General features: G+C 72.3%; 50 protein-coding genes, 4 pseudogenes and 1 riboswitch (2 of these 55 running past the window's edge). Of the genes and pseudogenes, 28 read left to right on the top strand and 26 right to left on the bottom strand.

From position 1 onward, the window contains the following. The 3 genes from KKZ08_RS06290 to KKZ08_RS06280 form a co-directional block, all read right to left on the bottom strand. A protein-coding gene (locus tag KKZ08_RS06290; protein ID WP_223773490.1) for a Cmx/CmrA family chloramphenicol efflux MFS transporter crosses the window boundary here: on the bottom strand, positions 1–732 show its 5' portion. Its footprint begins 471 nt before the window's first position; 732 of the gene's 1,203 nt are visible here — the first part of the coding sequence; the start codon lies at positions 730–732; its stop codon lies off the left edge, out of view. 221 nt (positions 733–953) lie between these two features. Beyond that, positions 954–2,354 (bottom strand): solute carrier family 23 protein, encoded by a 1,401-nt coding sequence (locus KKZ08_RS06285; protein WP_223773489.1) that lies wholly within the window; start codon positions 2,352–2,354, stop codon positions 954–956. Positions 2,355–2,439: 85 nt separating this feature from the next. Next, the gene (locus KKZ08_RS06280) at positions 2,440–3,657 is read right to left on the bottom strand and encodes an MFS transporter (protein WP_223773488.1); all 1,218 of its coding nucleotides are present in this window, start codon (positions 3,655–3,657) and stop codon (positions 2,440–2,442) included. A gap of 117 nt (positions 3,658–3,774) precedes the next feature. Between KKZ08_RS06280 and KKZ08_RS06275 the strand changes: the two genes are divergently transcribed. Then, positions 3,775–4,929, top strand: coding sequence for an ROK family transcriptional regulator (locus KKZ08_RS06275; protein ID WP_223773487.1), 1,155 nt, complete (start codon positions 3,775–3,777; stop codon positions 4,927–4,929). Positions 4,930–5,088: 159 nt separating this feature from the next. On the opposite strand, the pseudogene KKZ08_RS06270 reads toward KKZ08_RS06275, so the two are convergent. The 3 genes and pseudogenes from KKZ08_RS06270 to KKZ08_RS06260 form a co-directional block, all read right to left on the bottom strand. Continuing rightward, positions 5,089–5,742: pseudogene (locus KKZ08_RS06270) on the bottom strand (NAD(P)H-binding protein); the annotation flags it as partial. 101 nt (positions 5,743–5,843) lie between these two features. Next, positions 5,844–6,728, bottom strand: coding sequence for an RNA polymerase sigma-70 factor (locus KKZ08_RS06265; RefSeq protein WP_223778934.1), 885 nt, complete (start codon positions 6,726–6,728; stop codon positions 5,844–5,846). Between the two features lie 51 nt (positions 6,729–6,779). Next, positions 6,780–9,065 (bottom strand): chitinase C-terminal domain-containing protein, encoded by a 2,286-nt coding sequence (locus KKZ08_RS06260; RefSeq protein ID WP_223778933.1) that lies wholly within the window; start codon positions 9,063–9,065, stop codon positions 6,780–6,782. A gap of 278 nt (positions 9,066–9,343) precedes the next feature. Then, a riboswitch (FMN riboswitch) is annotated at positions 9,344–9,474 on the top strand. A gap of 181 nt (positions 9,475–9,655) precedes the next feature. Here KKZ08_RS06260 and ribD point away from each other — a divergent pair. The 10 genes from ribD (at position 9,656) to KKZ08_RS06210 (ending at position 18,160) form a co-directional block, all read left to right on the top strand. Beyond that, positions 9,656–10,759 (top strand): bifunctional diaminohydroxyphosphoribosylaminopyrimidine deaminase/5-amino-6-(5-phosphoribosylamino)uracil reductase RibD, encoded by a 1,104-nt coding sequence (gene ribD, locus KKZ08_RS06255; protein ID WP_223773486.1) that lies wholly within the window; start codon positions 9,656–9,658, stop codon positions 10,757–10,759. 1 nt (position 10,760) lies between these two features. Further along, a complete protein-coding gene (locus KKZ08_RS06250) occupies positions 10,761–11,375 on the top strand; it encodes a riboflavin synthase (protein ID WP_223773485.1) in 615 nt (204 codons plus the stop codon). Positions 11,376–11,419: 44 nt separating this feature from the next. Next, complete coding sequence (locus KKZ08_RS06245) at positions 11,420–12,019, top strand: nicotinamide mononucleotide transporter family protein (RefSeq protein WP_223778932.1); 600 nt, start codon at positions 11,420–11,422, stop codon at positions 12,017–12,019. Next, positions 12,016–13,314 carry a bifunctional 3,4-dihydroxy-2-butanone-4-phosphate synthase/GTP cyclohydrolase II gene (locus KKZ08_RS06240; protein WP_223773484.1) on the top strand — a complete coding sequence of 433 codons (1,299 nt, stop codon included), beginning with the start codon at positions 12,016–12,018 and terminating at the stop codon, positions 13,312–13,314. Before KKZ08_RS06245 ends, KKZ08_RS06240 begins: the two co-directional genes overlap by 4 nt. Before the next feature lie 47 nt (positions 13,315–13,361). Next, complete coding sequence (gene ribH, locus KKZ08_RS06235; RefSeq protein ID WP_223773483.1) at positions 13,362–13,847, top strand: 6,7-dimethyl-8-ribityllumazine synthase; 486 nt, start codon at positions 13,362–13,364, stop codon at positions 13,845–13,847. Positions 13,848–13,882: 35 nt separating this feature from the next. Next, positions 13,883–14,155, top strand: coding sequence for a phosphoribosyl-ATP diphosphatase (locus KKZ08_RS06230; protein ID WP_223773482.1), 273 nt, complete (start codon positions 13,883–13,885; stop codon positions 14,153–14,155). Positions 14,156–14,222: 67 nt separating this feature from the next. Beyond that, entirely contained in the window at positions 14,223–15,071 is an 849-nt protein-coding gene (gene hisG, locus KKZ08_RS06225) for an ATP phosphoribosyltransferase (RefSeq protein WP_223773481.1), read from the top strand. Positions 15,072–15,092: 21 nt separating this feature from the next. Further along, positions 15,093–15,533, top strand: a complete 441-nt coding sequence (locus KKZ08_RS06220) for a PH domain-containing protein (RefSeq protein WP_223773480.1) — start codon at positions 15,093–15,095, stop codon at positions 15,531–15,533. A gap of 198 nt (positions 15,534–15,731) precedes the next feature. Then, a complete protein-coding gene (locus KKZ08_RS06215; protein WP_223773479.1) occupies positions 15,732–17,075 on the top strand; it encodes a hemolysin family protein in 1,344 nt (447 codons plus the stop codon). Next, positions 17,072–18,160, top strand: coding sequence for a hemolysin family protein (locus tag KKZ08_RS06210; RefSeq protein ID WP_223773478.1), 1,089 nt, complete (start codon positions 17,072–17,074; stop codon positions 18,158–18,160). The genes KKZ08_RS06215 and KKZ08_RS06210 overlap by 4 nt, the downstream gene beginning before the upstream one ends. Positions 18,161–18,196: 36 nt before the next feature. On the opposite strand, the gene KKZ08_RS06205 is transcribed toward KKZ08_RS06210, so the two are convergent. Both KKZ08_RS06205 and KKZ08_RS06200 read right to left on the bottom strand, forming a co-directional pair. After that, the gene (locus KKZ08_RS06205) at positions 18,197–20,089 is read right to left on the bottom strand and encodes an AAA family ATPase (protein WP_223773477.1); all 1,893 of its coding nucleotides are present in this window, start codon (positions 20,087–20,089) and stop codon (positions 18,197–18,199) included. Positions 20,090–20,533: 444 nt separating this feature from the next. Continuing rightward, on the bottom strand, positions 20,534–21,208 hold the full coding sequence (locus KKZ08_RS06200) for an AAA family ATPase (protein ID WP_223773476.1): 675 nt from the start codon (positions 21,206–21,208) through the stop codon (positions 20,534–20,536). A gap of 225 nt (positions 21,209–21,433) precedes the next feature. Between KKZ08_RS06200 and KKZ08_RS06195 the strand changes: the two are divergent. Then, positions 21,434–22,821 (top strand): annotated as a pseudogene (locus KKZ08_RS06195) (peptidase C39 family protein). A 46-nt stretch (positions 22,822–22,867) separates the two neighbouring features. Here KKZ08_RS06195 and KKZ08_RS06190 read toward each other — a convergent pair. After that, positions 22,868–24,346 (bottom strand): M1 family metallopeptidase, encoded by a 1,479-nt coding sequence (locus KKZ08_RS06190; protein WP_223773475.1) that lies wholly within the window; start codon positions 24,344–24,346, stop codon positions 22,868–22,870. Positions 24,347–24,520: 174 nt separating this feature from the next. Here KKZ08_RS06190 and KKZ08_RS06185 point away from each other — a divergent pair, with 174 nt between their 5' ends. Beyond that, a complete protein-coding gene (locus KKZ08_RS06185) occupies positions 24,521–24,667 on the top strand; it encodes an SCO1431 family membrane protein (protein WP_223773474.1) in 147 nt (48 codons plus the stop codon). On the opposite strand, the gene KKZ08_RS06180 is transcribed toward KKZ08_RS06185, so the two are convergent. From KKZ08_RS06180 to KKZ08_RS06170, 3 genes are all read right to left on the bottom strand, one after another. Then, positions 24,645–25,556: a hypothetical protein gene (locus KKZ08_RS06180; RefSeq protein WP_223773473.1), complete on the bottom strand. Its 912-nt coding sequence runs from the start codon at positions 25,554–25,556 to the stop codon at positions 24,645–24,647. The two genes, KKZ08_RS06185 and KKZ08_RS06180, sit on opposite strands and share 23 nt — an antisense overlap. Positions 25,557–25,566: 10 nt before the next feature. Continuing rightward, on the bottom strand, positions 25,567–26,472 hold the full coding sequence (locus tag KKZ08_RS06175) for a DUF6114 domain-containing protein (protein ID WP_223778931.1): 906 nt from the start codon (positions 26,470–26,472) through the stop codon (positions 25,567–25,569). Between the two features lie 65 nt (positions 26,473–26,537). Further along, a complete protein-coding gene (locus tag KKZ08_RS06170; protein ID WP_223778930.1) occupies positions 26,538–27,086 on the bottom strand; it encodes a DUF6230 family protein in 549 nt (182 codons plus the stop codon). A gap of 252 nt (positions 27,087–27,338) precedes the next feature. Between KKZ08_RS06170 and KKZ08_RS06165 the strand changes: the two genes are divergently transcribed. Then, positions 27,339–27,962 (top strand): TetR/AcrR family transcriptional regulator, encoded by a 624-nt coding sequence (locus KKZ08_RS06165; protein WP_223773472.1) that lies wholly within the window; start codon positions 27,339–27,341, stop codon positions 27,960–27,962. Between the two features lie 63 nt (positions 27,963–28,025). Here KKZ08_RS06165 and KKZ08_RS06160 read toward each other — a convergent pair whose 3' ends face one another. Beyond that, positions 28,026–29,270, bottom strand: coding sequence for a glycoside hydrolase family 18 protein (locus KKZ08_RS06160; protein WP_223778929.1), 1,245 nt, complete (start codon positions 29,268–29,270; stop codon positions 28,026–28,028). A 371-nt stretch (positions 29,271–29,641) separates the two neighbouring features. Between KKZ08_RS06160 and KKZ08_RS06155 the strand changes: the two genes are divergently transcribed. Next, a complete protein-coding gene (locus tag KKZ08_RS06155) occupies positions 29,642–30,814 on the top strand; it encodes an acyl-CoA dehydrogenase (RefSeq protein WP_223773471.1) in 1,173 nt (390 codons plus the stop codon). On the opposite strand, the pseudogene KKZ08_RS06150 reads toward KKZ08_RS06155, so the two are convergent. Further along, positions 30,777–30,956, bottom strand: a pseudogene (locus KKZ08_RS06150) (hypothetical protein); the annotation flags it as partial. The gene KKZ08_RS06155 and the pseudogene KKZ08_RS06150 sit on opposite strands and share 38 nt — an antisense overlap. 795 nt (positions 30,957–31,751) lie before the next feature. Between KKZ08_RS06150 and KKZ08_RS06145 the strand changes: the two are divergent. Further along, entirely contained in the window at positions 31,752–32,879 is a 1,128-nt protein-coding gene (locus tag KKZ08_RS06145; RefSeq protein WP_223773470.1) for a hypothetical protein, read from the top strand. Between the two features lie 33 nt (positions 32,880–32,912). Further along, positions 32,913–34,013, top strand: coding sequence for a phosphotransferase family protein (locus KKZ08_RS06140; protein ID WP_223773469.1), 1,101 nt, complete (start codon positions 32,913–32,915; stop codon positions 34,011–34,013). Position 34,014: 1 nt separating this feature from the next. On the opposite strand, the gene KKZ08_RS06135 is transcribed toward KKZ08_RS06140, so the two are convergent. Further along, a complete protein-coding gene (locus KKZ08_RS06135; protein ID WP_223773468.1) occupies positions 34,015–34,443 on the bottom strand; it encodes a hypothetical protein in 429 nt (142 codons plus the stop codon). A 211-nt stretch (positions 34,444–34,654) separates the two neighbouring features. Between KKZ08_RS06135 and KKZ08_RS06130 the strand changes: the two genes are divergently transcribed. The 4 genes from KKZ08_RS06130 to fxsA all read left to right on the top strand — a co-directional run bounded on the left by KKZ08_RS06130 (position 34,655) and on the right by fxsA (position 38,844). Next, positions 34,655–35,095, top strand: a complete 441-nt coding sequence (locus tag KKZ08_RS06130; protein ID WP_030789227.1) for an Lrp/AsnC family transcriptional regulator — start codon at positions 34,655–34,657, stop codon at positions 35,093–35,095. Positions 35,096–35,250: 155 nt separating this feature from the next. Continuing rightward, entirely contained in the window at positions 35,251–36,912 is a 1,662-nt protein-coding gene (locus KKZ08_RS06125; RefSeq protein WP_223773467.1) for an amidohydrolase, read from the top strand. A 491-nt stretch (positions 36,913–37,403) separates the two neighbouring features. Next, complete coding sequence (locus KKZ08_RS06120; protein WP_223773466.1) at positions 37,404–38,195, top strand: polyprenol monophosphomannose synthase; 792 nt, start codon at positions 37,404–37,406, stop codon at positions 38,193–38,195. Between the two features lie 73 nt (positions 38,196–38,268). Then, positions 38,269–38,844 carry an FxsA family membrane protein gene (gene fxsA / locus KKZ08_RS06115; protein ID WP_223773465.1) on the top strand — a complete coding sequence of 192 codons (576 nt, stop codon included), beginning with the start codon at positions 38,269–38,271 and terminating at the stop codon, positions 38,842–38,844. 148 nt (positions 38,845–38,992) lie between these two features. Here the strand turns inward: fxsA and KKZ08_RS06110 are convergent, their stop codons facing one another. From KKZ08_RS06110 to KKZ08_RS06095, 4 genes are all read right to left on the bottom strand, one after another. After that, positions 38,993–39,367 (bottom strand): RNA polymerase-binding protein RbpA, encoded by a 375-nt coding sequence (locus tag KKZ08_RS06110; RefSeq protein WP_030360404.1) that lies wholly within the window; start codon positions 39,365–39,367, stop codon positions 38,993–38,995. A gap of 256 nt (positions 39,368–39,623) precedes the next feature. Continuing rightward, positions 39,624–40,976 (bottom strand): MFS transporter, encoded by a 1,353-nt coding sequence (locus KKZ08_RS06105; RefSeq protein WP_223773464.1) that lies wholly within the window; start codon positions 40,974–40,976, stop codon positions 39,624–39,626. Positions 40,977–41,030: 54 nt separating this feature from the next. Next, positions 41,031–41,798 (bottom strand): glycerophosphodiester phosphodiesterase, encoded by a 768-nt coding sequence (locus tag KKZ08_RS06100; RefSeq protein WP_223773463.1) that lies wholly within the window; start codon positions 41,796–41,798, stop codon positions 41,031–41,033. Continuing rightward, the gene (locus KKZ08_RS06095; protein WP_223773462.1) at positions 41,795–42,508 is read right to left on the bottom strand and encodes a hypothetical protein; all 714 of its coding nucleotides are present in this window, start codon (positions 42,506–42,508) and stop codon (positions 41,795–41,797) included. Before KKZ08_RS06095 ends, KKZ08_RS06100 begins: the two co-directional genes overlap by 4 nt. A 64-nt stretch (positions 42,509–42,572) precedes the next feature. Between KKZ08_RS06095 and KKZ08_RS06090 the strand changes: the two genes are divergently transcribed. Next, positions 42,573–44,072, top strand: coding sequence for a PLP-dependent aminotransferase family protein (locus tag KKZ08_RS06090; RefSeq protein WP_223773461.1), 1,500 nt, complete (start codon positions 42,573–42,575; stop codon positions 44,070–44,072). Between the two features lie 29 nt (positions 44,073–44,101). Here the strand turns inward: KKZ08_RS06090 and KKZ08_RS06085 are convergent, their stop codons facing one another. Further along, positions 44,102–45,697: a hypothetical protein gene (locus KKZ08_RS06085; RefSeq protein WP_223773460.1), complete on the bottom strand. Its 1,596-nt coding sequence runs from the start codon at positions 45,695–45,697 to the stop codon at positions 44,102–44,104. A gap of 49 nt (positions 45,698–45,746) precedes the next feature. Beyond that, entirely contained in the window at positions 45,747–45,941 is a 195-nt protein-coding gene (locus tag KKZ08_RS06080; RefSeq protein WP_018534760.1) for a hypothetical protein, read from the bottom strand. Between the two features lie 283 nt (positions 45,942–46,224). On the opposite strand from KKZ08_RS06080, the gene KKZ08_RS06075 reads away from it, so the two are divergent. Together KKZ08_RS06075 and KKZ08_RS06070 are read left to right on the top strand one after the other, a co-directional pair. Further along, positions 46,225–46,617 carry an ankyrin repeat domain-containing protein gene (locus KKZ08_RS06075; RefSeq protein WP_223773459.1) on the top strand — a complete coding sequence of 131 codons (393 nt, stop codon included), beginning with the start codon at positions 46,225–46,227 and terminating at the stop codon, positions 46,615–46,617. Positions 46,618–46,917: 300 nt separating this feature from the next. Next, positions 46,918–48,342 carry a HEAT repeat domain-containing protein gene (locus KKZ08_RS06070; protein ID WP_223773458.1) on the top strand — a complete coding sequence of 475 codons (1,425 nt, stop codon included), beginning with the start codon at positions 46,918–46,920 and terminating at the stop codon, positions 48,340–48,342. Positions 48,343–48,437: 95 nt separating this feature from the next. Here KKZ08_RS06070 and KKZ08_RS06065 read toward each other — a convergent pair whose 3' ends face one another. The 5 genes from KKZ08_RS06065 to KKZ08_RS06045 are packed head-to-tail and all read right to left on the bottom strand — an operon-like array spanning position 48,438 to position 52,891. Further along, complete coding sequence (locus KKZ08_RS06065; protein WP_223773457.1) at positions 48,438–49,307, bottom strand: biotin-dependent carboxyltransferase family protein; 870 nt, start codon at positions 49,305–49,307, stop codon at positions 48,438–48,440. Then, complete coding sequence (locus KKZ08_RS06060; RefSeq protein WP_223773456.1) at positions 49,304–49,933, bottom strand: allophanate hydrolase subunit 1; 630 nt, start codon at positions 49,931–49,933, stop codon at positions 49,304–49,306. The genes KKZ08_RS06065 and KKZ08_RS06060 overlap by 4 nt, the downstream gene beginning before the upstream one ends. Continuing rightward, entirely contained in the window at positions 49,930–50,694 is a 765-nt protein-coding gene (locus KKZ08_RS06055; RefSeq protein ID WP_223773455.1) for a 5-oxoprolinase subunit PxpA, read from the bottom strand. Before KKZ08_RS06055 ends, KKZ08_RS06060 begins: the two co-directional genes overlap by 4 nt. A 47-nt stretch (positions 50,695–50,741) precedes the next feature. After that, on the bottom strand, positions 50,742–51,545 hold the full coding sequence (locus tag KKZ08_RS06050; RefSeq protein WP_223773454.1) for a putative hydro-lyase: 804 nt from the start codon (positions 51,543–51,545) through the stop codon (positions 50,742–50,744). 20 nt (positions 51,546–51,565) lie between these two features. Further along, on the bottom strand, positions 51,566–52,891 hold the full coding sequence (locus KKZ08_RS06045; RefSeq protein ID WP_223773453.1) for an MFS transporter: 1,326 nt from the start codon (positions 52,889–52,891) through the stop codon (positions 51,566–51,568). A gap of 141 nt (positions 52,892–53,032) precedes the next feature. Between KKZ08_RS06045 and KKZ08_RS06040 the strand changes: the two genes are divergently transcribed. The 4 genes and pseudogenes from KKZ08_RS06040 to KKZ08_RS06025 form a co-directional block, all read left to right on the top strand. Beyond that, positions 53,033–53,749, top strand: a complete 717-nt coding sequence (locus tag KKZ08_RS06040) for a GntR family transcriptional regulator (protein ID WP_223773452.1) — start codon at positions 53,033–53,035, stop codon at positions 53,747–53,749. Positions 53,750–53,807: 58 nt separating this feature from the next. Continuing rightward, positions 53,808–55,334: a hypothetical protein gene (locus tag KKZ08_RS06035; protein WP_223773451.1), complete on the top strand. Its 1,527-nt coding sequence runs from the start codon at positions 53,808–53,810 to the stop codon at positions 55,332–55,334. Positions 55,335–55,431: 97 nt separating this feature from the next. Continuing rightward, entirely contained in the window at positions 55,432–56,325 is an 894-nt protein-coding gene (locus KKZ08_RS06030) for a hypothetical protein (protein ID WP_223773450.1), read from the top strand. A gap of 69 nt (positions 56,326–56,394) precedes the next feature. Continuing rightward, a pseudogene (locus tag KKZ08_RS06025) lies at positions 56,395–56,443 on the top strand (hypothetical protein) (it continues 4,603 nt past the right edge of the window).

The raw sequence follows: 56,443 nt of genomic DNA, 5'->3' as shown, positions 1-56,443 counted from the left end.
CACCACCGGCACCCAGCCCGGGCCGAGCCCGGTGACCTCGGTGACCAGCGGCGCCAGGTAGGTGAACGTACAGAACGTCGCACCGTTCACCAGCGCGCCGAGCAGCAGCGTCGACAGGAGCCGCGGGCTGCGCAGCGCGCGCAGCTCACTGAGCGCGCTCGGCCCGGCGGCATCCGGCGCCCCGGCGGCACCGGCCGGCACGGCCCGCGCGATGGCGAGGACGGCGGGTACGGAGAGCAGGGCCACCGCCCAGAACGCCGAACGCCACCCCCACACCTCGCCGAGCACCGCCCCCGCGGGCACGCCCGCGACACAGGCGACCGTCACGCCGCCGAGCAGCGCCGAGGTGGCGCGCCCCTTGGCGTCCGGCTCGACCATGCTCGTGGCGGTCACGAGGGCGACCGCGAGGAAACCGGCGTTGGCGAGGGCGCCGACCACCCGCGTCACGAGCAGCACCGCGAAGCTCGTGGTGAGCGCGCCGACGACATGGACAAGGAGGAAGGTGACGAGGAAGGCCAGCAGCGCGCGCCGCCGCGAGAAGCGACGGCTCAGCAGGGCCATCAGCGGCGCGCCGACGACCATTCCCACGGCGAAGGCCGAGGTGAGATGGCCCGCGGACGGGATGGAGACATCCAAATCCCGGGCGATGTCCGACACCAGGCCGGACAGCATGAACTCGGAGGTGCCTTGCGCGAAGACGGCAAGTCCGAGCAGGTAAAGGGCAAAGGGCACAGCGAAACTCCGCAACCACGGTGTGGATCGATCGAAACGATCAGGACACGGGAGCGGTGATCCGGTGGCTGTGCGAGCGCGCGGAAGGCGGCACGTAACGGTCGCAGGCGTCAGTGCGACGGCGCGGGAAGCCACCGGACGACCGGTGGCCGGAGTCTGTCGGACTCGGGGCTGGACATGGCGCGCACGGTAGCCCGCCGGTGCGCACCACGTCCACCGGATTACCGGGCGCCGTCGCTCCGGCTCTCGCTCTTCTCGTCGTACGTCGACGTACCCGCGTCCAGCAGCGGTTCCTGGGTCTTGAGGTGCGGCGGTGCGAACGCGCGCAGCACGTGATAGCCGGTGATGACGACGATCGTGCCGAGCGCGATGCCGCTCAGCTCGAAGTTGTCGGTGAACTTCAGCGAGACGCCGCCGACGCCGATGATGATGCCCGCGGCGGCCGGCACCAGGTTCAGCGGGTTGCGCAGATCCACCTTGGCGTTGATCCAGATCTGCGCGCCGAGCAGGCCGATCATGCCGTAGAGGATGACGGTGATGCCGCCGAGCACGCCGCCGGGGATCGCCGCGACGACCGCGCCGAACTTGGGGCAGAGCCCGAAGAGCAGCGCGAAGCAGGCCGCCGCCCAGTACGCGGCCGTGGAGTAGACGCGGGTCGCCGCCATGACGCCGATGTTCTCGGAGTACGTCGTGTTGGGCGGGCCGCCGACCGCGGTGGAGAGCATGGACGCGGCGCCGTCGGCGGAGATCGCCGTACCGAGCTTGTCGTCGAGGTCGTCACCGGTCATCTCGCCCACGGCCTTGACGTGGCCCGCGTTCTCCGCGATCAGCGCGATGACGACCGGCAGCGCCACGAGGATCGCCGACCACTCGAAGCTCGGCGCGTGGAAGGAGGGCAGCCCGATCCAGTCGGCCCGGCCGACGGCGGAGAGGTCGAGGCGCCAGTGGTCGACGACCTTGCCGGAACCGTCCGCCGAGTGGATCTTGCCGAAGACCTGGTCGAGGACCCAGGAGATGGCGTAGCCGAAGATCAGGCCGAGGAAGATGGCGATGCGCGACCAGAAGCCGCGCAGGCACACCACGGCCAGGCCGGTGAAGAGCATCACCAGCAGCGCCGTCCACTGGTCCTGCGGCCAGTACGTCGACGCGGTGACCGGCGCCAGGTTGAAGCCGATCAGCATGACGACCGCGCCGGTCACGATCGGCGGCATCGCGGCGTGGATGACCCGCGCCCCGAACTTCTGCACCGCGAGCCCCACCAGGAACAGCGCGGCGCCGACCACGAAGACCGCGCCGGTCACCGTCGCGCTGGAGCCGCCCTGCGCGCGGATGACCGCGGCGACGCCCACGAAGGAGAGCGAGCAGCCCAGGTAGCTGGGCACGCGGCCGCGGGTGGCGAGCAGGAAGATGACGGTCGCGACGCCCGACATCATGATGGCCAGATTCGGGTCGAGACCCATCAGGACGGGCGCCACGAAAGACGCGCCGAACATGGCCACCACGTGCTGCGCGCCGAGCCCGAAGGTCCGCGGCCACGACAGCCGCTCGTCGGGCCGCACGACCGCGCCGGGAGCGGGGGTACGGCCGTCACCGTGCAGTTTCCAGCGCACGCCGAGATCCATGGTGAGTGTCGCTTTCTGTGCGCTGGACCGGGCCGCGTCCGTGTCGCGCGTGGCCCGAAATGATCGACGCCATGTTAATGCGACGTCAGTGCGACTTCTCTCCGGTCGGTTGCGCGCTCTGCGGCTGAGCCGCCTTGCGGCCGTCCGTCCGCAGCACCCCCGCGAAGATCGCGAGGCCGAACGCGAGCACTGTCACCAGGGCGAAGGAGGTCACGAGGCTCGTCGCGTCCGCCAGCGTCCCGATCGCCGAGGGGGCGATCAGACCCGAGGTGTACGTGATGGTCGCGACACCCGCGATGGCCTGGCTGGGGTTCGGACCGCTGCGCCCCGCCGCGGCGAACGCCAGCGGCACCACCACCGCGATGCCGAGACCGAGGAGCGCGAAGCCGCCCATGGCCATGACCGGGTGGGAGGCGAGGACCACCAGGAGCCCGCCGAGCGCCGCGAGCACCCCGCCGGCACGCACCGTGCGCACCGCGCCGAACCGGTTCACCACCGCGTCGCCCGCCAGCCTCGCGACGGCCATGGTGAGCGTGAAGCCGGTGGTGGACGCGGCGGCGACACCGGCCGAGGAGTCCAGGACGTCCCGTAGATACACCGCCGACCAGTCGAGGCTCGCCCCCTCCGCGAAGACCGCGCAGAAGCCGACGGCACCGATGAGCAGCGCCGACTTGGGCGGCAGCGAGAACCGCGGCGGCACCTCCTCCTCGGGCGTCGCCTGGAGGTCGAGGACGCCCTGGCAGGCGGCGAGGCCGAGCGCGGTCAGCGCCGCGGCGGCCAGCGCGTGGTGCAGCCGGGCGTCCGAGCCCAGGTGGGCGGCGACGGTGCCGGCCGCGGAGCCGATCAGGGCGCCGACGCTCCACATGCCGTGCAGGCCCGACATGATCGACTTCCGCATACGGGTCTCGGTCTCGACGCCGAGCGCGTTCATCGCCACGTCCGACATGCCCGAGGTCGCGCCGTACACGAAGAGCGCCAGGCAGAGCGTGAGCAGGTTCGGCGCGAGCGAGGGCAGGATCAGGGAGAGCGTCCACATCGCGAGGAGTCCGCGCAGCGCGTTGCGGGCGCCGAAGCGGTGGCTGATCCGGCTCGCGAGCGGCATCGCGACGGAGGCGCCGATCGCGGGGAAGGCGAGCGCGAGGCCGAGCATGCCCGCGCTGACCGAGGCGTGCTCCTGGATCCACGGCACTCGGGTGGCGAAGGAGCCGGTGACCGCGCCGTGCACGCAGAAGACGGCGGCCACGGCGATCCGCGCGCGCCGCAACCGGCTGTCGTCGTAGACCGCTTCACTCGCTTCACTCATTCCGATTCCGCCCCTCCCGGCATGGGTCCCGCTACGGCGCAGGTGTGCCCCGATACGGCGCGTAAACTATCAGGAACCCTGCCTGATAAATAGAAGCCCTTGTGGAAGGATCCCGGCATGCCTGCCTCACCCAGTACTGCCCGGGCCATCAACGACCGGCTCGCGCTGGGCTTCCTACAGAGCGAAGGGCCCCTGACCGCGAACCAGTTGAAGCAGCTCACCGGTCTGTCCCGGCCCTCGGTCGCCGATCTCGTCGAACGCCTCCAGGGGTCCGGGCTCATCACCGTCGTCGGTGAGGCGGGTGCCCAGCGGCGCGGCCCGAACGCCCGGCTCTACGGGATCGTCGCCGACCGGGCCCACCTCGCCGCGCTCGACGTACGCACCGACAGTGTCTCCGTCGTCGTGACCGACCTGCTCGGCGCGGTGCTCGCCGAGGCGTCCGCGCCCATCGGCGGCGACACCGCGTCCGCGGTGGAGAGCGTCCTCACCCTCGTGGAGAGCGCCGCGCGCGAGGGCGGCGCCCAGCGGCTGCACACCGTCGGCATCGGCGCGCCCGGCCTCATCGACCCGGTCACCGGCGACCTGCACGACACGACCTCCCTGCCCGCCTGGCACCGCGGTCTCGCCGGCGCCCTCCAGGAGCGGCTCGGCGCGCGCGTCCTGGTGGAGAACGAGACCAACCTCGCGGCCCGCGCCGAACAGCGGGACGGCGCCGCCCGCGACCGGGACACCTTCGTGCTGCTCTGGCTCGGCGAAGGCGTGGGCGCGGCCGTCGTGCTCGACGGGGCGCTGCGCAGGGGTGCGTCCGGCGGCACCGGGGAGATCGGCTTCCTGCCGGTGCCGGGCACGGGCTCCCTGCCGTCCGCCACCGCCTGTGAGGGCGGTTTCCACTCGCTGGCCTGCGCCGCCGCGCTCCGTGCGCTCGGCGCGGAGCACGGGCTCGTGCGGCCCGGCATGTCCGCCGCCGACGTGGTGCGGCACGCGGTGGAGGCCCGCGAGGACGCCTTCCTGGACGCTGTCGCGGACCGCGTGGCCATCGGCACCGCCGCGATGGCCGCGATCCTCGACCCCGGGTGCGTCGTACTCGGCGGCGAGGTCGGCCGCGCGGGCGGCACCGCGCTGGCCGCCCGCGTAGAGACCCGCGTCACCGCCATGTCACCACTGCCCACAGAAATCCGCGCCGGCGAACTGGGCGGCTCGGCGGTGACCCGCGGCGCACTCCTCGCGGCCCGGGACACGGCCCAGGACGAACTCTTCGGACCGCGCCCCTGAGCGGGGGAGTGGCTGCGGCGGAACTGGGGTGGCTCGGCGGTCGCGCGCTCCTCGCCGCCCGGGACAGCCCGGGCCGGACTCCTCGTGGCCGTGCCCCTGCCCGGCCCCGCGCGATGCGCGCGGGCGGTCACCTCGCTCCTGGCCGGGCGGTGGGGAAGGGTATGTCCTGCCCGCCAGGGGCACCCGCAGCACCGGGCGGCGTTTGCCGGTCGCCCGCAGGTAGGCGTGGGCCAGGTCGGTGAAGGCGCGGACCTGGGGGCCGCCCATGTCGGCGACCCGGCCGGCCGGGGGAGCGGCCGCCAGCTCCGCGAGGCGTGCCGCGACCTCGTCGGCCGCGATCGGCTGATCGCTGACGCCCGCCGGCAACAACAGGACGGGAAGCCTGGCCGCCCCGGCCAGCACCCTCAGGACCAGGTCATGGAATTGCGTGGTCCGCAGCACCGTCCAGCCCAGCCCGGACTCCTCGACCAGCTTCTCCACGGCGAGCTTCGCCCGGTAGCAGCCGAGCGGCACCCGGTCGACGCCGACGATCGAGATGTAGACGAGGTGCCCGACGCCGGCCTTCCGCGCCGCCTCGATCAGATTCCGCGCGGCCCGTTCGTCACCGCCGCGCGGCGTGCTCGCGCAGTGGACGATCACGTCCACGCCGGCCACCGCGGCGTCCAGCCCCGGCCCCGCCCCGTCCCGCAGATCGACGGCGTACGGCTGCGAGCGGCGGCTCAGCACCCGCACGTCGTGGCCGTCCGAGCGCAGCCGCTCGGTCACGAGGCGGCCGAGGGTTCCGGTGCCGCCGGTCACCAGGATCGTGGTCATCACAAGGCTCCTTCACAGTGCGGGACGCCGCGTCCGCGTCCGTCACCAGCTCAGAACCGGGCAGCCCGCGAAAACGTGACACCCGGCCCGCACACCACGGCTCAGCACGCGGCCAACTGGCGCTCCGCGAAGGCCGGCTTGTCCGGATTGACCACCGCCCGCGCCCCGCGCACGGCCCCGCCGCCCATCTCGAACGACGCGATGCCCATCAGCCGCCCCGCCACGTGCGCGACCAGCGCGGGCGAGCCATTGACCTCGGCGTGCGAGAAGTCCATCGCGGGCCCGAAGTTCTCCATGCCGCCCACCAGGAACCGCACCACCTTCGCGCGCCCCAGGATCGGCCTGCGGGCCGCGGTGACCTTGCCCCCGCCGTCGCCCCACCACGTCACGTCCGCGGCCAGCATCTTCTCCAGACCCGCGACGTCCCCCTCACGGGCCGCGGCGAGGAACGACTCGACGAACTCCCGCCGCACCTCACGCCCCGGCTCGAAGCGGGGCCGCTCCTCGGCCACCGCCCGCGCCGCCCTGCGGTACAGCTGACGACAGCCGGCCTCGCTCAGCTCCAGCACGCCCGCGATCTCCCGGTGGCTGTACGCGAACGCCTCGCGCAGCACGTACACCGCGCGCTCTCTCGGAGTGAGCCGCTCCAGGAGGACGAGCAGCGCCATCGGCACGGAGTCCCGCTGCTCCGCCGACTCCAGCGGGCCGAGCACACCACCGGACGTGATCACCGGCTCCGGCAGCCAGGCCCCGACGTACTCCTCGCGCCGGGCGCGGGCCGACGTCAGCCGGTTCAGACAGAGGCGGGTGACGACCCCGGCCAGCCAGGCGGCGGGCCGTTCGATGTCCGCGCGCCGCGCGCCGCTCCAGCGCAGGTACGCGTCCTGGACGGCGTCCTCCGCCTCCTGCGCCGACCCGAGCATCCGGTACGCCAGGCCGAACATACGGGGGCGGTGGGACTCGAACTCCTCGGCCAGGGCCGTCATCGTGCTCACGCCCACAGGGTGTCGAACCCCGTGGGCGTGAGCGTCAAGGGGTCAGCAGGCTCCCAGGTCCTGCCAGACACCCCACTCGCCGCCGGCGCCCGGCTCGTCGCCCTTCGTCCACCACTTGGCCTTCCAGGTGCGGGACTTGTGGGAGACGGTCGTCCCGGAGCCGTACTCGGACGACGAACTCCACGCGGGAGCCGTGCACTTGCCCGGCGCCGGCGGGTCGGTCGGCCCCGGCGGGTCGGTCGGTCCGGTGCCCGTGCCCGGCTCGACGACCGTGGTGCCGCGCGCCAGGTCACCCGCGAGCGCGTACGTCGTGCCGCTGATGTTCACCGTCCAGTTCCACGGGGTGGACACCGGCAGGTAGTAGTTGAAGGAGAGGTCCACGGACGCGCCGGGCGCCAGCGACTGCCAGGCCGGGAGCTTCAGCGAGACCCGGTGGAAGTCGCCCTTCAGACCGCCGACGTTGCTGCCCGTGTGGTCGCTGCTGATCACCTTCGTACCGAAGCCGGACTGGTCGGAGGCGTTGCCCGGGGCCGAGGTGGAGTAGTCGAACTGGAACTCCGTGCCGCCCGGCAGCGCCGTCTTCGTGTTGTTGGTGATCTTCACCTTGGGCGTGATCGGGTAGTTGGAGTCGCCGAGCTTGAAGTCGCCGAACTCCACACCGACGTCCACGGCCTTGGTGGGCATCTCCTTGTTCGCGACCTTCGCGCCGTACGGCTTGGCGGTCTTGAACTTGTCGTGCATCAGGGAGGTGAGCGTGTCACCCATCTCGTACTGGCCCTTGGCGGCGTTCCAGTCGTAGTCGCCCGCCATCTCCCAGACCATCGTCCCGCCGATGCCCCGGTCGATCACGTAGTCGGCCTTCTTCGCCACCGACTCCTCGTCCTCCGTCGACAGGAAGACCTTCTTCTCCGCGTTCCACAGCCACGGCGCGACCAGCGCGGAGCTGTACTTGCGCGCGTAGCTGCCGGTCAGCTTGGTGTCCGCCGGGAAGCCGTACTTCGTGACGTAGTCGCCGACGATCCCCTTCTCCAGGTTCTTGGCGTGCCACATCGGGTTGGAGCCCGCGGGGGACTCCTTGCCGTTGTCGTCCTTGTCGTGCCAGAGGTTGTCGATGCCGACCGCGCCGTCACCGCACTTGGTCAGGCCGGAACCGGCAGGACAGCTGCTCGCCGCCGCCTTGCCCCACAGCCCGTCGGTGCCGCCCTGCACGTTCTTGTGGCCCCGCGTGTAGTACGGCAGGCCGATGTTGATGCGCCCGGCGGGCATCGAACCGCGGAAGTAGTGGTACGCCCAGTCGGTGTTCAGATAGCCGATGCCGCCGTACTGCTGGCTGCCGTAGACACCCGCGGCCGCCAGCTCGGCGTCCTTGCCGTCGTCGAAGAGGGAGGCGTTGGGCCCGACGTACTCGTTCCAGGCGCCGTGCAGGTCGTACGACATGATGTTGACGTAGTCCAGGTACTTCTGGACCTGGAAGGTCTCCATGCCGCGCAGCAGATAGCCGGACGAGGGGGCCGCCACGGTCAGCATGTAGTGCTTGCCGTCGGCCGCGCCCGCCTTGTCGAGCTTCTCGCGCAGGGCCTTCATCAGGGCCGCGTAGCCCTTGACCAGGCCGCCGCGCCGGGCGTTGGAGATCGGGAAGTCGGCCGGGTGGCCCGCGTCCTTCATCGACGTCGGGTACTCGTAGTCGATGTCGACGCCGTTGAAGCCGTACTTCTTGATGAAGGCGACCGCGGAGTCGGCGAAGGTGTTGATGCCCGCCTGGTTCACCGAGCCGTCGGCGTTGGTGGCCATCGAGTAGAAGCCGCCGGAGCCCACGCGCTTGCCGTCGTCACCGAAGTAGCCGCCCGTCTCGGCCCAACCGCCCACCGATATCAGCGTCTTGACGTTCGGGTGCTGCTTCTTGAACTTGTTGAGCAGGTTGAAGTGGCCCTTGTAGGGCAGCGCGGGGTCCATCTCGGCGCCCGCGACGCCCGGCCAGGTCATGCCGGTGGCGGCGTTCTTCTCGCCGTCCGGGCCGACGGAGACCTTGTTGTCCTTGTCGACGTGCGCGAAGGCGTAGTTGACGTGGGTGACCTTGTCCCAGGGGACGTCCGGGGCGAGGTAGGCGGGCTCACCGTTCTTGCCGGTGCGCCAGCCCGTGAAGTAGCCGATGACGCGCCGCTGGTGGTCGGCGCCCATCTTCTCGCGCCCGTCACCGTCGTAGACGGAGCAGTAGGGGACGTCGACACCGGGTGTCTTGTAGAGGCCGTCGGGACGGCAGGACGCGTGGTCGGTGGACGCGTCACCGGCGGCGTGCGAGACGCTGCCGGAGACCAAGCTGAGCAGCATTCCGGCGACGGCGGCGCCGGTCGCGAACAGCGCTGGTCTCGCGCGGTTGAGGGACGGCAAGAGGGCCTCCTGGGGGCGGTGCGGAACACGCACGGTGCGGAACGCGAACGGAGCGGCTCCGAGGTGACGCAGAGATTAAAAGGACTAGACCAGTCGGTCAATAGGTCTGGACCAAAATGGTTGAAGAGAAGATGGAGCGGGCATGCTGTGAGCCAGGCCACAGTCGATCACCCGCATGGCCCTCGATCGGACGTGGCAGACTGACCATGTACCAGAAGCAGCGCACTCCGGGGTCGGTGTAATTCCGAACCGGCGGTTACAGTCCGCGACCCGGCCGCCTCCAGCGGCCGGTTGACCAGGTGAAATTCCTGGACCGACGGTGAAAGTCCGGATGGGAGGCAGTGCGCGGCGGGCGGGCGTCTTTGCGCGCCGTCGTAGTGACGTGTTCCTGGCCCAGGCCAGGAGTGGTTTCCGGGATCTCCCGGGACAGGTGTCATCCGACGTCGGCGTCGCTCCAGGTGTCGTCGTCCGTTCCATGTCGTCGTCATCGACAGCCCCGGAGTCCGTGCCCGAAGAGGCAGGAGGACCCGGTGGCCACCGCCGTAGCCGAAGCAGCCGCCATGCGGCGCGCCATCGCGCTCGCCGCGCGCGGACTCGGTTCCACCAGCCCCAACCCCGTCGTCGGCTGCGTCATCCTCGACGCGTCCGGCGAAGTCGCGGGCGAGGGCTGGCACCAGCGGGCCGGCGGCCCGCACGCCGAGGTCAACGCCCTGCGCGCCGCGGGCGACGCGGCCCGCGGCGGCACCGCCCTCGTCACCCTGGAACCCTGCAACCACACCGGCCGCACCGGCCCGTGCGCGCAGGCCCTCATCGCCGCCGGCGTCACCCGCGTCGTCTACGCCGTGGCCGACCCCGACCCCACCGCGACGGGGGGCGCGCAGACCCTGCGGGCAGCCGGGATCTCCGTCGCGCAGGGCCTCCTGGAGGAGGCGGCCGCCGAGGGGAACGCCGCCTGGCTGACCTCAGTTCGGCTCGGGCGCCCCCACGTCACCTGGAAGTACGCCGCCACCCTCGACGGCCGCGTCGCCGCCGCCGACGGCACCAGCCGCTGGATCACCTCCGCCGAGTCCCGCGCCGACGTGCACCGGCTGCGCGCCGAGAGCGACGCCGTCGTCGTCGGCTCCGGCACCCAGCGCGCCGACGACCCGCACCTCGCGGTGCGGACCGTCGCGGACACGGGAACAGCCGCCGTCCAGCCGCTGCGGGTCGTCGTCGACACCAACGGCACCGCCGTCACCCCCGGCGCCCGCGTCCTGGACGACACGGCGCCGACACTGATCGCCGTCGCCGACGACGCCACGCCCGCGTACGAAGGCGCGGAAACCGTCCGGCTGCCGCGCTCGGCGGAAGGCGGGTTGGACATCCCAACCCTGCTCGACGTGCTCCACGCGCGTGGCGTGCGCTCCGTCCTCCTCGAAGGCGGCCCGACGCTCGCCGGGGCCTTCGTCGCCGCCCGCGCCGTCGACCGCGTCATCGGCTACCTCGCCCCCGTCCTGCTGGGCGCGGGCCCCGCCGCCCTGAGCGGCGGCGGAATCACGACCATCACCGAAGCGTTGCGGCTCGACGTGAGCGAGACCGTCCGCCTCGGGCCCGATCTGCGCGTCACCGCGACCCTCGTAGCGAAGGAGCACTGAAGTGTTCACCGGAATCGTCGAAGAGCTGGGCGAGATCACCGCCGTCGAGAACCTCCCCGACGCGTCCCGGTTCCGCCTGCGCGGCCCCGTCGTCACCGAGGGCGCCAAGCACGGCGACTCCATCGCCGTCAACGGCGTCTGTCTGACGGTCGTCGAGCACGAGGGCGACGAGTTCACCGCCGACGTGATGGCGGAGACCCTGAAGCGCTCCAGCCTCGGCGCGCTCACGGCCGGCTCCCGCGTCAACCTGGAGCGCCCCACCTCGGTCGGCGCGCGCCTCGGCGGCCACATCGTGCAGGGTCACGTCGACGGCACCGGCACGATCGTCGCGCGGGAGCCCTCCGAGAACTGGGAGATCGTCAAGGTCTCCCTCCCCGCCGACCTCTCCCGCTACGTCGTGGAGAAGGGCTCCATCACGGTCGACGGCGTCAGCCTCACCGTGGTCGAGGCCGGCCCCGACTACTTCACCATCAGCCTCATCCCCACCACCCTCGCGCTGACCACGCTCGGCATCAAGCAGCCCGGCGACCCGGTCAACCTCGAGGTCGACATCATCGCCAAGTACGTGGAGCGCCTCCTCGGCGACCGCGCCCAGCAGCAGGAGGCCACCAAGTGAGCTGGCTCAACTCCGAGGCCTTCACGGCCTTCGACCAGCACATCATGTGGTCCGACATGATCGGCAACACCGTCGGCCTCATCGCCCTCGCCCTCGGCTGGCGGCGCTCGATATGGACCTGGCCCGCCCAGCTCCTGTCCGGCGTCATCCTCGTCGCCGCCTACGCCTCCGCGCAGCTCTCCGGCGGCGTCGGCAAGCAGCTCCTCGTCATCGGCGTCGCGCTGTGGGGCTGGCGGCTGTGGACGCGCGGCACGCAGCAGGCGCAGGACGGCTCCATCGCCATCCGCTTCGCGACCTGGAAGGAGCGGGGCGTCCTGCTCGCGGGCACCGCCGTCGGCACGCTCGCGGTCGGCGCGCTGTTCACCGCCGTCCCCTCACTGTCCTGGAACCCCTGGCCGGACGCCTACATCTTCGTCGGCACGCTCGCCGCGATGGTCGCCCAGGCCCGCGGCCTCGTCGAATTCTGGTTCGCCTGGCTGCTCGTCGACGTGGTCGGCGTGCCGCTCGCCTTCAGCAGCGGCCTGGCCTTCTCCGGCCTGGTCTACGTCGTCTACCTCGCCCTCGTCCTGTGGGGCATGCGCGACTGGTGGCTGCGCTCCCGCGCGGCGGCCTCCCGGCCCGTCATGGAAGGAGCCCCGGCATGACCACGGCACCTGTCTGGTACAGCACCGCCCTCAACGAGGACACCTCGGACCTGTCCCTCGACCCGGTGGAGCAGGCCATCCGCGACATCGCGGCCGGCCGCCCCGTCGTGGTCGTCGACGACGAGGACCGCGAGAACGAGGGCGACCTCGTCGTCGCCGCCGAGAAGGCGACCCCCGAGATCGTCGCCTTCATGATGAGCGAGTGCCGCGGCCTGATCTGCGCCCCCATGGAGGCCGAGGAGCTCGACCGGCTGCGGCTGCCGCAGATGGTCGAGGACAACACCGAGTCGATGAGCACGGCCTTCACCGTCTCCGTCGACGCCTCCGCCGCGCACGGCGTCACCACCGGCATCTCCGCCGACGACCGCGCCACCACCCTCCGGCTCCTCGCCGGCGGCGCGGCCTCGGCCGGCGACTTCGTGCGCCCCGGGCACATCTTCCCGCTGCGCGCCCGCTCCGGCGGCGTCCTCGCCCGCAACGGCCACACCGAGGCCGCCGTCGACCTCGCCCGCCTCGCGGGCCTGCGCCCCGCCGGTGCCATCGTGGAGATCGCGGGCGAGGACGGCAAGATGCTGCGCCTGCCCGAGCTGATCCCCTTCGCCCGCAAGCACGGCCTGACGATCATCTCCATCGAGGACCTGATCGCCTACCGCCGCTCCTCGGAGCCCACCGTCCGCCGCGAGGCCGAGGTCCGGCTGCCCACCGCCTTCGGCGACTTCACGGCGTACGGCTACCGCTCCACCGTAGACGGCGTCGAACACGTCGCCCTCGTCCACGGCGACATCGGCGAGGGCGAGGACGTCCTCGCCAGGCTGCACTCCGAGTGCCTGACCGGCGACGTCTTCCACTCGCTCCGCTGCGACTGCGGGCCGCAGCTGGAGGAGTCCATGCGGCGCATCACCGAGGAGGGCCGCGGCGTCGTCGTCTACCTCCGCGGCCACGAGGGGCGCGGCATCGGCCTCCTCTCCAAGCTGCGGGCGTACGAACTCCAGGAGCGCGGCAGCGACACCCTCGACGCCAACCTCGAACTCGGCCTGCCCGCCGACGCCCGCGACTACGGCGCGGGCGCCCGCATCCTGGACGACCTCGGCGTGCGCGGCGTACGGCTGATGACCAACAACCCCGACAAGGTCGACGCCGTCCTGCGGCACGGCCTGAAGGTCGCCGGGCGCGAGCCCATGCCGGTCCAGGCCGGCGAGCACAACCTCCGCTACCTGCGCACCAAGCGGGACCGGATGGGCCACGACCTGCCCTGGCTGGACGCCCCCGGCGTCTCCGCCTGCGGCAACCAGTAAGCGCACGACCCCGTCATCCCCGTCATCGAGAACCGAAGGAGAAGCGCGTGAGCGGCAAGGGCGCACCCGAACTGAGCGTGAAGAACTGCGGCGACCTGCGGGTCGCGGTGATCGCCGCGCAGTGGCACGAGAAGGTCATGGACGGCCTCGTCGACGGCGCCCTGCGCGCCCTGAACGAGCTCGGCATCAGCGAGCCGACCGTCCTGCGCGTGCCGGGCAGCTTCGAGCTGCCGGTCGTCGCGAAGGTCCTGGCCGGACGCGGCTACGACGCGATCGTGGCGCTCGGCGTCGTCATCCGCGGCGGCACCCCGCACTTCGAGTACGTGTGCCAGGGCGTCACGCAGGGCCTCACCCAGGTCTCCGTCGACACCGGCGTCCCGGTCGGCTTCGGCGTACTGACCTGCGACACGGAGGAGCAGGCCCTGGACCGCGCGGGCATCGAGGGCTCCAGCGAGGACAAGGGGCACGAAGCGGTCACCGCGGCCGTGGCCACCGCCACCACGCTCCGTACCGTCTCCGAGCCCTGGCGCTGAGCGGGTCCGGGCGGGCGCGTAGAGTGAACGGCATCATGTCCAAGAAGACTTTCGAGGAGCTCTTCACCGAGCTCCAGCACAAGGCCGCCAACGGCGACCCCACGACCTCCCGCACCGCCGAGCTGGTCGGCAAGGGCGTCCATGCCATCGGCAAGAAGGTCGTCGAGGAGGCCGCCGAAGTCTGGATGGCCGCCGAGTACGAGGGCAAGGAAGCAGCCGCCGAGGAGATCTCGCAGCTGCTCTACCACGTCCAGGTGATGATGGTCGCCCGCGGCATCTCCCTCGACGACGTCTACGCCCACCTCTGAGCCGTACACCCTTTCGTACGCCGGCCGAATCAGCTCGACTCCCCATCACGCAAAGGAAGCCCGCCTCATGCTGCGCATCGCCGTCCCCAACAAGGGTTCACTGTCCGGACCTGCGTCGGCGATGCTCCATGAGGCCGGATACCAGCAGCGCAAGGAGTCCAAGGAACTCGTCCTCGTCGACCCCGAGAACGAGGTCGAGTTCTTCTACCTCCGGCCCAAGGACATCGCGATCTACGTCTCGGCCGGCAGGCTCGACATCGGCATCACCGGCCAGGACCTGCTGGTCGACTCCGGTGCCGACGCCGAGGTGATCCTGCCGCTGGGCTTCGCCCGCTCCACCTTCCGCTTCGCCGCCAAGCCGGGCACGGCCACCGGCATCGAGGACCTCGCGGGCAAGACCGTCGCGACCTCCTACGAGGGCATCGTCGCCAAGCACCTCGCGGACAGCGGCGTGAACGCCTCCGTCGTCCACCTCGACGGCGCCGTCGAGACCGCCATCGAACTCGGCGTCGCCCAGGTCATCGCGGACGTCGTGGAGACCGGCACCTCCCTGCGCAACGCGGGCCTTGAGGTCTTCGGCGACCCGATCATGAAGTCCGAGGCGGTCGTCATCCGGCGCACCGGCGCCGACGCCGCCGAGCCGAAGGTGCAGCAGTTCCTCCGCCGTCTCCAGGGCGTCCTGGTCGCCCGGGCGTACGTGATGATGGACTACGACTGCCGCGCCGAGCACCTGGAGCGGGCCGTCGCCCTCACGCCGGGCCTCGAGTCCCCGACGATCTCCCCGCTGCACAACGAAGGCTGGGTCGCCGTGCGCTCCATGGTCCCCGCCAAGGACGCGCAGCGCGTCATGGACGACCTGTACGCCCTCGGGGCGCGGGCCATCCTCACCACCGCCATCCACGCATGCCGTCTCTGAACCCGCAGAAGGACCCGCCTCGTGTCTGAGCCCCCCGCTCTCCCCGTCACCTTCCGGCCGAAGCGGACCAGGGCGGTGCTGCTCGGCGCGGGCACGGTGATCTTCGTGGTCATCACGGTGATCGCCTTCCTGCTGCCCACGCTCAGCCCGGGCGAGCGGGCCAGCTTCGTCTTCACCGGTGCTCTGCTCTTCGGCGTGCTCCTGCTGCTCAGCAGGCCCAAGGTGGTCGCCGACGACTCCGGGGTGTCCGTCGTCAACATCGCGACGAGCCGCCGCCTGGCCTGGGCCGAGATCGTCCAGGTCACCCTGCGCCCCGGCGACCCCTGGGTGTTCCTCAACCTCAGTGACGGCACCAGCCTGCCCGCCCTCGGCATCCAGCCCGGCATCGCCAGGGAGCAGGCCGTCACCGACGCCAAGGCCCTGAGAGCCCTCGTGGACGCCCGGACGCCGCAAGGGGACTGACGTTCCGCGGCGCGTCGTGATTAATCTGGTGGCGGGGCGCGCCCAGCGTGCCGCCCCGCCCCTGACGGGCCCGCCCGGCCCCCAGGGGCTCCTGCTATCCGAGGAGTGACTCCCTCCGGCGATGGACGGATCGTCCTGTAGTACCTGCGCCGCCCTCTCCCGACATACCGGGACCCGTACGACCGGAGGGGCGGCGGCATGACAGTCCCCCTTCTGCTCCTCGCGGCGGCATTCCTGCTGATCCTCGCCAACGGCTTCTTCGTGGCGGCCGAGTTCGGCCTCGTCACCGTCGAGCGGGCCGACGCGGAGAAGGCCGCGGCCGACGGCGACCGCCGGGCCCGCACGGTCGTCGACGCCCTCAAGGAGCTGTCCTTCCAGCTCTCCGGCACCCAGCTCGGCATCACCATCACCTCGCTCGTCGTCGGCATGCTCGCCGAGCCGGCCCTCGCGCACCTGCTCGCGGGCCCGTTCACGGCGATCGGCGTCCCCGGCGGTGCCGTCGGCGGTGTCTCCGTGATGGTCGGCATGCTGCTCGCCTCCGCCGTGCAGATGGTCATCGGCGAACTGGTGCCCAAGAACTGGGCGGTCTCCAGGCCGCTCCAGGTCGCGCGGTTCGTCGCGGGCCCGCAGCACGTCTTCGCGCGGCTCTTCCGGCCGGTGATCTCCCTGCTGAACGCCGTGGCCAACCGGCTGGTGCGCGCGCTCGGCGTCGAGCCCGCCGAGGAGCTGGCCTCGGCCCGCACCCCCGGCGAACTGGTCTCCCTGGCCCGGCACTCGGCCCGGGCCGGCGCCCTGGAGCAGGACACCGCCGACCTGTTCGTCCGTACCCTCTCCCTCGGCGAGCTGACCGCGCAGCACGTCATGACGCCGCGCGTGAAGGTCAGCGCGCTCCAGTCGTCGGCGACCGCCGAGGACGTGGTGAACCTGACGCGCGCCACCGGCCTGTCCCGCTTCCCGGTCTACCGCGAGCGGATCGACGAGATCGTCGGCATGGTGCACCTCAAGGACGCCCTCGCGGTCCCCGCCCACGAGCGGCTGCGCACCCCGGTGAGCCGCATCGCGCAGGCCCCCCTCCTCGTCCCCGAGACGCTGCCCGTGCAGCCGCTCCTGGCGCGCCTGCGCAGCGAGCAGCCCATGGCCGTCGTCGTCGACGAGTACGGCGGCACCGCCGGAGTGGTCACCCTGGAGGACATCGTCGAGGAACTCGTCGGCGAGGTGCGCGACGAGCACGACCTGCTGGACGTGCCCGAGCTGTGCCCCGTGCCGCCCGAGGACGGCAGGCCCGCCTGGGACGCCGACGGCAGCTGCCGCGTCGACACCCTGCGGCGCATAGGACTCGACGTACCCGAGGGGCCCTACGAGACGGTGGCGGGCCTCGTCGCCGATCTCCTCGGCCGCATCCCGGCCCCCGGCGACCGGGCCGAACTCCCCGGCTGGCGGCTCTCCGTGCGCCAGGTCGGGCACAACCGCGCCGAGCGGGTCAGGATCGCCATGACGGCGGACGCCCCGGCGCTCGCGGCGGCCGCGGAGGCGGGCCGATGAGTCTGCTCCAGCTCCTCTTCGCCGTCCTGCTGGTGCTCGCCAACGGCTTCTTCGTCGGCGCCGAGTTCGCGCTCGTCTCCGTACGCCGCAGCCAGATCGAGCCCCTGGACACCAAGCGGGCCCGCCAGGTCCTCTACGGCCTCGAACACCTGCCGCAGATGATGGCGGCCGCCCAGTTCGGCATCACCGTCTGCTCGCTGACGCTCGGCGCCGTCGCCGAGCCGACCGTGGCGCACCTCCTGGAGCCGCTCTTCCACGCGGCCCACCTGCCCGAGGGCGTGATCCACCCCCTCGGCTATGTGATCGCCCTCGCCGTCGTCGTCTTCCTGCACCTCGTCATCGGCGAGATGGTCCCGAAGAACCTCGCGATGGCGGCGCCCGAGAAGACCGCGCTCTGGTTCAGCCCCGGCCTGGTCGCCTTCGCGCGGCTGTGCCGGCCCGTGACGGTGGCGCTCGGGGCGTGCGCGCGCGTCGTCCTGAAGCTCTTCGGGGTGGAGCCCAAGGACGAGGTCGAGGCGGTCTTCACCAGCGAACAGCTCAACCGCCTCGTGGAGGACTCCGGCCAGGCGGGCCTGCTCGACCCCGAGGAGCAGGAGCGCCTGGAGGACGCCCTGGAGCTGGGGTCCCGCCCGGTGACGGACGTGCTCCTCGACCCCGCCTCGCTGGTCACGGTGGACGCCTCGGTCACCCCGGCCCAGGTGGTCGAGCTGACCGGCCGCACCGGCTACTCCCGCTTCCCGGTCCGCGCGGAGAACGGCGCCTTCATGGGCTACCTCCACGTCAAGGACGTACTGGATCTGGAGGAGACCGAGCGGGCCGTGCCCCAGCAGGTCTGGCGCCCGATGACGACACTGCGGGCGGAGCTGCCGCTCGACGACGCGCTGACCGTGATGCGGCGCGCCGCGACCCATCTGGCGCAGATCGCCGACGCCTCGGGCAGGGTGCTCGGCCTGGTCGCCCTGGAGGACGTCCTCGAACTCCTCGTCGGCGAGGTCCGCGACCCGGCCCACCGCGTGGCGGTGCCCCGCAGGCCGCAGGAGGCCACGGGCGGGCGCGGCAATCTGGACGGCGCACTCGTCGGGTGAGGGGGGCGTTCGACGGGCGGCGGGGCGCGCCGGGGCTCAGCAGCCCGGCGTGTCCTGCGGCCCGCGCCCCGAGAGCACCTCTCCGTACGCCTGCATCAGGTCCGGGAGCCGCAGCGTCGACAGGTCGTCGCGGTCCGGCTCGCCCGGATAGCCGGAGAGCCGCAGGTCGCGGTAGGCGCAGCTCTTCTCGTAGAGCGTGCGCAGGAAGCGGCCGTTGCCCAGCTCGTCGATCCAGCCCTGGTCGACGACGTGCCCGCTGATGGAGCGCAGCTCCTCCACGGCCTCCTCGTCCCACACGTCGCCGTTCTCGGCGGCCAGCACCTCGCCGATCGCCGTCAGCTCCAGGGGGCGGTACGAGGGGAAGTCGACCCGCGTCGTGAACCGCGAGGACAGGCCGGGGTTGGCGGCGAGCAGCCGGTCCATGCCCTCGGGGTAGCCGGCGAGGATCACCACGAGGTGGTCGCGGTTGTCCTCGGCCCGTTTCAGAAGCACCTGGAGCGCCTCGTCGCCGTACGCGTCGCCCTTGCCGTAGCCGGAGTTGGAGAGGGAGTACGCCTCGTCGACGAAGAGGACGCCGCCGATGGCCGAGTCGATCAGTTCGTTGGCCTTCACGGCGGTCTGGCCGAGGTACTCGCCGACGAGGTCGGCGCGCTGCGCCTCCACCAGATGGTCGCCGCCGAGCAGCCCGAGGGCGTAGAAGACGCGGCCGAGGATGCGGGCCACGGTGGTCTTGCCGGTGCCCGAGGGGCCCGAGAAGACGAAGTGTCGTTTCGGCGGCTGTACGGGCAGGCCCTGCGCGGTCCGCAGGCGTGCCATGTTCAGCTGCGCGGAGAGCGCCTTGACCTGGCGTTTCACCGGCTCCAGGCCGACCATGCCCTCCAGTTCGGCGAGCGCGGCCGCCAGGAGCGCGGGGTCGGTGGGCCCCGGCGGCAGCTGTGCGGGCCCCGGCTTGATGGGGATGACCGCCTTCTCGCGGACGGCGTCGGCCTCGGCGGAACCACTCTGCGCGGGGGGCGGCCCGCCCGGCGGCGGCTCTAGGCCGGTGACCTTCACGTCACGGCCCTCGGTGCCGAAGAGGACGTCGATGCCGTCGGGCCCCTCCAGCGCGTCCTGGCCGCCGCCCGCCAGGCTGATCGCGGCGGCGAGGTCGGCCGCCTCGTCGTAGCCGTCGCCCTCGGCGATCGCCGCGAGCCGTGCCGAGGTGTCCATGAAGGCGGCGTCGACCCGGTGCACCGCGCGGTACAGGGGCAGGGCCGCCGCCGAGCGTCCGGTGCCCTCGTGCGCGCGGGCCAGCCAGTACCGCAGTTCCTTGCGCTGGGGCTGCTCGCTGCGGCACCGCATCAGGGCGGCGGACAGCAGCGGCTCGGCCTGGCCGTACATCTCCAGGCGCACCCGGGCCATGCCGCCGAAGAGCCCCGCCTCGATGCCCAGCATCGGGTCGTCGATGAGCGGGTCGGTGTGCCGCACCAGCTGCTCCCAGTCCTTGACCAGGTAGGCGCGGCAGGCGTGCAGGAAGCGCACCTGCGGGTCCGCGTCGACGGGCGGCAGTCCGGCGAGCGCCCGGTCGAGCTCGGGGACGTGGCGGCCGTCGAGCCAGTGCGAGGCGTGGGCGAGCAGCAGGTCGCGCGAGCTCTCCAGGACGGGCTGGACCCACCAGCCCAGCCAGTACCAGGAGTTGAGGGTGCGCGCGTGCCGTGCCCGCTGCTCCCCGAACCGGGACCGGTGCTGGAACATCCGCAGCAGCGCCGTCGTCGTGTCGACGCGCAGCGCGTGCAGCCCGAGCCAGCCGTCCGCCATGCCGGGATCCATCCGCACCGCGGTACGGAACTCCTCCTCGGCCTGCGGATAGGCGCCCATCGTGTAGGCGTCGACGCCCCTCAGCCAGGCGAGGTCGGCCGGTGCGGGTGAGCCCACCGCGTCGAAGTCCATCACGTCCCCCACAAACCGTGCCCCCGTTTGCGTACCACCGGGCCGGTGCCCGCCGGCCACTTACTGAACCGCCGTGCTGCGGACGGGAGTTGATCCGGCGCGCAGAGCATCCGTCCGGAAAAGGCGCACCGATAGGCATCGTACCTGCGGGGGAGCGGTCGGCCGTAGGGTGCCGCAGTGCCGGATCGGCCGGAAAGGGCCGTCGGGGAGCGGGGTCGATGGTGACCGAGGGTGAGCGAATGGCGGCTCGGAGCGGTCGGGGATCGGGCCCGGAGGGCAGAACGAAGCCCCCGATCACGGGGGAACAACCGGGGGCTTCGCGTCTGCGGGCGGCCGCGGAAGGCCGCACAATCAGAACGTAAGTCCTGTAAGGCCCCTGGGTCAAGCGTAGTTGGGGCACTCGTGAAAAGTCGCCGGGCCAACTGGAAGGCGTTTTCCGGAGGTTCAGCGGACCGCCGACGACCCATCACCCTGCGTGACGGCTTGGGTTCCGACTGGCGCCCCACTGGGCCCCCGCAGCACCTCGTATCCCTCTGGACACTGTCGTACCAAGAGGTCGGCGAAGGGCCGGGAAGGGTCATCGGTGAAGTGCCGCAGTTCCGCCGGCTCCCACCCGTCCCAGAAGTCCCGCTGGACCGCGCCGTCCCTGCGGCGCCCCCGCTGCCACGCCGCCGCGCGCGGCACGTCCATCCACAGCACGGCGGCGAGGTGTCCGCGCAGCGCCCGGCGCCCCGCGCCGACGCCCTCGACGATCACCACGGGCGCCGGCGGCAGGGTCCGCTCGGCGGGGCCGAAGCGGCGCTCGGTCCAGTCGTACGGGGCGTAGCGCGCCGTCTCGCCGCGGGAAAGCGGGGCGAGGACCTGCCGCCGCAGGCGCTCGGTCCAGCCGAACAGCTGATCGTGGCTCGCGATGTCGTCGAGCCGCAGGACCGGCGCGCCGCCGAGCGCCTCGGCGAGGCGCCGCGCGAACGTCGACTTCCCCGAGCCCGCGTGCCCGTCCACGGCGACCAGCCGGACGGGGCCGCACGAGGGCGGCAGGCCGCGCAGGGCGGTCGCGAGAGCGGGCAGCCGGGTGGGCGAGGTGCGCGGGGTCTGCGGGGAACGCGGGTCAGGGGCCATCACCGGCAAGCCTACGGTGCGCGGAAGCAGGTGTTCCGCGCGCCGACCCAGGTCATGCCATTGGTTGAGGCCAATATTGATGCGCGCGGTGGTGCCCGAAGCGCTGGCAGAAGGCGGCCGGGACCGGCCATAGTTGCCCCACTTCCGTGCGGCCGACCACTTCCGTGTACCTGACCCGACCCTTCCGGCTCCGGCCGGAGACCACGTCGACTGGGGGTCCCCCTGATGGACCGAGCTGACCGCCCCGACCGCCCCGACACCATGTCCCGCAGATCCGTGCTCGCCACGGCCGCCGCCCTGACCGCCCTCGCGGCGACCACGGGCCCCGCCCTGGCCGCGGGCGGCACGGCCCGCGCGCCGCGCGCCGCGCGGACCGCTTCGTGGACAACCGCTTCTGGACCTCGTACGAGGACTGGCGGGCCGGCACCGCCGAGGGCACCGCGGTCGTCACCGTAGGCCGCCCCGGCCTGCGGATCGCGAAGCCCGCGGGCCGCACCGACTACACCGACCCGCACACCGGCAGGACCGCCGCCTGGGAGTTCGCGCGCTGGACCTCGCCCACGCACCGCTCCACCGTCCCCGGGACGGAGGTCATCGCCTCCTGGAACGCGCGCACCCCCGCCGGGACCTGGCTCCAGGCCGAGCTGATGGCCACGTACGCCGACGGTTCGGACAGCCCCTGGTACGTGATGGGCCGCTGGACCTCCGGCGACGACAAGGAGACCGACATCCGGCGGACCTCGGTCGACGGCCAGACCGACGGCAAGTCGACGGTCTGGACGGACACGCTCTCCCTGGACGACGCGACGGCCGGCCCGCGCGTCGTCTCCTACCGGCTGCGCCTGACGCTGTACCGCACGCCGGGCACCACCGCGACGCCCACGGTCTGGCGGCTCGGCGCGATGGCCTCCGCGGTCCCCGACCGCTTCACGGTCCCGGCCTCCGCGCCCGGTGTCGCCAAGGAGCTGACGGTCCCGCGCTACTCGCAGGAGATCCACGTCGGCCAGTACCCCGAGTACGACAACGGCGGCGAGGCCTGGTGCAGCCCCACCTCCTCACAGATGATCATCGAGTACTGGGGGCGCAAGCCGAAGCCGGAGGACCTGGCGTGGGTCGACCCCTCCTACGCCGACCCGCAGGTGTGCCACGCGGCCCGCCAGACGTTCGACTACCAGTACGACGGCTGCGGGAACTGGCCCTTCAACGCGGCGTACGCGGCGACGTACACCGACCTCCAGGGCGTCGTGACCCGGCTCGCCTCGCTCACCGAGCTGGAGCAGCTGATCGCGGCGGGCATCCCGGCCATCACGTCCCAGTCGTTCCTCAAGGAGGAGCTGACGGGCGCCGGGTACGGCACGGCGGGGCATCTGATGACGGTCATCGGCTTCACGGCGGACGGCGACGTGATCGCCAACGACCCGGCCTCGCCGAGCAACGACGCGGTGCGCCGGATCTACAAGCGGCGTGAGTGGGAGAACATCTGGCTGCGCACCAAGCGCTACAACTCCACCGGCAAGGTCGTCTCCGGCACGGGCGGCGTCTGCTACCTGTACTTCCCGGTGAAGCTCAGCACGGCGCAGCGGCAGGCCCTCGCGGCGGTCGGCATCCGCTGACGGGTGCCGGGGGCGCGGGCCGCGGCGTCCGCGCCCCCGGTGAGCCTCACGTCACCGGGTCCACCACCCAGTCCGGGTGCCCCGGCATCGGCGGCGTCTTCGAGCCGTACAGCCAGGGCCGCAGGAACCCCTCCAGGTCCTCGCCCGCGACCTTCGACGCCAGGTCGACGAAGTCCCGCGTGCTCGCCGTGCGCCCCTGGAAACCGCTCACCCAGGCGCGCTCGATCCGCTGGAACGTCGCGTCGCCGACCTGCTCGCGCAGCGCGTACAGCACGAGCGCGGAGCCGTCGTAGCGCATGCGCTTGAAGAGGTTCGGCTCGGTCGGCTCGGCGGGGGCGCCGAAGTCCTTGCGCCACTGGTCGTGCGCGGCGTACGCGGTCTTCATGGCGGCCTCGAAGCTGTCGCCGCCGTTGGCCTCGGAGTGGAGGCGTTCGTAGAAGCGGGCGTGGCCCTCGCTCACCCACAGATCCGACCAGCTCTCCAGGGCCACGCTGTTCCCGAACCACTGGTGGGCCAGCTCGTGCACCAGGTTCCGCTCGGCGTCGACCTTCGTGCCCAGCAGGTCGGCCTTGGGGACGAGGGAGAGCGTCTGGGTCTCCAGGGCGACGCCGAGGTCGGTGTCGCCGACCAGGACGCCGTAGCGGTTGAAGGGATAGGGGCCGAGCCGCTCCTCCAGCCACTTCACGTGGTCGGGGGTGAGCTTGCGGTACTCGGCGGTCGGCTCGACCAGCGCCTCGGGGACGACGTCCCGCAGCGGGAGCCCGCCGGGGCCCTCGCCGTCGATCAGCCGGAACTTCCCGACGGCCAGCTGCACCAACTGCGTGGAGAGCGGCTGCTCGGAGTCGTACGTCCAGCGGACCCGGCCGCCGGGGACCTCGACGCGCGAGACCAGCTTGCCGTTGGCCACGGCCGTGCGGTCGCTCGGCGTGCTGATGCGGAACGTGATCGGCGCGCGCCGGCTCGGGTGGTCATCGGCGGGGAAGATCATGCGGGCGCCGTTCGGCTGGGGGTAGACCACCGTGCCGTCCGGCGTGGGTATCCAGCCGTAGTCCTCGATCGCGTCGTCGCGGTGCCGGGTCTGGCCGGGGTCGGCGGTGTACGTGACTCTGACCGTGAACGAACTGCCCTTGCGTATGGGGGCCTTGGGAGTCACGGTCAGCTCGTCGCGCTCGCGGGACGCGCCGGCCTTCGAGCCGTTGACCGTCACGGCGTGCAGGGTGTTGCCCGCGAAGTCCAGGTTGAAGCGGGAGAGGGCCTGGGTGGACGTGGCCCTGATGGTCGTCGCCGCCTCGAAGGGCGTCTTCGGCGCCTGCCAGTCGAAGTCCAGGTAGTAGCGGTCCACCCGGTAACCGCCGTTGCCGTCCAGCGGGAACAGCGGATCGCCGAGGCCGGGCGCGCCCGGCGACGGCTTGCCGTCCGTGGCCGGGGCGGCCTGCGAGACCGGCGCGGTGAGGGCGGCCGCCACGGTGATCGCGGCCGCGAGGGCGAGCCGTGCTCCGGGGTGGGTCGTCCGGTTCGTGCTCATCGGGAACCTCTCGGTCGGATGGTGCGCGGACGTACGTCGTGTCTCGTTCTAGACGCACGGCGCTCCGCCCGAGTTGTGGCGTGACCAAGGTCTCGCCCCCGGACAGGTTTCCTGCTGGCATGGTGGAGGGGTTCCATGGGGGGACACCGCTGCCAGAAGAATCAGTGAGAAGACATGACCGCGTTCTCTGCCACCGCCGTCCGCGTCCGGGCCCGTACCGGCGGCCCCAAGGAAGACGGGCCGAATCTCCTGGAGCACCTCGCGGGCTGGACGCTCGTCGTGCTCCTCGCGATGCTCGTCACGCAGACCGGTCTGCTGTGACCCCGCCCGCGTAGTCGCCGCTGCCGTCCGCGCCGGCCCGCCAGTGCCGGTGCGGGACGCCCACCAGGCCGTACAACCACCGCACCGGTGACCGTCCGGGCAGCAGTGTGAGCCCCGCCACGATCGCGAACAGCGGCAGCCCGAGCCATCCGCCGAGCAGACGCACCAGCACGCTCGCGAGGAGCGCGCCCACGAACGGCAGCCCGTACACCCCGGCGCCGGCGATGACGACGGCGAGGAGCCTCGGCACCTTGCGGTCCTCGTCGGCCCCCGGCAGCGACCAGCCCTCCATCAGCCAGCCGACCCCGGTCGCCAGCATGGTGCCGATCACCGCGGCCCCGAAGAGCAGCAGCGCCAGGAACGTCCCGGACGTCACGAAGTCCAGTACGTGGTTGACGACGCTGTCCCTCGGCCAGTCGGCGAAGTCGTCGGTACCGGGGGAGAGGAACCGCTCGTAGCCCCGGCCGTCCCACCCGTGGACGAGCGTCCCGAACAGCAGGAAGTACCCGCCCACGCACTGGAGGTAGGCCCAGTAGCCCGCCCCCGCGAGCACCAGCGCCTGCGCCACGAGGAACCCGAGGATCGCGGCCACCGGGATCCCGCCCGCGTAGCCGAGGACGAACCCCGCCCAGACGTCCTCGTGGCCGGCCGCGACGTGCATCGTCGCCCACGCGGGGTTCTGCCACAGCAGGAAGAGCCCCGTCGGCACCATCAGGACGGCGGCGAACAGCGCCGTGAGCGCCAGAAAGGGGTTGGCGGCCCGGCTGCGGGTGCGCGGTCCCTCACCGGCGTTGATCCGCTCCCACACCTGCAACTGACGCCCCGCGGAGAGCGCGGAGGTCGCGCCGATCGCGTACGCCCAGAACAGGGCGGCCTGGATCTGGATCACACCACGCCCCTCACGCCGAGGCCTTCAGGGAGAGCCCGCCCGCCACGATGGAGTCCGAGGTGACCAGGGCCTGTTCGGCGCTGACGTCCGTCATGAAGACGAACGGCGGTACGAGGGGCGGCACCGGCAGCCTGTCGGGGGTGAAGGTCAGACAGAGCAGGCCCTCGACGCACCCCTTGAACTTGGTCAGATACAGCGTGACCGAGCCGCTCAGGTCCAGGGTGTCGGCGCCCAGGGCGAGTTCCTCGCCTCCGTCCCGCGTCGTCAGCTCGTAGTCGGTGAGCGAGGCGGCCTTCATCCGGAGCACCATGACCTTCAGCGGGCCGTCCGCCGTCGGGATCTCCTTGACGCCCGCCACGATGAAGCCCTGCGGGGCGAAGAGCGTGGTGGTGATGGTCGGCGGCGTCCTGGCCGCCACGAGCGTCCCGGCGGCGGGAGCCGCCCTGGCCGGGCTTCCGTTCACGATCCCCGCGACGATCACGACCGGCAGCAGCACGGCGAGCGTCCGGGTGCCCTGCCCGTCCCGGACCCTCGGCGGCGCCGGATCCTCCTCGGCATCCTCGGGCACCGGCGTCCACCCGAAGCCCATGGCGCTGCCGGCGATCCCCAGGAGCATGCCGACGAGGAACCCGCCGAGGTTGGTGGCGGCGAACGACAGCACCGAGAGGATCAGGGCGTTGACGCTCACATAGTGGTGCGTGTGCGGCAGGAACCACAGGAAGAGCCCCGCCACCACCAGCGCGATCCCGATGCCGAGGGCCGCGATCCCGCCGAGCCCGAGGCTCACCAGGACCGTCAGCGGCGAGAGCGGCACCAGCAGCAGTTCGGCGCCGCCGAGGAGCAGCAGCAGGCCGCCCCAGAACGGCCGCGTACGCCGCCACCTGCGCAGCACCCGCCGCTGCCGGGGCCAGGGCAGCCGCCGGTCGAGGGGGCCGCCGCCGTCCTTGCGGAAGGGTCTGACGCCACCTCTGCCGCCGCCGGTCAGAAGCACTTCTTGCCGCCGAGGCTGACGTCGACCCGCATGCCCTTGAGCCGGAAGTTCCCGCCCGTCGCCGACCAGGCGTGGGACTTCACCCCGGAGACCGTGATGTCCCCGGCCTGGAGCCCGAACTTGCCCCGCTCGCCCTTGACCCCGGGCACCTCGTCCAGCGTCGAGGCGTCCCGGCCGATCTGCGCGGTGCCGAAGCGGGCGTCGCCCACCAGGTCCTCGCCGTCGATGACGAGGTTGCTCGCGGTGACGTTGCCCGCGTCGCCGCCCGCGGTCAGCTTGAAGACGACCGTGCCGACCGGGGTCTTCACCTCGGCGGCCTGACAGATGTCGGACAGGGTCGCGTCCCCGATCCCGAGGAGCGCCACCGGGTGCCCCTTGCCGTCGATGTCCCGGTCCGTCTGGACGTACGAGGACAGGCCCTCGCTCGTCAGCTTGCCCGAGGAGACCTGGAAGCTGGTGCCCGAGACGGCGAAGGACGCGGCGAGCGCGCCCTCGGCCATCACGGACGCCATCACGCCGACGGCCAGCACGGCCGGCATGGCCACCACGGCCGTCTTCCTCCAGGAGGTCCTGCCCTCGCGTAACGCGTTGCGGCTAGCGCCCACTGTCTTCCTCCCGTACGTCGTTCCGCGTCGTCAAACGTGCGTGTTCCGCGTCGTCAAACGTGCGTGTTCCGCGTCGTCAAGCGTGCGTAAGGGGAGTGCGTGAAGCGCCGTCGGGAGCCGGTCGGCAGGTGGCACCGCTCTGCCATACTGCGGACATCCCACGGCAGTTGGAGACTAGGGCCGAAATTGAATAATAGTCAACAGCGCGGTACCGACCGTTCCGCGGCTCGCCGCGCCGAACTCATCACCATCGGCCGGAAGCTGTTCGCCGACAGGTCCTACGACGCCCTGTCGATGGACGACATCGCGAAGCAGGCGGGCGTCGCCAAAGGGCTGATCTACTACTACTTCAAGTCCAAGCGCGGCTACTACCTCGCGATCATCGAGGACTCCGTCGCCGACCTGGTCGCGCGCGCCGGACGGCACGACGACCTGCCGCCTGTGGAGCGCGTGCAGCGCACCATCGACGGCTATCTGCGCTATGCCGAGCACCACCAGGCCGCCTACCGGGCGATCATCAGCGGGGGAGTCGGCTTCGACGCCGAGGTACACGCCATCCGCGACGGCGTGCGCGAGGCGATGATCAAGACGATCGCCGAGGGGACGTACGGCCGCGCCGACATCCCGTGTCTCGCCCGCACCGCGCTGCTCGGCTGGCTGTGCAGCGTCGAGGGCATCACGCTCGACTGGGTCGGGCACCGCGGTCTGGCGCGCGAGCGGGTCTGCGCCCTCCTCGTGCGCACCCTCGGGGACACGCTGCGCGTCATCGAGGACTTCGAGCCGTCGTTCCCGGCGCCTTCGCGGCCCTGAGGCGGCTGCGCGCGAAGGGGCGGGAGCCGACCGGCTCCCGCCCCAACGCACGTGCCGCGTACGTCAGTTGATGGCCTTGATCAGCTCACCGTTCGCCGTGTCGCCGCTGAGCTCCCAGAAGAACGTGCCGCCGAGGCCCGCCTGGTCCTTGTAGTTCATCTTCCCCGCGATGGTCGCCGGGGTGTCGTAGCTCCACCAGTTGTTCCCGCAGTGGGCGTACGCGGTCCCGCCGACCGTGCCGTTCGCCGGGCACTTGGTCTTCAGTTCCTTGTAGTCGTCGATGCCCTGCTCGTACTTGCCCGCGGCGGGCCCGGTCGCGGTGCCGCCGGGGGCCTTCTGCGTGACGCCCGTCCAGCCGCGCCCGTAGAAGCCGATGCCGAGCAGCAGCTTCTGGGCCGGGATGCCGAGGCTCCGGAGCTTCTTGATCGTGGCGTCGGAGTGGTACGAGGCCTTCGGGATGCCGGTGTAGGAGGTGAGCGGCGAGTGCGGGGCGGTCGGCCCCTTCGCGTCCCACGCACCGAAGTAGTCGTACGTCATCGGGTTGTACCAGTCGACGTACTGGGCGGCGCCCGCGTAGTCGGCCGCGTCGATCTTGCCGCCCGCGGAGGCGTCCGCGGGGATCGCCGCCGTCACGAGATTGCCGCTGCCGAACTTCGCGCGGACCGCGGCCATCAGCTTCTTGTAGGCCTCGCGCCCGCTGGTGTCGCACGTCAGGCCGCAGGCGTTGGGGTACTCCCAGTCGATGTCGATGCCGTCGAAGACATCGGCCCACTTGGAGTTCTCGACCAGGTCGTAGCAGGACTGGGCGAACGCCGCCGGGTTCTTCGCGGCCTCCGTGAAGCCGCCCGACCACGTCCAGCCGCCGAAGGACCACAGCACCTTGAGGTCCGGGTGCTTCTTCTTGAGCTTGCGCAGCTGGTTGAAGTTGCCGCGCAGCGGCTGGTCCCAGGTGTCGGCCACGCCGTCGACGGACTGGGCGGCGGTGTAGGCCTTGTCCGTCGCCGCGTAGGCGTCGCCCATGGTGCACTTGCCGCCCTGGACGTTGCCGAAGGCGTAGTTGATGTGGGTGAGCTTGGCGGCGGAGCCGGACGTCTCGATGTTCTTGACGTGGTAGTCCCGGCCGTAGACACCCCATTCGGTGAAGTATCCGACGACCTTGGAACCGGCGGCGGCCTTGGTCGTCGGGGTCCTGTCCGGTTCGGCGGCGGCGCTGCCGGCCCCGCCGAGGAGGCCCGCGCCGAGGACGGCGCAACAGGCGGTGGCGATCAGGGCGCGGAGGCCGGGGCGAGGGGAGTGCGATCTGAGCATCATGTCTCCTCGTGGGGGGAAACCAGTGAGGCGCGGGGGACGGGGGTTGCTGCTGGGGACCCGCGGATGTGCTGTGCCGTGAACCTTTGGCATGAACGCGGTAAGTCGTTCAATGGAACACTAGGAGGACTAGACCAGTGCGGTCAATGGTTCGGACCAATCCGGCCGCCCGCGGCGATCTCCGGCTATCTTTCGAGTAAGCGGTCGTTAACTAGTGACTGGCTGCCGCCGATCGGGCATACTCAACGCGCCGCAGCCGCTGGTCAGCCGCTTCCGTGACCCGGAAGGAGACCCTGGCTCGGCATCGTTTCCGGCGTCGCCGCCTCACCCTGCGCGGGCGTCCGCCGTAGCCCGACAGGGAGGAGAGCGTCATGCCCGACCACGCCCCACAGCCGGTGGATCGTCAGCTGCCGACGGATGAGGCCAGGGATCTGCTCTCGCTCGTCCGGGACATCGTCCAGCGCGAGATCGTCCCGCGGGCGGCGCAGGAGGAGGAAGCCGGACGCTTCCCGCGCGAGGTCTTCACGCTGCTCTCCGAGGCCGGACTGCTCGGTCTCCCGTACGACTCCGAGTTCGGCGGCGGCGACCAGCCCTACGAGGTCTACCTCCAGGTCCTGGAGGAGCTCGCCGCCGCACGCCTGACCGTCGGCCTCGGCGTCAGTGTCCACTCGCTCTCCTGCCACGCGCTCGCCGGGTACGGCACCAAGGAGCAGCAGGGTGAACACCTGCCCGCCATGCTCGGCGGCGGCCTCCTCGGCGCGTACTGCCTCTCCGAGCCGGCGTCGGGCTCGGACGCCGCCTCCCTGCGCACGAAGGCCGTCCGGGACGGTGACCACTGGGTCATCGACGGCACCAAGGCCTGGATCACGCATGGCGGCGTCGCCGACTTCTACACCGTCATGGCCCGCACCGGCGGCGAGGGCGCCCGGGGCGTCACGGCCTTCCTGGTGCCGGGCGACGCCGAGGGGCTGACCGCGGCGGTGCCCGAGAAGAAGATGGGCATGAAGGGCTCGCCCACCGCGCAGATCCATTTCGACGGCGTCCGCGTCCCGGACTCCCGCCGCATCGGGGACGAGGGCCAGGGCTTCGCCATCGCGCTCTCGGCGCTCGACTCGGGGCGGCTCGGCATCGCGGCCTGCGCCATCGGTGTGGCCCAGGCGGCGCTGGACGAGGCGCTCGCGTACGCCACCGAGCGGCGGCAGTTCGGCCGGCCGATCGCGGACTTCCAGGGGTTGCGCTTCATGCTGGTGGACATGGCGACGCAGATCGAGGCGGGCCGGGCGCTCTATCTGGCGGCGGCCAGGCTGCGCGACGCGGGCCGGCCGTTCGCCAAGCAGGCGGCCATGGCCAAGCTGCTGTGCACGGACGCCGCGATGAAGGTGACGACGGACGCCGTGCAGGTCCTCGGGGGCTACGGCTACACGGCGGACTTCCCCGTGGAACGCTTCATGCGCGAGGCGAAGGTGCTCCAGATCGTCGAGGGCACCAATCAGATCCAGCGCATGGTCATCGCCCGTCACCTCGCGGGTCCCGAGACGCGCTGAACTGACTCCGGGGCACGGGCGGCGCCACCAGCCGGGCCCACTCCGGGTCGTGGCGCCCGGGCAGCGTCCGGCCGCGGTCGATCCAGTGACGGATCAGGGCGCGGTAGATCGGCGGGTCCTGAAGATGGGGCTGCGGGTGGGGCGGCTGCGGGCGGGGGGCCGTCGGGGGCTGCTGGTACGCATGTTGCTGGTACGCATGTTGCTGGTACGTCTGCTGACGCGGCTCTGCCTGCTGAGCCCGCGGGGGAACCGATTCTGCGGAGGCGGGCACCATCACCAGGGTGCGCCGCCGACGGCCGGTGGGGACGTGTGCCGGGCCCATGTCCGTGGGGGTCATGCCAGGCCAACGCCCGCCCGGGCACCGAAGTCACCGCCCCGCGGATTAGGGCGTCAGTTCATGGCATCCGCGTGTCGGGGCGGCGGCCGGGCCGCGCCCGCACCCCGGGCGCGAGCGCCGCCCGGGAGCGGCCCGAAGCACGCGGGGATTGACGTAGCGCGCCCCGAAGCACGCGTGCGCACGGCGGACGACCCGGCGCGCCCCCCGGGGCTGGGCCCGTTGCCCTGCGCTCGGGGCGTGCACTCGTTGGGGAGCACGGGGCTCGGCTCGACCTGGCCTGGTCTGGCCTGGCTCGGTCCGGCCCGGTCTGCGGGGTGGGTCCAGCCCGCGGCAGGCACCCGGCCCGGTCCGGCCTGGCTCGGCTTGGTCCGGCCCAGTCCAGTCCAGCCCGGGCCGACCCCGCCCACAGGCCCCCGTCCGCCCCTTCCGACCGGTCACGCCACCACGCCTACGGGCCACCCGCGCTCCCGGGAGCACCCCGCCCCGCCCGAAGCCCGCCTCGCCCGGACGCGGCCGCGCACGCACGTCTATGGCTCCGGCCCAGTAACTGACGTACCGTCAACTCGACGCCGAACTGCCGCGCGCCCAGGGAGGTTTCCCGTGGAGGACGACCGTCCGGTACCGCTCGACGAGTACCCCGTGCACCAGGTGCCCCTGTCGATGAAGCACGTCGCGACGGGCGACCGCAACGCCTACGACCGGTGCATCTTCCACCTCTTCGACCACGAGGGCCACGCCCTGCTGATCCTCGGCCTCGGCGTCTATCCGAACACCGGAGTCATCGACGCGTACGCCACCCTCCGCACCGGCGACACGCTGCACGCCGTACGCGCCGCCGACGCCCTCGGCGACGATCGGACGGACCTCGCGGTCGGCCCTCTGCGCATCACCGTCGACGAGCCGCTGCGCCGGCTGCGGCTGGAGTGCGCCGCCGACCCAGGTGACCCCGCCTCCCTGTCGTACGACCTCACTTGGAACGCCGACTTCCCCGCGCTCTGGGAACCGCACCACATCCAGCGCCGCGGCGGACGGCTCACCCTCGAAGGGCGCCGTTTCGTCCAGGCGGGCCGCCCCTCGGGGACGATCCGCGTGGGCGGCGAGGAGATCCCCGTGACGGCGGGGGAGTGGACCGCGACCCGCGACCGCAGCTGGGGCGTGCGGCCCATCCCCGGGGAGGAACGCGGGCGCCTGGAGGAGGAGTTCGCCGCCGAGGGCTTCCACTGGATCTGGTGCCCGGTGCGTTTCGATGACCGCTTCCTGATGGTCGTCGTCCAGGAGGACGCGGACGGCTACCGCACCCTCAACGACGCCACCCTCGTCCGCCCGGGCCACCGCGACCGCCAACTCGGCTGGCCCCGCGCCGACATCGCCTACCGCCCCGGCACCCGCCACCCCGAGCACGCCGTCATCCACCTCACGGACCCCGACGGGCACAAGCCCCTGGAACTCGGCGTCGAGGTGCTCGCCTCGCTGCCCCTGGCCATCGGCGCGGGCTACCCGCCCGCCGACGACTGGCAGCACGGCACCTGGCGAGGCCGCGGCTGGACCGACCGCCGCGTCTACGACCTCTCCGACCCCGCGGCCCATCCGCTGGCCGCGTACGGCGTCATCGACCACGCCGCGCGCTTCACCCTGGGCTGCCGCACGGGCCACGGCATCTTCGAGCACGGCAGCTTCGGCCGCCACGACCCGAGCGGGTTCACCGGTTTCGACTCCGTGGCGCCCTGAAGGCCGCCGCCGGTTCGACGAAGGAGCACGGACATGGCATCGGCACCCCGCCCCCGCACCACCACCCGCGACCCGGAAGAACTCGCCCGCCGCCTCACGGCCTGGCTCGACACCCGGCTGCCCGGCGCCAAGGCGGTCGACGTGAGCGTCCCGGAGTCCAACGGCATGTCCAGCGAGACCCTGCTCTTCACCGTCGAGCACCCCGAACCACCCTTGCGGGGCTGCGCGTTGCGCCTCGCGGCCGACCCGGCGGCATACACGATCTTCCCCGTCTACGACATGCCGCGCCAGTACCGCACCATGCGGCTCGTCACCGAGCGCACCGACCTGCCGGTGCCGCGTGTCCTGTGGCTGGAAGAGGACCCCGGACCGCTGGGCGCGCCCTTCTTCGTCATGGAGCGGGTCGAGGGCCGCGTACCGCCGGACGTCATGCCCTACACGTACGAGGGGAACTGGCTGCACGCCGCCACCGACGCCGAACGCGCACACCTGGAGGAGGCCTCGGTCGCCGTGGTGGCCCGGCTGCACGACCAAGTCCCGGCGGACGAGGCGGCCTTCCTCGCGCTGCCCGGCAAGGGCAGCCCGCTGCGCCGCCACGTCGAGACCCAACGCGCTTACTACGCATGGGTGGTGAGCGGACTGCCCCGCTCACCCCTGATCGAGCGCGCCTTCGACCGCCTCGAAGAGCTGTGGCCGGACACCGCCGGCGAACCCGTCCTGAACTGGGGCGACGCACGCATCGGCAACATCGTCTACGACGGCTTCGAACCCGCGGCCGTCCTCGACTGGGAGATGGCGGCGCTCGCCCCGCGCGAGGTCGACCTCGGCTGGATGATCTACTTGCACCGCTTCTTCCAGGACCTGACGGTGAGCTTCGGCCAGCCGGGGCTGCCGGACTTCCTGCGCCGGGACCGCGTCGAGGACACGTACGCCCGGCTCACCGGGCACCCCCCGCACGCCATGGACTTCTACACGCTGTACGCGGCGCTGCGGCACGCGATCGTCATGCTGCGCGTCGCCTACCGCCAGGTCCACTTCGGCGAAGCCGCCGCGCCCGGTGCGCCACAGGACACGGACACGCTGATCCTGCACCACGGCAGCCTCGCGGCCATGGTGCAGGGCAGCTACTGGTGAATCAGGCGGCGGGCCGCTGCTGTTGGGGCGCGCGCAACGGGCGTGACCCGGGACCGCCCACGTGCGAGAACGGCTGCGTCCGCCAGTCGAGTCCCTGAGGGAGCGTCAACAGCAGGGCGGTGTCCTGCTCCTGAATCTCCATCGACTCGTCGGTGGGCGTGGCGTCCGTGGCCGCGCGGCCCGTGCCGGCACAGACCGTGAGCCCGAACGGGTTCCACGGAGTGGGGCACAGCGCGTGCTCGGGCAGGACGTCCTCGTCGGCGAGGAGCGCGATCGGCTGCCCGCAGTCGGGGCAGTTCACGCGGTACATCTCAAAGGTGTCGTAGGCGTCGAGAAGGGCGTCAGCCGGTTCGACACCCTCCGGCTCGGGCTCGGCGACCTGCTGCTGCTTGGCGCGAGTGGACCTGCCGGGGCGCTTCAAATTCTGCATGGGACTCTCCCCCTTGGGTGGGCCGACAAGGCGCTGCGGCCTCGACCACAGCAAGCACTTCCCGTCCCGTCGTAGGGGTAATCGTGGCATCCCATCGGACACGGTCACAGCAGTGTGGTGTTCGTCACATGCCCGAGGGAGTTGCCCCGGCGCGCGAGTCCTTCGGGCGCTCAGGTATCCGCAAGGATCAAGAGCCCTGTAGGTTCGGCGCATGGAGGAGCTGGACCGACAGATCGTGCAGCTGCTCGTCAAGGACGGGCGGATGAGCTACACCGACCTGGGCAAGGCCACGGGCCTGTCCACGTCAGCCGTGCATCAGCGGGTGCGCCGCCTTGAGCAGCGCGGAGTCATTCGTGGCTATGCCGCGGTCGTCGACCCCGAGGCCGTGGGGCTGCCCCTCACGGCCTTCATCTCGGTGAAGCCGTTCGACCCCAGCGCACCGGACGACATCGCCGAACGCCTCGCCGGCGTTCCGGAGATCGAGGCGTGCCACAGCGTCGCGGGGGACGAGAACTACATCCTCAAGGTCCGCGTCGCCACCCCACTGGAACTGGAGCACCTGCTGAGCCGTCTGCGCGCGCTCGCCGGCGTCTCCACGCGGACGACCGTCGTGCTCTCCACGCCCTACGAGGCCCGCCCGCCGCAGGTCTGAACAGCATGCGCTTTCTGCTCGCGCACGGCCCTCTGGGGGCCTCGAAGGGGCGTCCGGTGGCCGCCGAGTCGACGAGTGGACCCCCGCACCCGGCGGCGCGCGCCCTGGGGTGACCCCCGCGTCGCCCGCCCGCCCGCAGGGGCGAGACTGGACCCATGAGCCAGAGCACCGCCCCCGGGAACGACGCCCAGGACCTCCAGGATGCCCACAGCCACCGCACCGTGCTGCTGCGCGGCGGTGACGTCCACAGCCCCGCCGATCCGTTCGCCACCGCGATGGTCGTCGAGCGCGGCCATGTCGCCTGGGTCGGCTCCGAGGGCGCGGCGGACGCCTTCGCCGACGGCGTCGACGACATCGTCGACCTCAAAGGCGCCCTGGTCACCCCGGCCTTCACGGACGCCCACGTGCACACCACGGCCACCGGCCTCGCCCTCACGGGACTCGACCTGTCGGGCGCCCGATCGCTGGACGACGCGCTCGTACGCGTACGCGAACACGCCGCCGCACGGCCGCACGACACCGTCCTGCTCGGCCACGGCTGGGACGCCGCCCGCTGGCCCGGCGGCCGCCCGCCCACGCGCGCGGAGCTCGACGAGGCCACCGGAGGCCGGCCGCTCTACCTCTCCCGCATCGACGTCCACTCGGCGGTCGCCACCACCGCGCTGCTCGACCTGGTGCCCGGCATCACCGAGCGCACCGGCTTCCGCCCGGACGCCCCGCTGACCGGCGACGCCCACCACGGGGTGCGCGCCGCCGCCCTCGCCGCCATCACGCCCCTCCAGCGCACGGAGGCCCAGCGCGCCGCCCTGCGCCGCGCTGCCTCCCTCGGCATCGGCTCCGTGCACGAGTGCGCGGGCCCGGAGATCTCCGACGAGGACGACTTCACCGGGCTGCTGCGGCTCGCCGCCGAGGAGCCGGGGCCGCGCGTCGTCGGCTACTGGGCCGAGCACGGCGAGGAAGGCGTGGCCCGCGCCCGGGAGTTGGGCGCGCTCGGCGCCGCCGGTGACCTCTTCGTGGACGGCGCCCTCGGCTCCCACACCGCCTGCCTCCACGAGCCGTACGCCGACGCCGCCCACACCGGCACGGCCCACCTGGACGCCGCCGCCGTCGCCGCCCACGTCGTGGCGTGCACCGGGGCGGGCCTCCAGGCGGGCTTCCACGCCATCGGGGACGCCGCGGTGAGCTCCGTGGTCGACGGCATGCGCCAGGCCGCCGAGAAGCTCGGCCCGGCGCGTGTCAGGGCCGCCCGGCACCGCGTGGAGCACGCCGAGATGCTCACCCCCGAGACGATCGCGGGCCTCGCCGAGTTCGGCCTCACCGCGTCCGTGCAGCCCGCCTTCGACGCCCTGTGGGGCGGCGAGGACGGCATGTACGCCCAGCGCCTCGGCGCCGACCGGGCGCGCACCCTCAATCCGTACGCGGCCCTGCTGCGCGCCGGCGTGCCCCTGGCCTTCGGCTCCGACAGCCCCGTCACGCCGCTCGACCCCTGGGGCACGGTCCGCGCCGCCGCCTTCCACCGCACGCCCGAGCACCGCGTCTCCGTGCGCGCCGCGTTCACCGCCCACACCAGGGGCGGCTGGCGCGCCGTCGGCCGTGACGACGCGGGCGTCCTGGTGCCGGGCGCGCCCGCGGACTACGCGGTGTGGCGCACCTCCGACCTGGTGGTTCAGGCCCCGGACGACCGCGTGGCCCGCTGGTCGACCGACCCGCGCTCGGGCACGCCCGGCCTGCCCGACCTGTCGCCGGGCGGTGAACTCCCGGTCTGCCTGCGCACGGTGGTGGGCGGCCGGCCGGTCCATGTGGGGCCGGACGAGTGATGTCCCGGCGGTGCGCGGCGCCGGTGGCGGCCCGCCGGAGCTCCGCACGACCTGGGAATCCTCGGCGCTGACCTGGTGGCCTTCATCATCACCGCAGCTCACCGGGCTATTGACAGAGAGCCGTCGTGGGCCGGTAGGTTCGGCCGGGTCCACCACAGGACGTCCGAGAGGCGAACCTCCACGCAGTCGTCGAACGCCGCTGGGTCATGGGTGGTGTGCCGCACCGGCGCACCACCACTGGGAGCCAGGTCCAGCGCCCGCGACGCGGAGGCGAGGGAACGTATGAGCCGATCGGCAGGTGTGACCCGGGTGGGGCCCGGACGCTCAGTAGACAACGGCTTTCGGTCGATCCGCAGCCAGCGGGTCCCAGGTCGGCCCGAAGGGTGCCGGGCCCCGATCCGCAGTGCCGGCCGCCACTACCTCCGTGCCGCCGCTGCGGCGCAGGCCGCGGCCACTATGGTTGTCCTCTGCGTACGAACGAAGGGGCAGTAGTGAACGACGGCGGTCGGGTCTTCGAAGCGGGAGACCAGGGGAGGCAGTTCGGCTCGCTCGGCACGGCCTTGGTGATCATTCCGACCTACGACGAGGCGGAGAACATCGCGTCCATCGTCGGCCGGGTGCGGGCCTCCGTGCCGGACGCGCACGTCCTGATCGCCGATGACAACAGCCCCGACGGCACCGGCAAGATCGCCGACGAGCTCGCGGCCGAGGACGAGCAGGTGCACGTGCTGCACCGCAAGGGCAAGGAAGGCCTCGGCGCCGCCTACCTCGCGGGCTTCCGCTGGGGGCTCGACCACGACTACGGCGTGCTGATCGAGATGGACGCCGACGGCTCCCACCAGCCCGAGGAGCTGCCCCGGCTGCTGACCGCGCTCAAGGGCGCCGACCTCGTGCTCGGCTCGCGCTGGGTGCCGGGCGGCCGGGTCGTGAACTGGCCCAAGCACCGCGAGTTCATCTCCCGCGGCGGCAGCACCTACTCGCGCCTGCTGCTCGACGTGCCCATCCGGGACGTGACGGGCGGCTACCGCGCCTTCCGCCGCGAGACCCTCGAAGGCCTCGGCCTGAGCGAGGTCGAGTCGCAGGGCTACTGCTTCCAGGTCGACCTGGCGCGCCGCGCGATCAAGGCGGGCTACCACGTCGTCGAGGTGCCGATCACGTTCGTCGAGCGCGAACTGGGCGACAGCAAGATGAGCCAGAACATCGTCGTCGAGGCGCTGTGGCGGGTCACCGCCTGGGGTGTGGGCGAGCGGGTGGGCCGGGTCATCGGGCGCAAGCAGCCCTGAGCGGCACCTGCGCCCCGCCTTCTTGATCATCCCCCTTATCCCGGCCTGAGACGGACCCAGGCACACTGGGAGCATGACGACTGGCGCACCGCCTCCCATCCGACCCGCCAGGCCCCGGCGCTCCGGGCCCCTGAGGTTCCTGCCGCTCGGCATCGCCGCGTGGCTCGTCCTGGAAATCTGGCTGCTCACCGTCGTGGCGGGCGCCACGAACGGGCTCGTGGTCTTCCTGCTCCTGGTGGGCGGCCTCGTGCTCGGCTCCGCGGTGATCAAGCGCGCGGGGCGCAGGGCCTTCCGCAAGCTCAGCGAGGCGGTGCAACAGCAGCAGAGCGGCATCCCGCCCGAGCCCGCCGCGTCCGGCGGCGGCGGGGCCCTGACGATGCTGGGCGGCCTGCTGATCATCCTGCCCGGCCTGATCTCGGACGCCCTGGGGCTGATCCTGCTGGTGCCGCCGGTCCAGAAGGCCCTCGGGAAGTACGCGGAGCGGACGTTCGAGCGCAAGGTCCGCGAGGCGACGCCCGGCGGCCTCGGCGACCCCTTCCAGCAGGCGCGCATGCACCGCCCGGACGGCAAGGTCGTCCAGGGCGAGGTCATCAGGGACGAGCCCCCGGCGCGCGGCCCCCGCCCTGACGACCCGCAGCTGCCGCACTGACGGCGTACCGTCGGAAGGACCGATCCGAAGAAGAGGCGCAGAGGCGCAGACACACGAGGCGCAGACGCACGAGGGCCGGGGCCACTGCTGAGCAGTGGCCCCGGCCCTCGTACGTGTGCTGCTGTGCGGTTGTGTGCCGGGTCCGTCGTCAGGCGGACTTACGGCTGTCCCGCGGATGCACCGCGATGTTCATGGCACCGGACCGAAGGACCGCGAGGCGCTCCTCCAGGACCTCTTCGAGTTCCTCTCGAGTACGGCGCTCCATGAGCATGTCCCAGTGCGTACGCGCCGGCTTGCCCTTCTTCTCCTCAGGTCCGTCGCCGTCTACCAGGAGTGCCTGGGCCCCGCAGACCTTGCACTCCCACTCCGGCGGGATCTCCGCCTCGACCGAGAACGGCATCTCGAAACGATGTCCGTTCTGGCATGCGTACTCCACGGCCTGGCGCGGAGCCAGGTCGATGCCGCGGTCGGTCTCGTAGCTTGTCACCACGAGGCGCGTGCCGCGAAGAGCTCGCTCACTCATGAATCGTGCCTCCCGGGCTTGTCGCCCACAGGACAGGTGTCGCTGTCGTCGTCATCCGGTCAACGTCCGGTCGGCGGTAAAGATTCCCGTTCAGGGTCATGCGTCGCCGTCGTATGCCGCCCCTTGTTGTACCCACCAGCGCCCGGTTTGTCACATCTGACAGCAGATGTCACCCAGCGTTTCTGAATCTCCAGATCGCAGTAACGGTCCGCCTGGCAGGCCAAACGCGTACACTACCGGCCTTTGCCCTCAGTTGTTAAATCCTCTCGGGTACGGGGTTCCCCGCGTCGCGCACCGCACGCCTCACCGGCACCCTCGCGAGCAGCACGAAACCGAGCGCGAAGAAGGCCACGAGGGAGACGATCGCGTCCCGGTAGCTCCCGGTGAGCTGGTAGGTGAGGCCGAAGATCAGCGGCCCCAGCCAGGCCATCCCGCGGTCGCTGATCTCGTACGCGGAGAAGTACTCGGCCTCCTTGCCGCGCGGCACCAGGTGCGAGAAGAGGGAGCGGGACAGGGCCTGCGTGCCGCCGAGGACCAGGCCGATCCCCGCCGCCAGGACGAAGAACCACGCGGGCGCCCCCGAGGGCAGGAAGTAACCCGCCCCGATCGTCACCGTCCAGGCCACGAGGGAGCCGAGGATGACGCGCTTGGCGCCGTGGATCCGGGCGAGCCCGCCCATGGTGAGCGCCCCGGCGACCGCGAGCAGCTGCACCAGCAGCACCGCGACGATCAGCGTGGACTGGCTGAGCCCGAGCTCCTCGGAGCCGTAGACGGACGCCTGGGAGATCACCGTCTGCACCCCGTCGTTGTAGACGAGGTACGCCAGCAGGAAGGCGAGCGTGTGAGGGTGCCTGCGCATGTCGCGCACCGTCGCCGCCAGTTGCCGCAGGCCACCGCGCGACGCGCCCTCCGACGGCGCCGCCCGCCGGTCGCGCAGCCGCTTCAGCGGTACGAGGGTGAAGGCGCCCCACCACACGCCGGCCGACGCCAGGCAGATGCGGACCGCGGTCGACTCGGAGACACCGAAGGTGTCATGGGCGAGGAACAGCACCAGGTTCGCCACCAGGACCAGGGCGCCCGAGGCGTAACCGAAGGCCCAGCCGCGCGAGGAGACCGCGTCGCGCTCCTCGGGAGGGGCGATCTGGGGCAGGTAGGAGTTGTAGAGCACCATCGAGACGGCGAGCGAGGCGTTGGCGACGATCAGCAGGAGGCCGCCGAGGAGATAGCGGTCGCCGTCCAGGAAGAACATCCCCGCCGTCGCGGCCGCCCCCAGGTACGCGGCCACGGCCAGCAGCGGCTTCTTGCGCCCGGTGCGGTCGGCGGCGGCGGCCGCCGGCGGCATCACGAAGACGGACACGAGCACGGAGGCGGACACCGCGTACGCGAAGAAGGAGCCCGCCCGGACCGGGATGCCCAGCGGGTGCACGTACCCCTCCGGGTCGGCGGCCGCCTTGGCGATCTCCGTGAGGTAGGGGCCCAGGAACACGGTCAGGACGCTGGTCGAGTAGACCGAGCACGCCCAGTCGTAGAAGTACCAGCCGCGCTGTTCGCGCCGCCGTTCCGCGGCGGCTTCGTCGGCCGCAGCCGTCCGCTCGGTGTCGGTGCCCACCCGTGACCTCGCTGTTCCCCGTGGTGCGAAGCCGCCCTCGGGCGGTCCGACCAGTCAGATCCAGGCCCCCCGGTCCTCCAGCACCTCGCGCAGCGTCTCGATGTGATCGGAAACTATGCCATCCACGCCCAGGTCCAGCAGGGCTGCCATGCGCTCGGCGTCGTTGACGGTCCACACGTGGACCTGGAGCCCGCGCGCGTGGGCGGCCCGCACGAAGCGGTGGTCGACCACCCGTATCCCGCCGTGCGTCTCGGGCACCTGCGCACAGACCGCCGAGCGGCGGACCACCGCCGGGACGCCGTACGACCGCATACGCAGCGCCGCCACGCCCCGCGTACCGAACGACGTGGCGAGGCGCGGGCCCGCGAGGCGCTGCGCCCGGGCCACGCGCGCCTCGGAGAACGAGCCGACGCAGACGCGGTCCCAGGCCCCGGCGCGACGGATCAGGTAGAGCAGCGGCGCCAGCGCGGGGTCGGCCTTCACGTCCACGTTCCAGCGCACGTCGGGGAAGGCCTCCAGGAGCTCTTCGAAGAGGGGCACCGGCTCCGTGCCGGCCACGCGCGCGTGGCGCACCTCGCTCCACGGGAGGTCGACGATGCGGCCCGCCGCGTCCGTGACGCGGTCGAGCGTCGCGTCGTGGAAGGCGACGAGGCGGCCGTCGGCCGTGGCGTGCACATCGGTCTCGATGTAGCGGTAGCCGAGACCGACGGCGCGCCGGAAGGCGGCGGCGGTGTTCTCCAGGCCGTCCGCGGCGCCCCCGCGGTGGGCGAGGGCCAGGGGCCCCGGGTGAGCGAGGTAGGGATGGCGTACGCGCGTGGTCACCGCTGAAGTATCGCCTCCGAAGGACCGCCGGAGGCGATGACGTTTCCCGCGCCGGGTGCGGGCGGGGCGAAGCGGCGCAGGAAGAACTGGGCGAGCGGGCCGATCGACAGCGCGTAGAGGAGCGTACCGGCGCCGACCGTGCCGCCCAGGGCGAAGCCGGTGACGACGACCGTCGCCTCGATGGAGGTCCTGATGAGCCGGATCGAGCGGCCGGTGCGCCGATGCAGGCCCGTCATCAGGCCGTCCCTCGGCCCGGGGCCGAACGCCGCCGTGATGTAGAGCCCGGTCGCCACCCCGTTGAGCAGGACCCCGGCCACCAGCAGCGGTACGCGTACGGCGAGCGCGTGGGCGTCAGGGAGCAGCGCCAGGGTGGCGTCCATCGCCACGCCGCAGACGACTACGTTCGACACCGTGCCGAGGCCGGGGCGCTGGCGCAGCGGGATCCACAGCAGCAGGACCGCCGCGCCCACGACGATCGACACGGACCCGATGGACAGACCGGTCAGCTTGGCGAGGCCCTGGTTGAGGACGTTCCACGGTTCGGGCCCGAGTCCCGCCTCGACCATCAGCGCGGAACTCGCGCCGTACAGCGCCAGCCCCGCGTACAGCCGGACGAGCCGCCTCGTGAGATGCGGCCTCAGACGTCGCTGCGGCTGTGGCTCGGTGACGGACAAGGAACGCTCCCCAGTAGTGCCGGTGGCTTGACGCATGACACCCTGTGGCTTGGAAGCAGACCGAAACCATGGCCAATCCGGGGAAGGTGGACTGGGAATCATGGCTCAGTGGACTTCAGCGATGGGCTCGACCCAGTTGGCCCGGCTCCTCGCCTCCCAGCAGGCGCCTCCCAGCGGCACCGGCGCCCGCCGCCCGCCCGCCTACCGCGCGCTCGCCGACGGCATCCGGCTGCTGGTGCTCGAAGGCCGCGTCCCCGTCGCCGCGCGCCTGCCCGCCGAACGCGAACTGGCGGTGGCGCTCGCCGTCAGCCGCACCACCGTGGCCGCCGCCTATGAGGCGCTGCGCAGCGAAGGCTTCCTGGAGTCCCGCAGGGGAGCGGGCAGCTGGACCGCCGTCCCCGCCGGAAACCCCCTGCCCGCGCGCGGGCTCGAACCGCTGCCTCCGGAGGCGCTCGGTTCGATGATCGACCTGGGCTGCGCGGCGCTGCCCGCGCCCGAGCCGTGGCTGACCCGCTCGGTGCAGGGCGCCCTCGAAGCGTTGCCCCCCTACGCCCACACGCACGGCGACTATCCCGCGGGCCTGCCCGCCCTGCGCGAGATGCTCGCCGAGCGCTACACCGCGCGCGGGATCCCGACGATGCCCGAGCAGATCATGGTGACCACCGGTGCGATGGGCGCCATCGACGCGATCTGCCATCTCTTCGCGGGGCGCGGCGAACGCATCGCGGTGGAGTCCCCCTCGTACGCCAACATCCTCCAGCTCATGCGCGAGGCGGGCGCCCGGCTCGTCCCCGTGGCCATGGCCGAGGGGCTGACGGGCTGGGACATGGACCGCTGGCGGCAGGTCCTGCGGGACGCGGCGCCCCGGCTCGCGTACGTCGTCGCGGACTTCCACAACCCCACGGGCGCGCTCGCGGGCGAGGACCAGCGCAGGCAGCTGGTCGAGGCGGCCCGCTCGGCCGGTACGGTCCTCGTCGTCGACGAGACGATGAGCGAGCTCGGGCTCGAACCGGACCTCACCATGCCGCGCCCCGTCTGCGGGTTCGACCCGGCCGGCTCCACCGTCATCACCGTCGGCTCGGCGAGCAAGGCCTTCTGGGCGGGCATGCGCATCGGCTGGGTGCGGGCCGCACCCGACGTGATCCGCAGCCTCGTCGCGGCCCGCGCCTACGCCGATCTGGGCACTCCCGTGCTCGAACAGCTGGCCGTGAACTGGCTCCTGAACACCGGCGGCTGGGAAGCCGCCGTGGACGTGCGCAGGGAGCAGGCCAGGGAGAACCGTGACGCGCTGGTCGCCGCCGTACGCCGCGAACTGCCCGGCTGGGAGTTCGAGGTGCCGCGCGGCGGTCTGACGCTGTGGGTGCGCACCGGCGGCCTGTCCGGGTCACGGCTCGCCGAGGTGGGCGAGCGCGTGGGGGTGCGGGTGCCGTCAGGGCCGCGCTTCGGTGTCGACGGTGCCTTCGAGGGCTATGTGCGGCTGCCGTTCACCGTGGGCGGCGCGGTGGCCGAGGAGGCGGCGGTGCGCCTGGCCGCCGCCGCCCGCCTCGTGGAGACGGGCGCCGGGGCGGGTGCGGAGGTCGCGCAACCGTTCGTGGCCTGAGCCCGGCCCCCGCGGCCGGTCTTCCGGGTTCAGCTCTCCGCCGGTACCGGCTCCGCCCCGGCGATCGTTTCGGGAAGCTCCTCCGGCGCCTCGTCGGCGGTCACGGTGTCCGCCGGAGTGCTCCGCGGCGGCAGCAGTTCCATGACCGCGAGGCGGTGCGCCTCGCTGGTCGCGTCGTCGTACGGGTCGGGCGTCGCGGGCACCTGGATGCGGTGCACCGGGCCGGGGCCGAGCCGCGCGTAGCCCCGGCCGGGCGGGACCTCGGCGGTGGGCGTCGTGGCGGGCCGCGTCCCGAGGACCTCCTCCAACTGGTCGGGCAGGGCGGGCCCGAGCACCACACGCGCGCGTGTGTGCTGCCGTACGGAGTCGCTCAGGGCGTCCAGGCAGTCCAGCTGGTCCGCGACGACCACCGTCACGTTCGCCGCCCTGCCGTGCCGCAGCGGTACGTGGAGCAGCGACTGCGGGTCGTCGCGCCCGTCGGCGGCGGCGAGGTGGCCGAGCGCGCTCGGCCGGTCGAGGAGGATCCACAGGGGCCGCTTGATGTCCTCAGGCGACGGGCGGCCCGCCTGCCGGGCACGGTTGGCGGCGATGAGCCTGCGCTCGGTCTCGTGCGCCGCCCATTCGAGGCTCGCCAGCGCCCCGGCCAGCCCGCACTCGATGGCCAGGACCCCTTCGCGGCCCGCCAGACAGGCGTAGTCGCCGGTGCCGCTGCCCTCGACGATGAGGACATCCCCGTACCGCAGCGCCTGGAGTGCGACGGAGCGCAGCAGTGTTGTCGTGCCACTGCCCGGCTGGCCCGCGATCAGCAGGTGGGGCTCGGTGGAGCGGATGCCGGTGCGCCACACGACGGGGGGTACGTCGCGCTGCTCCTCGCCGTCGGCCACCGGCAGGGTGCGCTGGACGCCGGTCTCGTCGGTGAAGCCGAGGACGGTCTCCCCGGGGGCGGTGACGAAGCGCTGGGCCGCGATGTCGGTGGGCAGCGGGGGCAGCACGGCGACGGTCAGTTCGTTGCCCTCCTCGTCCCACGCGAAGTGGTATTCGCGGCCGCGTCCCGACTTCGCGTGCAGCAACTGCTCGATCCGCGCGCGGGACTCGGCCTCGCCGTCCGTGAAGTACGCGGGATAGCGCACCACGAGCCGGGAGATCCGTCCGGTGTCGTCGAATTCGTAGGAAGGGAACGCCTTGTCCCATTCGCCGCCGTGGGCGAAGAGCGGGGCGGGGTCCTCGGGGACCGAGAAGTACGGGACGAGCGCTTCGTAGAGGCACCGCAGCCGCTGGGCCTGCGCCTCGTCGGGGCCGGCCGGCGCGCGCCCGGTGCGGTCGCGGCCCGTCCACGCTGCGGCCCCCATCAGGGCGATGAGGGCGATCCCCGGGCCGTAGGGGACGAGGACCACGACCAGTAGCACGGAGGCCACGAAGAACAGCAGCGGTCCGCGCTTGTCCTTGGGTGTGTCGACCCACTTGCGCCGCCCGGCGGCAGCCAGCCGGCGCAGTCCACGAGCGATCGTGATCAGCGGGTGGAGAACGTCCGTGGCGCTGTCGACGGCCGACCGTGCCAGCTCCCGGCCTCGCGCGAGGGCCGCGGTGCCGTTGCTCAGGATGCGGGGGAGTGGGCGCCTGGCCACGTCAGTCTCCTGGAGGTGCGTACGAAAGTGCCTACGAAAGGCAGGGGTGTCAGAACTTGATCCCGCCCAGCAGGCTCGCCAGGCTCGCGCCGCCGGCCTTGATGCTCGGGGCGATGGCGGTGCCCGCGAGGTAGAAGCCGAAGAGTGCGCAGACCAGGGCGTGGGAGGCCTTGAGTCCGTCTTTGCGGAAGAAGAGGAAGACGATGATGCCGAGCAGGACGACGCCCGAGATGGACAGGATCATGAGGGTTCTCCTGGTTGATGGGGACAGTCACCATGAGTTCTTCCAGGCTCACAGGATGTATCCATACGACAAAAGGTGCAAATGAGTGAAATAAGCGAAATTTCCCTCGAATGGCAGAGCTGGGCGGAGCTGTGCCAGGCGGCGACGGCCGACTCGGAGGGGCCCCGAGCCCGCCGTGATCTTTGCCTCGGCCGGGCCGCCTCATGTGCCGCCGAGCGCAGTACCCTGTCGATTCACTCGTACGGCTGCACCGGCAGCGCATCCCAGAAAGGCGGACGCCCCCATGAGCGAAGCCCCCGACCCCGAGGTCGTGGAGCTGGCGACCAAGATCTTCGATCTGGCCCGGCAGGGTGACGCCGCGGCGCTCGCGGCGTACGTCGACGCGGGCGTCCCCGCCGACCTCACCAACGACAGCGGCGACTCGCTGGTGATGCTCGCCGCCTACCACGGGCACGCCGACGCCGTCCACGCCCTCCTGGAGCGTGGCGCGGACGCCAACCGCGCCAACGACCGAGGGCAGACGCCGCTCGCCGGCGCCGTCTTCAAGGGCGAGGACGCGGTCGTCCGGGCCCTCCTGGACGGCGGGGCCGACCCGGCCGCCGGGATGCCGTCGGCGGTGGACACCGCACGGATGTTCCGGAAGACGGAGCTGCTGAAGCTGTTCGGGGCCGCCTGAGCGGGTAGCCGACCAGCAACGACGGGGGCGATGGAAATGTGGTCGCGGCGGGCATGACCGCCGGGTCATCATGACGACGTGATTCACGGACGCGACGGCGGGGCAGATCTTGCCGCACCGCGCGGGCCGTGAGCGGCCCGCCCCCCGGACCTCCGTCCGGGACCCCAAGGGCCACGGACGAGAGGCAGAGGAAGATGGTCTTCGACAAGCAAGAGACGGCGGGCGGCCCGACGTGTTGGCGCGCGGCCAGGTAATGCGTGATTCCCGGTTGCGTCGACGCTTGATGTGAGGCTGTTTCCCATGTTCGATCCGGTCATAGCGCCCAGCGGTACGCTGCTCGGCCTGTTGCAGCGCGGCCGCGGCGACGGCACGCTGCACGCACTCACGGCACCGCGGTCCGAGGCGCTCGCCGCCCTCGACCACTGCGTGCTCAACGATCCACGCCACGACTGGCAGGTGGAGAACCGCTCGCTGTACTACGCCCGGCTCTACCTCGACCTGCACGGCGGGCTCGGCGCGATCGAGCGGCACCTCTTCGACGCCGAGGACGTCCTCAACACGGACGACTCACGCACCGGTCTCGCCCTCGCCGTCCTCGGGCACCTCGCCTCGTACGGCAGGCACGACGCCCTGGAGCTCCTGCGGCGGTACGCGGCCTTCGGCACGAACTGGGCATGGGCCCTGGACGAGCTGGCCCTGCGCGACGACGACGCGGGCTTGCGCGCCCTCGCCGCCCCCGTGCTCGCCAGATTCCCCGCCGACGCCGAGGGCGAGGCCGAACTGGCCGCCACCGTCCGCGACGCCTACGAACCACGGCCCTGGCGCCTGTGGGAGGAGGACCCCCGCGCCGATATCGGCGCCCGTGTGCGCGCCGCGCGGGAACAGGGCTCCTTCGACCGCTGGCAGCGGCAGATGCGGCCGGCCGGCCCCCGCCCCGGCTGGAGCGTCCAGGCCGTCTTCGACTGGGCCCAGGAGGGCCTCGAACGCGGCGCCGTGCTGCACGTGCCCGCCGCCCGCTGCCTGAGCGCCGTCGCCGGCCCCGAGGACCGCGCCGAGATCGTCGAGGCCGCCCGGAGCGGCTCCGACGGGGCGCGCGGCACCGCGCTTCGCTACCTGGCGGACGCCCGTGACCCCGCCGTCCTCGACCTCATCGAGTACGCCGTCGAAGGGCACTCCCCGGTCGTGGTGGACGCCGCGACCGAGGCCTTCGAACGGATGGGCCACCCCGCCGCCGTCGAGCGCGCCCGGCGCTGGGCCTACCGCCCCGACGCCCTGGGCGCCGCCGCCGGACGCGTGCTCGCCTGCCGGGGCGACGCGCAGGACAGCAAGCTGGTCCTCGCGGCGCTCCGCGAGGCGGTCCGCGGCGAGGGACCCGACGCGCCGACGCTCTGGACCCTCGTCGACGGCGCAGGCCGCCTCGGCATCGCCTGCGCGGCCCCCGTGCTGCGCCACGTCTACCGCGAGACGGCCTCCTCCCATCTGCGCGGCCGCGCCGCCCGGGCGCTCGCCGCCACCGACCCCACCTTCGCCGCGGGCTTCGCCGTCGAATGCCTCTGGGACTGCGAGGAATCCACCCGCGGGGTCGCCGCGCGCCACGCCGAGACCGGCGACGCCCGCGTGGTCAACCGCTTGCGCAGGCTCGCCTCTGACCCCGCCGAGGAGGACGAGGTACAGACGGCGGTACGGAGCAGGATCGGCCCCGACGCCGACGCTCCCGCGGTGTAGGCACTGACGCCGACGCCCGCGTGGTGCAGGCCTTGACGCCGCGCTCGCGTGGTGCAGGCCTTGCCGCCGACGTTCGCGTGGTGACGCGGAACCGGTCAGCGGCGGCCCACGGCCACGAACCGTATCGATGTGCCCGGTGGTGCCTGGGCCGCTGACGCCAGGTCGGTCTCCCGGACGACCGCGATCACCGGGTAGCCACCGGTCGTCGGATGGTCGGCGAGGAAGACGACAGGCCTGCCGTCCGGCGGCACCTGCACGGCACCCGACACCATGCCCTCGCTCGGCAGTTCGGCCTGGAGCGCGCGTTCCAGGGCGGGGCCTTCGGTGCGCAGACCGATGCGGTTGCTCGCCGAGGACACGCGGTACGCGCCCGTGGTGAGCGTGTTCAGGGCCGCCGGTGTGAACCAGTCGGCGCGCGGCCCGAACGTCACCCGCAGCACCAGCTCCCGGGGCGGGCCCGGCTGCGGGACGGTGTCCACGCGCGCGTGCGTGCCGCTCGCGCTGCCCAGCGGCAGCACCGCCCCGTCCGCCAGCGGCGGCGGGCCGAGCCCGGAGAGCAGATCCGTGGAGCGGCTGCCGAGCACCGCCTCCACGGCCACCCCGCCGTCGAACGCGATGTACGTCCGTACTCCGGAGAGCGCCGCCCCGACGTCCAGGAGCGCCCCCGCGGGTACCCGTACCGGCGCTCCCCACGGGGCGGGGCGGCCGTCCACCGTCACGGGGCAGGGCGCGCCGCCGACCGCCACCGTGACGGGGCGGCGGGGGCGTACGGCGCAGCCGGTGAGGGTGGTCTCCAGGACGGCGGCGTACGGCGGGTTGCCCACCAGACGGTTGACCAGGCGGGCCGCGGACGGGTCCAGGGCCCCGGAGCGCGGCACCCCGAGATGGGCGTGCCCGGGGCGGCCCAGGTCCTGGACGGTGGTCAGCGCCCCGGCCCGTACGACGGCGAAGGCACGGTCGGTCATCGCGCCCCCTTCGGCGAGGTGTCCGCCACGAAGCGCACGCGTACGCCGGGGGAGAGCAGCGCGGCGGGCACGCGCGCGTGGTCCCACAGCACGGCGTCCGTCGAGCCGATCAGCTGCCAGCCGCCGGGCGAGGCACGCGGATACACGCCCGTGTACGGGCCTGCCAGGGCGACGCTGCCCACGGGGACGGAGGTGCGGGGCGTGGCCCGGCGCGGGACTTCGTAGCGCTCGGATAGCCCGGTCAGATATCCGAAGCCGGGCGCGAACCCGCAGAAGGCGACGCGGAACTGCGTCGCCGCGTGGATCCGCGCCACCTCGGGCACGCTCACCCCCCAGTACGCGGCGACGTCCGCGAGGTCCGGACCGTCGTACCGGACCGGGATCTCAAGGACCGCGTCCGCGCGCGCGGGCAGCGGCGGGATCTCCCAGCCGGGCAGTTCGGCCCCGACCCGGGTGGGCTCGTCGAGGCCGTCGAGGAGCACCGTGCGGGCCGCGGGGATGATCTCCCGGACCCGCAAGGACCCCGACGCCCTGCGGCGCAGCAGCTCGGCGTGGAGGGCCTGCGCCTCGACGCCGTCGGCCACTTCGACGAGCAGGGCCTTCTCGCCCACCGGCAGCACCCTCACGCGAAGGCCGCCACACGCACACCGGCCGCCTCCAGGCGGGCCCGGACCCGGCGGGCCAGCTCCACCGCCCCCGGAGTGTCGCCGTGCAGGCACAGCGACCGCGCGCGGACCGGGATCTCGCGGCCGGTGCGGGAGGTGACCGTCCCGGACCGCGCCATTCCCAGGGACCGTTCGACGACGGCGTCCGCCTCCGTGATGACGGCACCCTCGCTGCCCCTCGGCACCAGCGTGCCCTCCTCGGTGTAGGCGCGGTCCGCGAACGCCTCGGTGACGGCGGGGAGTCCCGCCTGCGCCGCCGACTCCAGGAAGCGGGAGCCGGGCAGCCCGAGGACGGGCAGCGAGGCGCCGGCGAGCAGCACTCCCTCGACGACGGCGTGAGCTTGGCCCTCGTCGTGGACGACGCGGTTGTAGAGCGCGCCGTGCGGCTTCACGTACGACACGCGCGTGCCCGCCGCCCGGGCGAAGACCTCCAAGGCGCCGATCTGGTAGGCCACTTCGGCCGCCAGCTCGTCGGGTGGCACGTCCATCGCGCGCCGCCCGAAGCCCGCCAGGTCGCGGTAGGAGACCTGCGCGCCGATCCGTACCCCGCGCTCGGCGGCCCGGTCGCACACCCTGCGCATGGTGACCGGGTCCCCGGCGTGGAAGCCGCAAGCCACGTTGGCGCTGGTGACGACGGACAGCAACTCCTCGTCGTCGGTCAGGTGCCAGCGGCCGAAGCCCTCGCCGAGGTCGGCGTTCAGATCGATGGAGGTGGTGCTCATCTGCGGAGGTCTCCTGGGGTTCTTGACGGCCAGGTGGTTGTCGTCGGTCAAGCCACGCGGTACTGCTCGTCCCGGGCGTCGGTGATGAACATCCGGCCCGGGGCGTGCGTGATCGCGAAGGGCGGCCGCGATGCCATCACGGCGGCCTGCGGTGTCACCCCGCACGCCCAGAACACCGGGATGTCGTCCGGCTCGGCGGCCACCGGGTCACCGAAGTCGGGCCGGCCCAGATCCTCGATGCCGAGCCCGGCCGGTTCGCCGCAGTGCACGGGGCCGCCGTGCACCGCCGGCATCAGCGCGCTCTCCTTGATGGCGTCGGCGAGACGGTTGGGCGGGACGGGCCGCATCGACACGACCATGGGGCCGTGCAGCCGCCCGGCGGGGCGGCAGGGGCGCGTGGTCACGTACATCGGGACGTTGCGGCCCTGCTCGATGTGGCGCAGCGGAACCCCGGCGTCGGCGAGCGCCCACTCGAAGGTGAAGCTGCACCCGATGAGGAACGACACCAGGTCCTCGCGCCACCGGTCGACGACGTCCGTGGGCTCGTCGACCAGCTCGCCGTGCTCCCACACGCGGTAGCGCGGCAGATCCGTGCGGAGATCGGCGTCCGGGGCGAGCGGTGTGACCCAGGAGCCCGCGTCCGTGACGTCGAGCACCGGGCAGGGCTTCGGATTGCGCTGGCAGAACAGCAGCATCTCGTACGCCCAGTCGGCCGGGACGGAGATGAGGTTGGCCTGCGTGCGGCCCGCCGCCCAGCCGGCGGTCGGACTCGTCTCGCCCGCACGGAACGCCGCACGGGCCTGCTCGGCGGTACGGGTCGCGCGGTCGCCCACGCGCGCGTGCTCGATCACAGTGGTTTCCCTTCCTCGCGTCACAGCAGTTCCCTCCCTCGCGTCTCGGGGAGGCCGAACAGCGCGATGACGGCGAGGCCGTATCCCACCGCTCCGAAGACCAGCGCGCCGCCGACGCCCCAGCTGTCGGCGAGGAAGCCGACCATAGTGGGGAACACGGCGCCCACCGCCCGCCCCGTGTTGTACGTGAAGCCCTGTCCAGTGCCGCGCACGGCGGCCGGATACAGCTCGCTCAGGAAGGAGCCGAAGCCGCTGAAGATGGCCGACATACAGAAGCCGAGCGGGAATCCGAGCACAAGGAGAAGGCCGTTGGCCCCGTCCGGGATGTTCGTGTAGGCCAGGATGCTGGCCGCGGAGAGGAACGCGAAGAGCGCGATGTTCCGTTTGCGGCCGAGCTTGTCGGTGAGGTAACCACCCGTCAGGTAGCCGATGAAGGCGCCGGAGATCAGGAAGGTGAGGTAGCCGCCGGTGCCGACGACGGTCAGGCCGCGCTCGGTCTTCAGATACGTGGGCACCCAGGTGGCCAGCGTGTAGTAACCGCCCTGCACTCCGGTGGACAGGAGCACCGCGAAGCACGTGACGCGCAGCAGCCCCGGCTTGAAAATGGCCGTGAACGAGCCCCTGTTCGCGCTCTTTCGGCGCTCCGCCGCCGCCTCGGGGGCGTCGTGCACATTGCGGCGCACATAGATCACCAGGAGGGCGGGCAGCGCGCCGGTCCAGAACATCACGCGCCAGGCGAGGTCGTCGTCCAGGAACTGGAACACCACGGTGTAGACGATCGCGGCGAGGCCCCAGCCGACGGCCCAGGAGCTCTGGATCGCGCCGAGCGTACGGCCGCGGTTCTTGGCGGTGGCGTACTCGGCGACGAGGATCGCGCCGACCGCCCACTCGCCGCCGAACCCGAGGCCCTGGAGGGCGCGGAAGACCAGCAGCGTCTCGTAGTTGGGCGCGAAACCGCAGGCGACGGTGAAGACCGCGTACGTGATGACCGTGATCATCAGTGCCTTCACGCGGCCGATGCGGTCGGCGACCACGCCCGCGACGGCGCCGCCGACCGCGGAGACGACCAGGGTGACGGTGGTGAAGAGCCCGGTCTGGCCGCTGTCGAGGCCGAAGTACGCGGCGAGCGCCACCATGCTCAGCGGCAGCGTGAAGTAGTCGTAGGAGTCGAGGGCGTAGCCCCCGAAGGCCCCGGCGAAGGCGCGGCGGCCGCGTGGACCGAGCGCCCGCAGCCAGCCGAACGCGCCGCTGTCGTCGATGAGTTCGTTCTGGGGGGCGTGCGTGTCGGCGCGTGGACCCGGGCCGGGCTCGGCCGGGGCGGTCTTGGGTGGTGGGGTCGTGCTCATGGGCACCTCGCAGGAGAGGGACGGGAGGGTGCTGGAGCGGGGAGGGGGGCGGTGGAGTCGTGCCCGACAACGTAGAGGATCGTTGAACGATCCTTCAATACCCCTGTTGTCTCGTTCTTGTATGTGCGATTGAATCCGGGCATGGCGGAGGGGATGGCTGACGTGAACGGACTGGCCGACGACCGCGCCCTGCTCGGGCGCACCAGTACGGCCGAGCGGGTCTCGGACATCCTCAGGAGCCGCATCGCCGCGGGCTTCTTCCCGCCCGGGACCCGCCTCTCCGAGGACAGCATCGGTGGTGCGCTCGGCGTCTCGCGCAACACGCTCCGTGAGGCGTTCCGGCTGCTCACGCACGAACGGCTGCTGGAACATCAGCTCAACCGCGGCGTCTTCGTCCGCAGGCTGACCGACGAGGACGTGGAGGACATCTACCGCACCCGGGCCCTCGTCGAATGCGCCGTCGTCCGCACGCTCGGCGAGCCGCCCTATGCCGTGGACGGGCTCGCCGACGCCGTCTCGGACGGGCGGCACGCCGCCCGCACGGGTGACTGGAAAGGCGTGTCCACCGCCAACATCCACTTCCATCGGGAGCTGGTCGCCCTCGCCGGAAGCGCCCGCACCGACGAACTGATGCGCAGCGTCTTCGCCGAACTGCGCCTCGCCTTCCACGTGGTGGACGAACCCCGGCGGCTCCACGAGCCCTACCTCGCACGCAACCGGCAGATCCTGACGGCCCTCCAGGAAGGCCGTCGCGAGGAGGCCGAGAGGCTCCTCGCCGAGTACCTCGACGACTCGCGCCGACGGGTCCTCGACGCCTACCGGCGCAGCGGCACGAAGGACGAGCGGGACGGCGGCTGAGCCCGCCAGATCTGCGCCGTTTCGACCGTTGTCAGACCGAGGACCTAGTCTGTGCACCGTGACTTCGCCTGCCGTTACGGACACCGCTCCGCCCCAGCTCAGCGCGGGGCCGCGGCCCGCTCTGGGCCCGGCCGCCGACGAGGGCCTGGCGCGCCGCCTGCGCGCCCTGGCCTGCACGGCCCCGCTGCACGACCTCGACGTGCGCAAGGCCAACCTCGCGGGCGAGTACACGGTGTACGCGATGGCCGAGGTGGCCCTGTCCGCCATCGACCTCGTCACGCTCAACATGGACTTCGACACCGGCGCCGACCACGAGCAGATCGTCGCCAGGTTGCTCCCGCGTGTCGCCGCGCAGGCCCCGCAGCGCCCCGCCGCCGAGCACGAGCGCGTGGCCCGCTGGGTCCTGGAGAACCTGATCAACGTCGGCAGCGTCGACCGCGGCTTCCGCGCGGTCTACGGCACCTTTGCACCTGATGGGACATATGTCCGCAGGGACTACGACTTCAAGCTCCTCGAAGAGGTCCCCGGGTACGGCGGCACCGTCTACCTGCGCACGACCGACGAGGCGGTCAACGTCCTGGTGGGCGCCCTCGACACCGACGTCACCAGCGCCCAGATCGCCGCCGAGGTGAAGCTGGAGGTCCTGATCAGCCGCGGCAGGCTCGCCGACGCGCAGCTCGCCGCCGAACAGGCCCGCTACCGCACCGTGCAGTACTCGGAAACGCTCCGCAAGGCCCTCGACGCCACCCGGCGCAACGTCCGCGCGGTCGACTGGCTCCAGAGCGTCCCCGACATGATCGCGGAGGCGCTCGACCACGTCGCCGACCGCTACCGCCACGAGAACGCGATCCTGACCAACATCCGCAAGGCCCGCGACGAGTCCGAGGACCCCGAGCACAAGCGCCGCGCCGCCGAGCTGGTCGACATCGTCAAGGACTGCATCCGCCGCCACACCCAGCTCCAGTCCCGCCTCCTCGAAGCGGGCCCGCTGTTCCGTGCCGAGCAGGACCGGCAGGCGTTCGCGACCCCCACCGCCCGCGCGGGCCTGGATCTGTACGGTCAGCTCCTCGCACCGCTCCTGCCGCTCCCCGCGGAGCAAGCGACGCGCGTGACGGACGCCTTCTTCGCGCGTGGGACCGGCCTGCGTACGCCCGTGTCCGTCCGGGTCGGGGATCTCGTCGACATACTGCTGACGCCGCCGATGGAGCGGGAGCACCTGGGCGCGGAGATGCCCGAGCCGGACCTGATCGCCACCCCCGACGACAGCCGCTTCAGCGAGGAGCAGCTCGCGAGCGCCATGGAGCTGCTCGACCTGCCGTCCGACGCGCCGCGCCGCCTCTCGGGCCTGCTCGCGGAGGCCCGGCTCCGCGACCCCGAACTGCCCTACCTGGTGGCCCTGCTGGCCGTCCACGCGGCCAGCCCGCCGGTCGGCACCGCCTACCGCCAGGGCGAGGAGAAGCTGCTCTTCGCCGTGGACGACGGCACGGAACTGAACGACGAGGAGTTCGGCGGCGCCGACCTCATCGTCGGCACGGCCCTCCTGGACGCCGTCGGCATGGCGGCCGACCGGAAGGAGGCGGCATGACCACGACCCTCGTGAGCCGCTTCGGCGCTTTCACCCCCTGTCCCCCCGCTGACCCAAACCGCATCGCCCCGCACCACCCCCACAAGGAGCACACGCCGTGACCGAGCACCCCGCAGAGCACGCCGCGTGGGGCGAGCCGGAGTCCGCCACGGCGCCAGTCGGCCCCGCGCCGCTCACCCCGGGCGACGCCGCAGACGCCGCGCGGCTCGTCGCCTTCGGGCTGCAGCCGAAGCTCCAGCCCTCCCGTGACCAGGAGTACGCCGAACTGCTGCGCCGCTACCGCGAGGACCCGCCCTTCGCGCGGCTCGCCGACGCCGTCGCCGCCGGGCTCGGACTCGTCGTGCTGGAGGTGTCCCCGCGCGCGGGGATGGCCGTGACCGCCGCCGAGGACTCCGTCTTCGCCGTCCGCATGGGCGACTACGCCCGGCGCGCCGCGACCGACTCCACCGACCGCTTCCTGCACGGTCTCGCGCACCTCGCCGTCGCCGCCATGGCCTTCCCGCGCCCCGAGGACCTCGCCGACGACGGCTACATCGGCCGCGTCACGGTCAACGGCGTCGACGCCTTCGTACGCCAGGCCTGCCGCCGCCTGGAGGAACGCGCCGAGGAACAGGGCGAGAACACCGACCCCGCCACCGACGCCCCTGGGCTGGAGGCCGCCTGGCGGATCTGGGCGCGGCGCAGCTCGACCGGAGCCACCAAGGACGCCCGCCGCCTCGCCGGTTCGACCACCGGCATCGTCGGCAAGGCCGTCGCCTTCCTCACCGACTCCGGGTTCCTCCAGCGCACGGGCGACGACTCCGGAGGGACGTACCGCACCACGGCCCGCTATCAGTTGCAGGTTCGCGACATGGCGGGCAGCGCGGCCATGGCGGAGCTCCTGGAGCTCGGCGTCGTCCCGGTCACCGACGGCTCGGCGACGCTGCTGCCCCCCGAAGACACCGACGACCTGGAGCTGGCCGCCGACGCGGGACTGCCCTTCCACTCCTGACGCCGCAGGTCCGCTTCCCCCACCTCCCCGCCGTTCCCCACGACTTACTTACGACGAGAGTCCGCCGCCATGTACGAGCTGTCCCGGATCCGCCTCTACTCCATCGGTCCGGCCGGTG

This window comes from Streptomyces sp. 135, from assembly GCF_020026305.1.
Taxonomy (GTDB): Bacteria; Actinomycetota; Actinomycetes; order Streptomycetales; family Streptomycetaceae; genus Streptomyces.
This window is presented reverse-complemented; position numbering and strand designations above follow the sequence as displayed.

Coding starts and splice junctions, on each gene's coding strand:
- KKZ08_RS06110 (WP_030360404.1), bottom strand. CDS start 39,367: ATGAGTGAGCGAGCTCTTCGCGGCACGCGCCTCGTGGTGACAAGCTAC.
- KKZ08_RS06140 (WP_223773469.1), top strand. CDS start 32,913: ATGGCATCGGCACCCCGCCCCCGCACCACCACCCGCGACCCGGAAGAA.
- KKZ08_RS06095 (WP_223773462.1), bottom strand. CDS start 42,508: ATGCGTCAAGCCACCGGCACTACTGGGGAGCGTTCCTTGTCCGTCACC.
- KKZ08_RS06210 (WP_223773478.1), top strand. CDS start 17,072: ATGAGTCTGCTCCAGCTCCTCTTCGCCGTCCTGCTGGTGCTCGCCAAC.
- KKZ08_RS06230 (WP_223773482.1), top strand. CDS start 13,883: ATGTCCAAGAAGACTTTCGAGGAGCTCTTCACCGAGCTCCAGCACAAG.
- KKZ08_RS06190 (WP_223773475.1), bottom strand. CDS start 24,346: ATGAGCACGAACCGGACGACCCACCCCGGAGCACGGCTCGCCCTCGCG.
- KKZ08_RS06285 (WP_223773489.1), bottom strand. CDS start 2,354: ATGGATCTCGGCGTGCGCTGGAAACTGCACGGTGACGGCCGTACCCCC.
- KKZ08_RS06090 (WP_223773461.1), top strand. CDS start 42,573: ATGGCTCAGTGGACTTCAGCGATGGGCTCGACCCAGTTGGCCCGGCTC.
- KKZ08_RS06075 (WP_223773459.1), top strand. CDS start 46,225: ATGAGCGAAGCCCCCGACCCCGAGGTCGTGGAGCTGGCGACCAAGATC.
- hisG (WP_223773481.1), top strand. CDS start 14,223: ATGCTGCGCATCGCCGTCCCCAACAAGGGTTCACTGTCCGGACCTGCG.
- KKZ08_RS06065 (WP_223773457.1), bottom strand. CDS start 49,307: ATGACCGACCGTGCCTTCGCCGTCGTACGGGCCGGGGCGCTGACCACC.
- KKZ08_RS06155 (WP_223773471.1), top strand. CDS start 29,642: ATGCCCGACCACGCCCCACAGCCGGTGGATCGTCAGCTGCCGACGGAT.
- KKZ08_RS06185 (WP_223773474.1), top strand. CDS start 24,521: ATGACCGCGTTCTCTGCCACCGCCGTCCGCGTCCGGGCCCGTACCGGC.
- KKZ08_RS06205 (WP_223773477.1), bottom strand. CDS start 20,089: ATGGACTTCGACGCGGTGGGCTCACCCGCACCGGCCGACCTCGCCTGG.
- KKZ08_RS06170 (WP_223778930.1), bottom strand. CDS start 27,086: ATGCCGGCCGTGCTGGCCGTCGGCGTGATGGCGTCCGTGATGGCCGAG.
- KKZ08_RS06265 (WP_223778934.1), bottom strand. CDS start 6,728: ATGACGGCCCTGGCCGAGGAGTTCGAGTCCCACCGCCCCCGTATGTTC.
- KKZ08_RS06160 (WP_223778929.1), bottom strand. CDS start 29,270: ATGCTCAGATCGCACTCCCCTCGCCCCGGCCTCCGCGCCCTGATCGCC.
- KKZ08_RS06080 (WP_018534760.1), bottom strand. CDS start 45,941: ATGATCCTGTCCATCTCGGGCGTCGTCCTGCTCGGCATCATCGTCTTC.
- KKZ08_RS06275 (WP_223773487.1), top strand. CDS start 3,775: ATGCCTGCCTCACCCAGTACTGCCCGGGCCATCAACGACCGGCTCGCG.
- KKZ08_RS06135 (WP_223773468.1), bottom strand. CDS start 34,443: ATGCAGAATTTGAAGCGCCCCGGCAGGTCCACTCGCGCCAAGCAGCAG.
- KKZ08_RS06245 (WP_223778932.1), top strand. CDS start 11,420: ATGTGGTCCGACATGATCGGCAACACCGTCGGCCTCATCGCCCTCGCC.
- KKZ08_RS06200 (WP_223773476.1), bottom strand. CDS start 21,208: ATGGCCCCTGACCCGCGTTCCCCGCAGACCCCGCGCACCTCGCCCACC.
- KKZ08_RS06215 (WP_223773479.1), top strand. CDS start 15,732: ATGACAGTCCCCCTTCTGCTCCTCGCGGCGGCATTCCTGCTGATCCTC.
- KKZ08_RS06045 (WP_223773453.1), bottom strand. CDS start 52,891: ATGAGCACGACCCCACCACCCAAGACCGCCCCGGCCGAGCCCGGCCCG.
- KKZ08_RS06055 (WP_223773455.1), bottom strand. CDS start 50,694: ATGAGCACCACCTCCATCGATCTGAACGCCGACCTCGGCGAGGGCTTC.
- KKZ08_RS06040 (WP_223773452.1), top strand. CDS start 53,033: ATGGCGGAGGGGATGGCTGACGTGAACGGACTGGCCGACGACCGCGCC.
- fxsA (WP_223773465.1), top strand. CDS start 38,269: ATGACGACTGGCGCACCGCCTCCCATCCGACCCGCCAGGCCCCGGCGC.
- KKZ08_RS06125 (WP_223773467.1), top strand. CDS start 35,251: ATGAGCCAGAGCACCGCCCCCGGGAACGACGCCCAGGACCTCCAGGAT.
- KKZ08_RS06240 (WP_223773484.1), top strand. CDS start 12,016: ATGACCACGGCACCTGTCTGGTACAGCACCGCCCTCAACGAGGACACC.
- KKZ08_RS06130 (WP_030789227.1), top strand. CDS start 34,655: ATGGAGGAGCTGGACCGACAGATCGTGCAGCTGCTCGTCAAGGACGGG.
- KKZ08_RS06070 (WP_223773458.1), top strand. CDS start 46,918: ATGTTCGATCCGGTCATAGCGCCCAGCGGTACGCTGCTCGGCCTGTTG.
- KKZ08_RS06260 (WP_223778933.1), bottom strand. CDS start 9,065: ATGCTGCTCAGCTTGGTCTCCGGCAGCGTCTCGCACGCCGCCGGTGAC.
- KKZ08_RS06280 (WP_223773488.1), bottom strand. CDS start 3,657: ATGAGTGAAGCGAGTGAAGCGGTCTACGACGACAGCCGGTTGCGGCGC.